Origin of the sequence: Microlunatus flavus, assembly GCF_900110855.1 — a bacterium.
GTDB classification, from domain to species: Bacteria; Actinomycetota; Actinomycetes; order Propionibacteriales; family Propionibacteriaceae; genus Microlunatus; species Microlunatus flavus.
Window position 1 is genome coordinate 230687 of record NZ_FOFA01000006.1, and the last position, 57671, is coordinate 288357.

At 72.0% G+C, this 57671-nt stretch carries 51 protein-coding genes (2 of these 51 running past the window's edge); 23 read left to right on the forward strand and 28 right to left on the reverse strand.

Annotation, left to right across the window (positions count from 1 at the left end; genetic code table 11):
- From BMY04_RS14925 to BMY04_RS14955, 8 genes are all read right to left on the reverse strand, one after another.
- A protein-coding gene (locus BMY04_RS14925) for an SDR family oxidoreductase (protein WP_091182355.1) crosses the window boundary here: on the reverse strand, positions 1–337 show its beginning. 395 nt of this gene lie to the left of the window's left edge; 337 of the gene's 732 nt are visible here — the first part of the coding sequence; the start codon lies at positions 335–337; its stop codon lies off the left edge, out of view.
- Positions 334–471: a hypothetical protein gene (locus BMY04_RS22825; RefSeq protein WP_170854162.1), complete on the reverse strand. Its 138-nt coding sequence runs from the start codon at positions 469–471 to the stop codon at positions 334–336. The genes BMY04_RS14925 and BMY04_RS22825 overlap by 4 nt, the downstream gene beginning before the upstream one ends.
- Before the next feature lie 95 nt (positions 472–566).
- Positions 567–1547, reverse strand: a complete 981-nt coding sequence (locus tag BMY04_RS22830; RefSeq protein ID WP_170854163.1) for a zinc-binding dehydrogenase — start codon at positions 1545–1547, stop codon at positions 567–569.
- The gene (locus BMY04_RS22835; RefSeq protein WP_170854164.1) at positions 1544–3676 is read right to left on the reverse strand and encodes a hypothetical protein; all 2133 of its coding nucleotides are present in this window, start codon (positions 3674–3676) and stop codon (positions 1544–1546) included. Before BMY04_RS22835 ends, BMY04_RS22830 begins: the two co-directional genes overlap by 4 nt.
- Positions 3677–3682: 6 nt before the next feature.
- Positions 3683–4432, reverse strand: a complete 750-nt coding sequence (locus BMY04_RS14940; RefSeq protein ID WP_091182359.1) for a phytanoyl-CoA dioxygenase family protein — start codon at positions 4430–4432, stop codon at positions 3683–3685.
- Positions 4433–4466: 34 nt separating this feature from the next.
- A complete protein-coding gene (locus BMY04_RS14945) occupies positions 4467–5534 on the reverse strand; it encodes a Gfo/Idh/MocA family protein (protein ID WP_091182361.1) in 1068 nt (355 codons plus the stop codon).
- A gap of 44 nt (positions 5535–5578) precedes the next feature.
- Positions 5579–6868, reverse strand: coding sequence for an endo-1,4-beta-xylanase (locus BMY04_RS14950; RefSeq protein ID WP_139209872.1), 1290 nt, complete (start codon positions 6866–6868; stop codon positions 5579–5581).
- 74 nt (positions 6869–6942) lie between these two features.
- Positions 6943–7968 carry a LacI family DNA-binding transcriptional regulator gene (locus tag BMY04_RS14955; protein ID WP_091182365.1) on the reverse strand — a complete coding sequence of 342 codons (1026 nt, stop codon included), beginning with the start codon at positions 7966–7968 and terminating at the stop codon, positions 6943–6945.
- A gap of 114 nt (positions 7969–8082) precedes the next feature.
- On the opposite strand from BMY04_RS14955, the gene BMY04_RS14960 reads away from it, so the two are divergent.
- From BMY04_RS14960 to BMY04_RS14990, 7 genes are all read left to right on the forward strand, one after another.
- Positions 8083–8808: a PIG-L deacetylase family protein gene (locus BMY04_RS14960; protein WP_139209873.1), complete on the forward strand. Its 726-nt coding sequence runs from the start codon at positions 8083–8085 to the stop codon at positions 8806–8808.
- A gap of 136 nt (positions 8809–8944) precedes the next feature.
- Positions 8945–10264 (forward strand): ABC transporter substrate-binding protein, encoded by a 1320-nt coding sequence (locus BMY04_RS14965; RefSeq protein ID WP_091182370.1) that lies wholly within the window; start codon positions 8945–8947, stop codon positions 10262–10264.
- Positions 10261–11214, forward strand: a complete 954-nt coding sequence (locus BMY04_RS23115; RefSeq protein WP_091182372.1) for a carbohydrate ABC transporter permease — start codon at positions 10261–10263, stop codon at positions 11212–11214. Before BMY04_RS14965 ends, BMY04_RS23115 begins: the two co-directional genes overlap by 4 nt.
- Positions 11211–12263, forward strand: a complete 1053-nt coding sequence (locus tag BMY04_RS14975; RefSeq protein ID WP_091182374.1) for a carbohydrate ABC transporter permease — start codon at positions 11211–11213, stop codon at positions 12261–12263. The genes BMY04_RS23115 and BMY04_RS14975 overlap by 4 nt, the downstream gene beginning before the upstream one ends.
- A complete protein-coding gene (locus BMY04_RS14980) occupies positions 12260–13462 on the forward strand; it encodes a hypothetical protein (RefSeq protein ID WP_091182375.1) in 1203 nt (400 codons plus the stop codon). The genes BMY04_RS14975 and BMY04_RS14980 overlap by 4 nt, the downstream gene beginning before the upstream one ends.
- Entirely contained in the window at positions 13459–14733 is a 1275-nt protein-coding gene (locus tag BMY04_RS14985; protein WP_091182648.1) for a Gfo/Idh/MocA family protein, read from the forward strand. The genes BMY04_RS14980 and BMY04_RS14985 overlap by 4 nt, the downstream gene beginning before the upstream one ends.
- On the forward strand, positions 14730–15293 hold the full coding sequence (locus BMY04_RS14990; RefSeq protein ID WP_139209875.1) for a GNAT family N-acetyltransferase: 564 nt from the start codon (positions 14730–14732) through the stop codon (positions 15291–15293). Before BMY04_RS14985 ends, BMY04_RS14990 begins: the two co-directional genes overlap by 4 nt.
- A gap of 36 nt (positions 15294–15329) precedes the next feature.
- Here BMY04_RS14990 and BMY04_RS14995 read toward each other — a convergent pair whose 3' ends face one another.
- Positions 15330–15707: a Rieske (2Fe-2S) protein gene (locus BMY04_RS14995; RefSeq protein WP_170854165.1), complete on the reverse strand. Its 378-nt coding sequence runs from the start codon at positions 15705–15707 to the stop codon at positions 15330–15332.
- 82 nt (positions 15708–15789) lie between these two features.
- Between BMY04_RS14995 and BMY04_RS15000 the strand changes: the two genes are divergently transcribed.
- Entirely contained in the window at positions 15790–16944 is a 1155-nt protein-coding gene (locus BMY04_RS15000; RefSeq protein WP_170854166.1) for an amidohydrolase family protein, read from the forward strand.
- Between the two features lie 82 nt (positions 16945–17026).
- On the opposite strand, the gene BMY04_RS15005 is transcribed toward BMY04_RS15000, so the two are convergent.
- Both BMY04_RS15005 and BMY04_RS15010 read right to left on the reverse strand, forming a co-directional pair.
- Complete coding sequence (locus BMY04_RS15005; protein WP_091182381.1) at positions 17027–17983, reverse strand: nucleoside hydrolase; 957 nt, start codon at positions 17981–17983, stop codon at positions 17027–17029.
- Between the two features lie 465 nt (positions 17984–18448).
- Positions 18449–18979 (reverse strand): PadR family transcriptional regulator, encoded by a 531-nt coding sequence (locus tag BMY04_RS15010; RefSeq protein WP_139209878.1) that lies wholly within the window; start codon positions 18977–18979, stop codon positions 18449–18451.
- Between the two features lie 84 nt (positions 18980–19063).
- On the opposite strand from BMY04_RS15010, the gene BMY04_RS15015 reads away from it, so the two are divergent.
- Entirely contained in the window at positions 19064–20209 is a 1146-nt protein-coding gene (locus BMY04_RS15015) for an FAD-dependent oxidoreductase (protein WP_091182384.1), read from the forward strand.
- Between the two features lie 185 nt (positions 20210–20394).
- Here BMY04_RS15015 and BMY04_RS15020 read toward each other — a convergent pair whose 3' ends face one another.
- Together BMY04_RS15020 and BMY04_RS15025 are read right to left on the reverse strand one after the other, a co-directional pair.
- Entirely contained in the window at positions 20395–21558 is a 1164-nt protein-coding gene (locus BMY04_RS15020) for a branched-chain amino acid aminotransferase (protein WP_091182386.1), read from the reverse strand.
- Entirely contained in the window at positions 21545–22693 is a 1149-nt protein-coding gene (locus BMY04_RS15025; RefSeq protein WP_091182388.1) for an MFS transporter, read from the reverse strand. Before BMY04_RS15025 ends, BMY04_RS15020 begins: the two co-directional genes overlap by 14 nt.
- Positions 22694–22909: 216 nt before the next feature.
- On the opposite strand from BMY04_RS15025, the gene BMY04_RS15030 reads away from it, so the two are divergent.
- The 3 genes from BMY04_RS15030 to BMY04_RS15040 all read left to right on the forward strand — a co-directional run bounded on the left by BMY04_RS15030 (position 22910) and on the right by BMY04_RS15040 (position 26224).
- A complete protein-coding gene (locus tag BMY04_RS15030; protein WP_091182390.1) occupies positions 22910–23587 on the forward strand; it encodes a GntR family transcriptional regulator in 678 nt (225 codons plus the stop codon).
- A gap of 257 nt (positions 23588–23844) precedes the next feature.
- A complete protein-coding gene (locus tag BMY04_RS15035) occupies positions 23845–24825 on the forward strand; it encodes an exonuclease/endonuclease/phosphatase family protein (RefSeq protein WP_091182391.1) in 981 nt (326 codons plus the stop codon).
- Positions 24826–25396: 571 nt separating this feature from the next.
- A complete protein-coding gene (locus BMY04_RS15040) occupies positions 25397–26224 on the forward strand; it encodes an MDR/zinc-dependent alcohol dehydrogenase-like family protein (protein WP_170854167.1) in 828 nt (275 codons plus the stop codon).
- 18 nt (positions 26225–26242) lie between these two features.
- Here the strand turns inward: BMY04_RS15040 and BMY04_RS15045 are convergent, their stop codons facing one another.
- Complete coding sequence (locus tag BMY04_RS15045; RefSeq protein WP_091182395.1) at positions 26243–26887, reverse strand: TetR/AcrR family transcriptional regulator; 645 nt, start codon at positions 26885–26887, stop codon at positions 26243–26245.
- Positions 26888–27646: 759 nt separating this feature from the next.
- On the opposite strand from BMY04_RS15045, the gene BMY04_RS22840 reads away from it, so the two are divergent.
- The 3 genes from BMY04_RS22840 (at position 27647) to BMY04_RS15055 (ending at position 29915) form a co-directional block, all read left to right on the forward strand.
- Entirely contained in the window at positions 27647–27949 is a 303-nt protein-coding gene (locus BMY04_RS22840) for a GNAT family N-acetyltransferase (protein ID WP_170854168.1), read from the forward strand.
- Between the two features lie 60 nt (positions 27950–28009).
- Positions 28010–28141 carry a hypothetical protein gene (locus BMY04_RS23550; RefSeq protein ID WP_269766227.1) on the forward strand — a complete coding sequence of 44 codons (132 nt, stop codon included), beginning with the start codon at positions 28010–28012 and terminating at the stop codon, positions 28139–28141.
- 847 nt (positions 28142–28988) lie between these two features.
- Positions 28989–29915: an SDR family NAD(P)-dependent oxidoreductase gene (locus BMY04_RS15055; protein WP_091182401.1), complete on the forward strand. Its 927-nt coding sequence runs from the start codon at positions 28989–28991 to the stop codon at positions 29913–29915.
- A gap of 157 nt (positions 29916–30072) precedes the next feature.
- Here the strand turns inward: BMY04_RS15055 and BMY04_RS15060 are convergent, their stop codons facing one another.
- Positions 30073–30660, reverse strand: a complete 588-nt coding sequence (locus BMY04_RS15060; protein ID WP_139209880.1) for a TetR/AcrR family transcriptional regulator — start codon at positions 30658–30660, stop codon at positions 30073–30075.
- Between the two features lie 170 nt (positions 30661–30830).
- On the opposite strand from BMY04_RS15060, the gene BMY04_RS15065 reads away from it, so the two are divergent.
- Complete coding sequence (locus BMY04_RS15065; RefSeq protein WP_139209881.1) at positions 30831–31571, forward strand: hypothetical protein; 741 nt, start codon at positions 30831–30833, stop codon at positions 31569–31571.
- 239 nt (positions 31572–31810) lie between these two features.
- Here the strand turns inward: BMY04_RS15065 and BMY04_RS15070 are convergent, their stop codons facing one another.
- The gene (locus tag BMY04_RS15070) at positions 31811–32476 is read right to left on the reverse strand and encodes a LysE family translocator (protein ID WP_198410190.1); all 666 of its coding nucleotides are present in this window, start codon (positions 32474–32476) and stop codon (positions 31811–31813) included.
- Between the two features lie 26 nt (positions 32477–32502).
- Between BMY04_RS15070 and BMY04_RS15075 the strand changes: the two genes are divergently transcribed.
- Positions 32503–33048: a CGNR zinc finger domain-containing protein gene (locus BMY04_RS15075; protein WP_091182407.1), complete on the forward strand. Its 546-nt coding sequence runs from the start codon at positions 32503–32505 to the stop codon at positions 33046–33048.
- 360 nt (positions 33049–33408) lie between these two features.
- Here BMY04_RS15075 and BMY04_RS15080 read toward each other — a convergent pair whose 3' ends face one another.
- The 4 genes from BMY04_RS15080 to BMY04_RS15095 form a co-directional block, all read right to left on the reverse strand.
- Positions 33409–33852: a nuclear transport factor 2 family protein gene (locus BMY04_RS15080; protein WP_198410191.1), complete on the reverse strand. Its 444-nt coding sequence runs from the start codon at positions 33850–33852 to the stop codon at positions 33409–33411.
- A complete protein-coding gene (locus BMY04_RS15085) occupies positions 33849–34214 on the reverse strand; it encodes a nuclear transport factor 2 family protein (RefSeq protein ID WP_091182409.1) in 366 nt (121 codons plus the stop codon). Before BMY04_RS15085 ends, BMY04_RS15080 begins: the two co-directional genes overlap by 4 nt.
- A 112-nt stretch (positions 34215–34326) precedes the next feature.
- Positions 34327–35274: an alpha/beta hydrolase gene (locus BMY04_RS15090; RefSeq protein ID WP_091182661.1), complete on the reverse strand. Its 948-nt coding sequence runs from the start codon at positions 35272–35274 to the stop codon at positions 34327–34329.
- A 131-nt stretch (positions 35275–35405) separates the two neighbouring features.
- A complete protein-coding gene (locus BMY04_RS15095) occupies positions 35406–36512 on the reverse strand; it encodes an ABC transporter substrate-binding protein (protein WP_091182411.1) in 1107 nt (368 codons plus the stop codon).
- A gap of 662 nt (positions 36513–37174) precedes the next feature.
- Between BMY04_RS15095 and BMY04_RS15100 the strand changes: the two genes are divergently transcribed.
- Genes BMY04_RS15100 through BMY04_RS15115 form a run of 4 tightly spaced genes read left to right on the forward strand, consistent with a single transcriptional unit; the run spans position 37175 to position 39596 of the window.
- Positions 37175–37759, forward strand: a complete 585-nt coding sequence (locus BMY04_RS15100) for a TetR/AcrR family transcriptional regulator (RefSeq protein WP_091182412.1) — start codon at positions 37175–37177, stop codon at positions 37757–37759.
- Positions 37746–38153, forward strand: a complete 408-nt coding sequence (locus tag BMY04_RS15105) for a cupin domain-containing protein (protein ID WP_091182414.1) — start codon at positions 37746–37748, stop codon at positions 38151–38153. The genes BMY04_RS15100 and BMY04_RS15105 overlap by 14 nt, the downstream gene beginning before the upstream one ends.
- Positions 38138–38728, forward strand: a complete 591-nt coding sequence (locus tag BMY04_RS15110) for a DUF4865 family protein (RefSeq protein WP_139209882.1) — start codon at positions 38138–38140, stop codon at positions 38726–38728. Before BMY04_RS15105 ends, BMY04_RS15110 begins: the two co-directional genes overlap by 16 nt.
- Before the next feature lie 7 nt (positions 38729–38735).
- Positions 38736–39596 (forward strand): NAD-dependent epimerase/dehydratase family protein, encoded by an 861-nt coding sequence (locus BMY04_RS15115; protein WP_091182417.1) that lies wholly within the window; start codon positions 38736–38738, stop codon positions 39594–39596.
- Between the two features lie 537 nt (positions 39597–40133).
- Here BMY04_RS15115 and BMY04_RS23615 read toward each other — a convergent pair.
- On the reverse strand, positions 40134–40904 hold the full coding sequence (locus BMY04_RS23615) for an SDR family oxidoreductase (protein WP_091182420.1): 771 nt from the start codon (positions 40902–40904) through the stop codon (positions 40134–40136).
- A gap of 76 nt (positions 40905–40980) precedes the next feature.
- Between BMY04_RS23615 and BMY04_RS15125 the strand changes: the two genes are divergently transcribed.
- Entirely contained in the window at positions 40981–41601 is a 621-nt protein-coding gene (locus BMY04_RS15125) for a TetR/AcrR family transcriptional regulator (protein ID WP_091182422.1), read from the forward strand.
- Between the two features lie 436 nt (positions 41602–42037).
- On the opposite strand, the gene BMY04_RS15130 is transcribed toward BMY04_RS15125, so the two are convergent.
- On the reverse strand, positions 42038–42352 hold the full coding sequence (locus tag BMY04_RS15130) for a cupin (RefSeq protein WP_091182423.1): 315 nt from the start codon (positions 42350–42352) through the stop codon (positions 42038–42040).
- A 141-nt stretch (positions 42353–42493) separates the two neighbouring features.
- Positions 42494–43588, reverse strand: coding sequence for a DMT family transporter (locus tag BMY04_RS15135; protein WP_198410193.1), 1095 nt, complete (start codon positions 43586–43588; stop codon positions 42494–42496).
- Here BMY04_RS15135 and BMY04_RS15140 point away from each other — a divergent pair.
- The gene (locus BMY04_RS15140) at positions 43583–44431 is read left to right on the forward strand and encodes a LysR substrate-binding domain-containing protein (protein WP_232506426.1); all 849 of its coding nucleotides are present in this window, start codon (positions 43583–43585) and stop codon (positions 44429–44431) included. The two genes, BMY04_RS15135 and BMY04_RS15140, sit on opposite strands and share 6 nt — an antisense overlap.
- A gap of 118 nt (positions 44432–44549) precedes the next feature.
- On the opposite strand, the gene BMY04_RS15145 is transcribed toward BMY04_RS15140, so the two are convergent.
- The 5 genes from BMY04_RS15145 to BMY04_RS15165 all read right to left on the reverse strand — a co-directional run.
- Entirely contained in the window at positions 44550–52535 is a 7986-nt protein-coding gene (locus tag BMY04_RS15145; protein WP_091182427.1) for a non-ribosomal peptide synthetase, read from the reverse strand.
- 128 nt (positions 52536–52663) lie between these two features.
- On the reverse strand, positions 52664–53185 hold the full coding sequence (locus BMY04_RS22845) for a 4'-phosphopantetheinyl transferase family protein (RefSeq protein WP_091182430.1): 522 nt from the start codon (positions 53183–53185) through the stop codon (positions 52664–52666).
- A gap of 721 nt (positions 53186–53906) precedes the next feature.
- Entirely contained in the window at positions 53907–54923 is a 1017-nt protein-coding gene (locus BMY04_RS15155; RefSeq protein ID WP_232506418.1) for a LacI family DNA-binding transcriptional regulator, read from the reverse strand.
- Positions 54924–54979: 56 nt separating this feature from the next.
- Positions 54980–57505: a GH116 family glycosyl-hydrolase gene (locus tag BMY04_RS15160; RefSeq protein ID WP_139209884.1), complete on the reverse strand. Its 2526-nt coding sequence runs from the start codon at positions 57503–57505 to the stop codon at positions 54980–54982.
- A 77-nt stretch (positions 57506–57582) separates the two neighbouring features.
- Positions 57583–57671: the 3' end of a hypothetical protein gene (locus tag BMY04_RS15165; RefSeq protein WP_091182436.1), read on the reverse strand. 610 nt of this gene lie beyond the right edge of the window; only the last 89 of its 699 coding nucleotides appear in the window; the start codon falls outside the window, past its right edge; the stop codon is at positions 57583–57585.

Here is a 57671-nt window from a genome sequence, read left to right on the forward strand (position 1 = left end):
CGTCCATGGTGCGGATCTCGTCGTCGGTCATGCTCATGATCCCGCCGTACGCGCCGATGCCGGCGTTCGCGACGAGGCTGTCGAGCCGCCCGAACCGTTCCTGCGCCGCGGCGACCACGGCCGCGTTCGTGGCCGGGTCGGCGACGTCGCCGGCCACCGCGGCGACGGCGTCCGCACCCAGCTCGGCGACGAGCTCGTCGAGCCGTTCCTGGCGACGTCCGAGGAGCACCACGCGGGCGCCCTCGGCGACGAGCGCCCGCGCGGTCGCGCGGCCGATGCCGGCGGTCGCTCCGGTGATCGCGACGACCGTGCCGGCGAGGTCCCGGTCGAGGCTCATGCGTCGACCCCGTACGGCTGGCGACACAGCGGGGCGGACGGGCCGGTCGTCCCGCCCGGTACGGGGTCGTCCCCGCTGCTGGGCACGCCGAGGGCGCGACGGGTCTGCCTGCTGGTGCGGTCGGGGGTGGTCATCGGACTCCTGTCCAGGGAACGGTCGGGCTCGGCTGTCGTCACGGCGTCGAGGACGCGCTGCAGCGCTCGGGCGTGGGCGCACGGGGAGGTCGGCGTCATCCCGGCGCTCCTGCCGAGGAGGGGGAGGTCGCGCGGGGCATCGTGACGACCGCCTTCACGAAGCCCTCGGGCTTGTGGACCGCGGTCGCGAACGCCTCGCCGATCCGCTCCAGCGGGAACCGGTGCGTGACGAGCGGAGCCAGGTCGAGGCGTCGGCCGGCCAGCAGCCGGCCGGCGACGTCCATGCCGCGCATGATCGTCGCGGGCTCGCGGAAGTGCGCGTTGCGCAGGTCGTAGCCCATCCAGTTCCAGTGCCCGAGCGCGAGCGTCCGCGGGGCACCCTGGTGGAAGCCCACGAGGACGACCTTGCCGCTCATCCGGGTCAGGTCCGTGACGGCGTCGAGCCCGCCCTGGACGCCCGTGACCTCGAACGTCACGTCGGCGCCCCGCCCGTCGGTGAGGGCGGCGACGACGGCGGCGGCGGACTCCTGGCGGCTGTCCACGGTCCGGGTCGCGCCGAGCTGCGCGGCCAGCGCGAGGACGTCGGGCCGCCGGTCGACGACGACCAGCGAACGGGGACCCCGCAGCGCGACGAGCTGCTGCACGAGGCTGCCCATGAACCCTGCGCCGACCACCACGACGTCGTCGGCCAGCCGGACGTCGGCCAGCTCGACGGCGTTCACCGCGCAGGCGACGGGCTCGAGCAGGCCGAGGCCGACCGGGAAGTCGCCGAGCGCGCGGCAGGCGTCCTCGGGCGCGCTCACCTGCTCGGCGTAGCCCGAGCCGAGCGTCCACACGGCGACGGGCGTCCCCGGCGGGAAGCGCGAGCCCTCGTCGGCCTCGGCCACGACGCCGCTGACCTCGTGGCCGATCCGCCGCGGCAGCTCGGCGTCGCTGCGGCCCTCCCAGCTGTCGAGCTCGGACGCGCACACGCCGCAGGCCTCGACGTCGACGAGCACCTCGCCGGGAGCGCGGACCGGCGGGTCGACGTCGAGGACCCGGAAGTCGTACGGCGCCACCAGCTCCGCGAGCCTCACCGCCCCGTCCCCGGACCGGGGAGCACGACGACCGCGTACGGTCCCACCTCGGGCAGGACGAGGCTCAGCCGCCCGTCGGCCTCGGTCAGCGCCAGCGACGCCGGCGGCGCCCCGGGGACCACCAGCTCGGCCGCACCGGTCCCCTGGGCCTCCCGCAGGGCCGAGCGGGCACCGGGGACGCGCACGTCGAGGCGCACGTCGCTGAGGGTCCGCACCTGGTCGGCCTCGTCGTCGTGGTCGTAGCTGACCAGGTGCGCGGCGATGCGGCCGTCGGCCAGCCGGTGCAGGTTCACCGCGAGCGGGGCGCTGCACGTCACCTGGGGGCCCTCGACGAGCTCGTCGAGCACGGCGGCGGCCGAGGCGGTGACCAGGCCCGGGTGCGAGCGCAGCCGGTCGCGGTCCGGGCTGTCGGCGTTGGTCCCCACCTCGCCGGTGGCGACGACCCGCCCCCCGGCGTCCAGGTGGCCGAGCAGGACGGCCACCTGGTGGTCGGTGAGCCACCAGCAGCCGGGCAGCACGAGCGTGCAGTAGCGCCCCAGCTCCTCGACGCCGGTCCGGTCCCCCGCCAGCCCGCCGTCGGTCATGATCACGACGTCGAAGGGCACCGAGCCGTGGCTCAGGGCCTCGGTGACCTGCCGGAAGGGCACCTGCACGGTCTCGTCGCGCGCGTTGACGAGGTTGTCGCCGGAGTCGGCCTCGTTGACGAGGTCGCGCATGCTGACGACGCTGTAGACGACGCCGACCTCGTTCGCGCTCTCGTTCGCACGCAGCGGCTCCGTCTCGGCCACGAAGTCCTGGATCTCGACGAGCAGGTCGTGCGGCGCCCAGAACGAGTCCTGGATCGTCGCGCCCATCCACGACCCGTACGGCACGCTCATGTTGGCGCCGAAGGCCGCGGCCTCGTAGAGGCTGAGCCGCAGCCGGTCGCGGCCGCGGCCGGCCGCCAGCGCGTCGATGAGCTCGGGCACGACGCCGCCGTACGGGTTCTCGACGACGACGACGTCGCCGACCCCGGCGTAGCGGCGGAACGCGTCGACGTAGCGGTACCACTCCGGCTGGCGGTAGGTGGTGTTCCGCATCTCGGTGATGATCAGGTCGACCTCGTCGGCCAGCGGCAGGTAGTGCGGGTCGAGGTTGAAGAAGTTGCCGCTGACGAGCACCTCACGACCGCGGCTGCGGGCGTACTCCTTCGCGTAGCGGGCCAGCTCGGCGAAGTGCGTCGTGATCGCCGCGCACTGGTAGGCGTAGTAGGCGTCGAAGAGCGGCGACTCGCGCTGGCGGTCGCGGAAGTCGAAGCCCTGGGCGCGCAGCCAGTCGCCGTAGTGGAACGTGGTGAGGTCGACCCCGTCGAGCTCGGCCGGCGTCTCGTCGAGACCCTGCAGGAAGGCGCGGAACTGCGCCATGCAGTCCTTGCAGAAGCACGCGCCGTACTGCATGGCCCCCAGGGGGAGCTCGGCCTCGTCGAGCTGGACGCCGTCGACGCCGGCGTCGACCTGGATGCGGATGACGGCCTTGAGGTACTCGCGCCAGACCGGGTTGTTCCGGTCCATGTAGAAGCACTGGTGGTCGCGGTCGGGGCACTCGACCCAGCGCGCGTGGCACGGCTTCTGGTCGATGTCGCGGGCGACGCACTCCTCGATCAGGTCGGTCACCCGTTCGCCGCGGCTGTTGGTGAGCCCGCCCGGGAAGTAGTCCTCGAACGGCGCCCAGAGGTTCGGGTAGCGGTTGGAGGAGAACTCGCGCAGGCCCATCCAGTCGCGGTGCCCGACGCCCCGGAGCTCGTTGAGCGCGAGGACGGTGGTCTCGTCGTCGTCGAGCTCGACCCCGAACTCCCAGCCCTGCGCCTCGAAGACGATGCCGAAGACCTTGATCCCCCGGGCCTGGCAGGCGGCGACGAACTCGGCGTCGTTGACCGTGCCGTAGAAGCGGGCCCGGGCGCCGGGGTCGCCGAACGCCTCCTGCTCCAGGTACGGCAGCGCCAGCGAGCCGCCGCCCATCGCCGCCCACACCAGCACCGTGGCGCGGTAGTCGACGAGGTCCTCGACCATGCGCAGCCGCCGCGGCGGGAGGCTGGGGTGGTAGCAGTGCTGCCCCGGGTACCAGGCGTCGAAGTAGACACCACGCTCCACGCGCGATCAGCCGTTCTCGTAGGTGTTGCCGGCGGTGTCGGTCCCCCGGGCCAGCCAGATCTTCCAGCCCGCGTTCTGCTCGACCGGCATCACCCGGACCGACGCCGGGAAGTAGCGCATGGTGTAGCCGGTCCGGCGCACCGGCGAGGTGTTGGGCTTCGCGCCGTGCACGATGCGCCCGTCGTGCATCGAGAACTCGCCGCGCTCGAGCTCGAAGTCGACCGCCAGGTCCTCGTCGACGTCGGGGATCTCGGCGTGGAAGGTCTGCACGCTCATGTCCGTCGGCACGTAGTTGTCGTGGAAGCCGCCCTCGAGGTGGCTGCCCGGGATCACCCGCATGCAGCCGTTGCTGCGGTTGCTCGGCCCGAGCGCGAGCCAGACGGTGACGATCCGGTCGTACGCGGACAGCCGGCCGTTCCAGAAGGCCGAGTCCTCGTGCCAGGGCGTCGCCCGGCCGGTGAAGGGCTCCTTGGAGATGAAGTGGCTGGTCCACAGGGCGATGTCCTCCCCGACCAGCGGCTGCACGAGGTCGAGCACCTCGTCGGACAGCAGGTAGTCCAGCAGCCGCGGGTCGCGGAAGTGCGGGGTGTCGAGCTCGTCGGACAGCTTGCTGCCCTTGTCGGACAGGTGCTCGTCGAAGATGCCCTCCAGCGCGTCGAGCTTCTCGGCGGAGAACAGCTGGCGGTGCGGGAGCAGGTAGCCGTTGCTGCGGAAGTCGGCGACGTCGGAGTCGGTGAGGGTGGCGGTGTGCGGCATGGCGGTGCAGCCTCTCAGGGTCGGGCGCGAGGGATCAGCGGGCGCCGAGCACGCGGATCAGCTCGGCGAAGAGGTCGAGGTCCGCCACGAAGTCCTCGGGCGTCGTCTTGGGCGCCCGGCCCTCGACGACGCACGCGTGGAAGTACTCGAGCTCGTGGGTGTAGGGGTCCTTGAGGTGCGGCCTGATGACCGTCCTGCGCAGGGCGTCCCCGCTCGTCTCCTCGACGGTCAGCGTCGTCGGCAGGTGGCGCACGTACGGGGTGTCGTACTGGATCCGCATCGAGGCGAGGTCCCCGTACACCTCGAGGTGGGCGTCGAAGCGCAGCTGCTCGTCGACGCCGGTCTCGTAGGACACGACGAAGCCCGGGTAGTCGAGCAGCGCCGCGATGTAGCCGCCCTGCTTCCACATCCGTGCGGCGGCGACGCGGGACGGCCGGCCCAGCAGCTCGCGCATCGCGGAGAAGTCGTGACTGCCGAGGCCGCACAGCAGCCGGTACGCCCCGGCGAGCTCGCCGCCCACGTCGCCGATGGCGTCCTTGACCAGCGCCGAGCCCCGGTCCCAGCGCTCGTGCATCTGCGCCTCGGTCAGGTCGGTGGGACGCACGACGTGCGACGTCTGGTCGACGATGAGCTGGTTGCGGCCGATGACGTCGTGCACGCGCGCGAAGTTGACACCGCCGAGCGTGGGCAGCAGCTCCTTGGCCTCGAGGAACGCCGGCGCGAAGCGGCGCATGTAGCCGACCATCACCGTCAGGCCCGTGCGGTCGCGGGCCTCGACGATGCGCTCGGCCTCGCGCGGGGAGAGGCACATCGGCTTCTCCACCAGCACGTGCAGGCCGTGCTCGAGCGCGGAGACGACGCACTCGGCGTGGTACTCGTCGCTGTTGAGCACGAGCACGGCGTCGAGGCCGCCCGCCTCGACCATCTCGGTGGCCGACAGGTAGGTCTGCGGGATGCCGAAGCGGTCGCCGACCTGCTTGGCGAGGGTGGGTGAGATGTCGCAGCCGGCCTGCACGGAGAACAGCTCCGGCAGCGACTGCAGGACGGGGAGGTGGACCACCTGGGCCACCTCCCCCAGACCGATGACGCCGACGTTCAGCACGCGGGTCCTTTCGCAGGGGTGGGTTCGGGGGGGGAGTCGTGCGCTCAGCGGTGCCGCGGCAGCCGCCACAGCGGGCGCCGCCTGGGCGCGTCCGCGAGCGCGTGCCGGAGGGCCTCGTAGGCGAGCTTCGGCTTGAGGCCCTCGTCCGCGTACGGCAGCGGCCGGCGCTCGGCGCCGTCCTCGCGCGGGTAGTCCTCCTGCAGCCAGGTGTAGCGGTCCGACAGCCCGAAGGTCATCAGCGCCTTGACGTCGCGGTTGGGCAGCACGTTCTCGAGGTAGCGGGCGTAGCACTCGGCGACCGCCGCGTCGCGCGCCGTCACGTCGACCGGCAGCCCGTCGTCCAGGACGTCCATCTCGGTGATGAGGATGTCCACGCCGAGGTCGGCGACCTTGTTCAGGAACCGTCGGTACGACTTCGGGTCGAAGTCGGACAGGAAGTACTTGGCGTTCAGGTGGGCCTGGATGCCCAGCGCGTCGACGGGCACGTCGTCGCGCCGCAGCTTCTTCAGCACGGTGAGCATCGCCTGCTGGCGGGCCTCCGGGTCGTCGCCGTACTCGTTGGTCGACTCGAACCCGAACTCGTTGATCACCCGCACCGCGTGCCGGTCGTACTTCTTCGCCAGGCGGAAGGCCTTGGCCACGTAGCCGCGGCCGATGGTCTGGTACCAGGGGACCTCGGTGCGCAGGCCGTCCTCGCCCTCGGGGTCGGTGACCTCGTTGGCGACGATCCAGCCCGCGGTGCGGCCGCGGTAGCGCTTCACCAGCGCCTTCTCGACGCCGAACAGCAGGTCGGAGGCGTCGTCGTGGCTCAGCTCGTACAGCGTCGAGAAGTCCTCGCCCCACCCGTCCCCGAAGCCCTCGTCCCACACGAGGTGCGCGGCGAAGACGAGCTGGTGGTCGCGCTGCGCGCGGGCGTAGAGCTTGTCGCCGAAGCTGAAGTCGAGCGCCGAGTCCGGCGTCGGCTTGAGCTGGTACCAGAGCAGGTCGTCCTCGGTGAAGAGGATCGCCGCCTGCTGGTCGACGAGGGCGCTGTACTCCGCGTCGTCGAAGAGCCGGCTGGTGTGCGAGGTGCCGTAGGCCAGGCGCGCGTCGGCGCCGATCTTCCACAGCGGCGTACGGGCGGCGTAGTGCCGGGTGCGCGCGGTCGCGGCGAGCGTCGACGGCGCGGGCTGCACGGGTGCGGCCGTGGCGGTGGCGCCCGTCCCGATCGCCAGGGCCAGCCCTCCGGCGGCGGCGCCGCCGAGCAGGAGCCGGCGGGACACGGCCGGCGCGGCTGCCTCGACCGCGTCAGTGGCGTTGGCAGCGTCAGCGATGCCAATCGATTTGGTGGTCATGGCCGGGAACACTAGCGGGCCTCCCGACCGATGGGAAGGGGTTCGCTGAACGTGTCTGAGACTGTGCCGGAGCCTCAGCTGGTCTCGCGGACGATGAGGCGGCAGGGCAGGGTGACGGTGCGGCGGGAGCCGGTGTGGCGACCCTGGAGGCGGTCGAGGACGAGCTTCGCCGCCGACCAGCCGGTCTCGTACGCGGGGTTGGCGATGGTGGTGAGGGCCGGGCTGACCAGGGAGGCCGCCTCGATGTCGTCGAAGCCGACGAGTCGCACGTCGTCCGGCGCGCGGAGCCCGAGCGACCGGAGGGCGTCGAGCGCGCCGATCGCCATCAGGTCGTTGGCGCAGAAGACGGCGTCCGGGCGCTGCGGCAGCCGCATGAGCCTGAGCATCGCCTCACGTCCGCCGACCCGGGTCCAGTCGCCGTGCACGCGCAGCTGCTGGGGGGCCTTCAGCCCCGCGGTGCGCAGCGCCGCCTCGTAGCCCTCCTCGCGGGAGTGGCCGAGCGTGCGGGGCCCCTCGATGATCGCCACGCGCCGCGCCCCGCGGGCGAGCAGGTGCTCCACCGCCGCCTGGGAGGCCTCCTCGTCCGCGGCCAGCACCCGGTCGACGAGCGGGTGGTCCACGCTCTCACCGAGGCTGACGGTCGGGACGCCGGCGGCGAGGGCGGCGGCGACCGCCTCGTCCTCGGCGTCGACCGAGGTGATCAGGAGGGCGTCGGCCCCCCGGGCGACCATGTCGGAGACGTAGGCGCGCTCGCGCTTCGTCGAGCCGTCGGTGTTGCAGACCCACGTCCCGTACTCCGCCCCGAGCGAGTCGCTGAGGCCCCGGGTCACCTGGCCGTAGAAGGGGTTCGTGATGTCGGGCACGACGACGCCGATCATCTGCGAGCTGCCGACCCGGAGGCTCCGCGCGAGCCGGCTCGGCCGGTAGTGCAGCTGTGCCACCGCCGCCTCGACCCGCTCCCGGGTGGAGGCGGCCACCGGACGTTTGCCCGTGAGGACGTGCGACACGGTCGTCGTGCTGACGCCCGAGACGCGCGCGACGTCGGAGATCGTCGCCCTCGTGGTCGGCGTCCCGGCTGCGGGGTCGGCCTCGGTGGTCATGGGCCCCCTCTTCTCGCTCGGCGTCGGCGTGCGTGACACCGTAGCGGCCAATCGATTGCCGTGCCGGGAACATCTCGTGCACGACAGGTGTGTGTCGAGCCGGAGGAGGACGACGTGCTGCTCGAGGACGTGCACCGCGTGCTGGTGGTCGTCGCGCACTGCGACGACGCGGAGTGGATGTTCGGCGGAACCGTCGCCCGGCTGGTCGGGCAGGGCGCGGTCGTCGACTACGTGGTCACCACCGACGGCGCCAGCGGCGGCGTCGACATGACCGTGTCGAACGCCGAGCTGGCCGCGACCCGCGCGCAGGAGCAGCGAGCCGCGGCGCAGGTCCTCGGCGTGCGGGAGGTGACCTTCCTCGGCTTCCGCAACGACGAGCTGACCGTCTCGCTCGACCTGAAGCGGGCACTGGTCCGCGAGATCCGCCGGTCCCGCCCGGACCTCGTGCTGACGCTGACGCCGCACCGCGCGCTCGACGCGCCGGTCGGCTGGTCGCACGCCGACCACATCGCCACCGGGGAGGCCACGCTGCAGGCCGTCTACCCCGAGGCGCTGATGCCGCGGATCCACCCCGAGCTCCTCGAGGAGGGGCTCGAGCCCCACGAGGTCACCGAGGTCTGGTTCCCCGCCCTGGCCGACGCCGACCGCTACGTCGACGTCAGCGCGGTGGTGGACACCAAGATGGACGCCGTCTGGTGCCACCGGAGCCAGAACGGGGAGGCGAACGGCGACCGGGCCTGGATGTTCGCCCACCACATCGCCCCGCCGATGGTCGAGGCCGGCGACCGCATCGGCGTCCGCCACGCGGAACGGTTCCGGCGCGTACGGGTGCATGGGTGAGCGCACGGCGTCACCGTCGGGTCACGACCGCGCCGGGGTCCTTGACACCGGCCACCACCTGTAGCAGTCTCCCAGCCATCTCTTAGCCAATCGATTTGGGCGGGCGCGTCCTGCCTCTCCACGGGAAGGCGGTTCGATGACGAACCCCAGGTTGCGCCGGTCGGTCTCCCTGCTCGCGGCGGGCAGCGCCCTTGCCCTGGTCGCGGCGTGCGGAGGCGGCGGCGGCGGCACTCCGGGCGCCAGCACCGCCCCGACCGTGGAGGGTCCGGTCCCCGAGCCCACCGCGCCGGTCACGATCACGTTCTCCTCGTGGGTCAGCAACACCAAGGGCATGAAGAAGCTCTACGCGAAGTTCAGGGCCGAGCACCCGAACATCACCGTCGAGTTCCAGGACGTGCCGGCCGAGGAGTCGGAGAAGAAGCTCACGACCCAGGTGGCCGGCGGCAACCCGCCGGACGCCGCGTACGTCGACGCGAGCAACATCGCGACGTTCGCGCCGAGCAAGGCCCTGGTCGACCTCGGCAGCTACATGGACCGCAGCGACTCCACGAAGCCCGCCGACTTCGTCGACGCCTTCAAGGCCCAGGCGACCGTCGACGGCAAGATGTACGGGCTGCCCTTCGACGGCGAGACGACCGGGCTGTTCTACCGCAAGGACCTCTTCGAGGCCGCCGGGATCACCGAGCCGCCGAAGACGTGGGACGAGTTCACCGCGGACGCGGCCAAGCTCACCGACCCGGCCAAGAAGCAGTACGGGTTCCAGGTGTTCGCGCCCGAGGCGGAGTACTACTTCTACCCCTGGCTGTGGCAGAACGGCGGCGAGCTGCTGAGCCCGGACGAGAAGACGTTCCTGCTCAACAACGACGCCGGCAAGGCGGCCGCCGACTACTACGTAGGGCTGGCCAAGTACTCCTCCCCGGACTACCTGAACTCCAACTCCTACGACGCCCGCATCGGCTTCGCCCAGGGCCAGATCGGCATGTACATGGCCGGCTCCTGGTTCGCCGGCACGCTCGACGACGAGTTCCCGAAGATCCACGACCAGTGGGCCACGGCGCCGCTGCCGAGCGGTACCGCCGGCTGCAAGACGACGATCGCCGGTGACTCGCTCGTCCTGTTCGCGAAGGGCAAGAAGCAGGACGCGGCCTGGAAGTGGATCGAGTTCCTCAACGCCCCCGAGAACATGGCCGAGTGGACCTACAAGTCCGAGGGCACGTCGCTGCCGCCGCGCACCGCCCTGCTCGAGTCGCCCGACCTGGTGAAGGAGAAGCCGGTGCTCAAGGGCTTCGCCGACCTCATGAAGTGCGGCGTGAACTACAACATCGCCAACAAGAGCTGGCCGCGGGTGACCGAGGAGCTCAACACCGAGCTCGGCAACGCGATGTTCGGCAAGGTGACGCCGGCCGAGGCGCTGGACGACACCGCCGCCACGTTCACCAAGCTCGGGTCGCGTTGACGACCTACCCCTCCTCCGCGCGGACGTTCCGCGCGGAGGACCGGGGCACGCCCCCGACCCGGCGCCGGAACGTCTTCTGGCGGATGCGGCGCAGCTGGAGCGCGTACGCGTTCCTGTCCGTCCCGCTGCTGCTGTTCTCGGTCTTCACGCTGTTCGCGCTGGTCTTCGCCTTCTACCTGACCTTCCACGAGTACAACGCCCTCGAGCCGGACACGCCCTTCGTGGGGCTGCGCAACTACTCCGACATGGTCCACGACCAGGCGTTCCGCGGGTCGATCGTCAACACGTTCTACTTCACCGCGGTGTCGGTGCCGCTGACGATGGTGGTCGGCCTGCTCGTCGCGCTGCTGCTCAACCTCCCGCTGCGCGGCCGCGGCCTGCTGCGCACGCTCTACTTCCTGCCCGTCGTGACGCCGTTCGTCGTCGTCGCGATCTTGTGGAAGTGGCTCTACAACGGCGACTTCGGCCTGTTCAACTACTACCTGATCAAGACCAACGTCATCGACAAGCCGCTGCTGTTCCTCGCCGACCAGCACCTCGCCATGCCGGCCGTGATCTTGATGAGCATCTGGTCGGGCGTCGGCTTCTCCATGGTCGTCTACCTGGCCGCGCTGCAGGCGATCCCCGAGGACCTGTACGAGGCGGCCCGCGTCGACGGGGCCAACGGGCTCTCGCGACTGCTCCACATCACCGTGCCGATGCTGCGTCCGACCACGCTGTTCCTCGCGGTGATCGGCATCATCGGCGCCTTCCAGGTCTTCACCCAGATCTTCGTCATGACGAGCGGCGGCCCGGCGGAGAAGACGACCACCGTCGTCTACTTCATCTACCTCGCCGCGTTCAAGTTCTACGAGTTCGGCTACGCCAGCACGCTCTCGTTCGGGCTCCTGGCCATCCTGCTGGTCTTCACCGTGATCCAGCTGCGCATCTACCGGAAGGGGGACGCGTGAGCGGCTTCGCGGAACGGGGCCGGCGGCGGACCCCGCAGGCCGTGCGGCAGGTGACCCCCGGGCCGGACCCGACGTCCGCCGCCGAGCTGGACGCGGTGGCGCCGGACGCCACGGAGGCGGTGCTCCTCGACGCCGACGTGACGCAGCCGTCGCGCAAGCGGAAGCGGCGCTCGGTCTGGTACTGGCTCGCCTACGTGGTGCTGGTCCCCTTCGCGATCTTGTTCGTCGCCCCCTTCGCCTGGTTGATCAGCGCGTCCTTCCAGAACATCGGCGACATCTTCTCGTGGCCGCCGCACTGGATCCCGCAGCACCCGAGCACCTCGGGCTACCAGAAGTTCCTCGGCATCGGCCCGCTCAAGGGCGACGACAGCCCGCAGGCGTGGCGCTGGTTCCTCAACAGCGCGTTCGTGGCCTGCTCGGTCACGGTGCTGCAGCTGTTCTTCAACTCCCTGGCGGCCTACGTCTTCGCCAAGCGCGAGTTCCCGGGCAAGAACGTGATCTTCCTGCTCTTCCTCGCCACGATGATGATCCCGGGGCAGATCACGCTGATCCCCAACTACCTGGTGATCAAGCACATCCCGCTCTTCGGCGGCAACGACATCCTGGGCCAGGGCGGCTCGGGCTGGCTGGACTCCTACTGGGGACTGATCATGCCCGGCGTGGTCAGCGCGTTCGGGATCTTCCTGCTGCGCCAGTACATGGTCTCCATCCCCGACGAGCTCCTGGACGCCGCGCGCATCGACGGCGCGAACGAGTTCTCGATCTACTTCCGCGTGGTGCTGCCGCTGTGCGGGCCGGCGCTGGCGGCGACCGGCATCTTCACGTTCCAGGGGGCCTGGGAGGACTTCTTCTGGCCGCTGATCATCGTCAGCAGCCCCGACCACTACACGGCGCCGCTCGGCCTCGCGCTGTTCGTCGTCGAGAAGCGCACGCAGTGGGACGTGCTGTTCTCGGGCTCGGTGATCGCGACGCTGCCGATGATCATCGTGTTCATCATCTTCCAGCGCCGCTTCATCCAGGGCATCTCGGTCAGCGGGTTGAAGGGGTGACCGCGCTCGTCGAGCGCGTCGACGCCGTGGTCGAGGCGTCGGCGGGGGTGCTCCGCCTCGAGCCCGCGTGGGTCGCCCGGTCGTTCCTGCCTCCGGGCCGCCGCCTCGGGCTGGACGAGGACGCGTACGACGTCGGCCTCCGCGGCGCGATCTGCGAGCGCTGGCTCGCCTCGACGACCCCGGCCGACAACGCGGTGCCGCACCCCGACGAGGGGCTGTCGGCGGTCGTCACCCCCGACGGTTCACGGCTGCTGCTGGCCGACCTGGTGCGCGACGCCCCGGCGCTCGTGCTGGGCGAGGCGTACGCGGCGACGCACCCGGGCGGGCTCGGCCGGCTGGCCAAGATCTTCGACTACGGCGCGCGGCTGCCCTTCCACGTGCACCCTCCGCAGACGTACGCCGCACGCGTGGGGCGCCACCAGAAGGACGAGGCGTACCACTTCCTGCCCGGGGTCGACCAGGGCGCGCACCCGGAGACGTTCCTCGGCGTGCAGCCGCGCATCGCCCGTGGACCGCGCGAGGACGCCTTGCTCCCCCACCTGGTGGCGTGGGACTCCGACCGCGTCCTCACCACCAGCCAGGCCTACCTCCAGGTGCCCGGCGAGGGGTTCATGGTGCCCTCGGGCGTGCTGCACGGCCCCGGCACCGCGCTGACCCTCGAGCTGCAGGAGGACTCCGACGTGCTGTCGATGTTCCAGGCGCTGAACGCCGGGCGGATCATCGACAAGGACCAGCTGCTCTACAAGGACGTGGCGCCCGACGACCGCGCCGCGCTGGCCGAGCGTGCGCCGCTCGCCTTCGTCGACTGGGCCCGCAACGGCGACCCCGACCTCTTCGACCGGGCGCACCTCGTGCCGCTGCGCCACCCGGCCTCGAGCGCCGGCGTCCGGCGTGACTGGGTCTTCTACGGCAGCGCCAGGTTCAGCGGGCAGCGCCTGGTCCTCTCCCCCGGGTCGACGACCACCGTGACCGAGCCCGGCGCCTACAGCCTGTTCGCCTGGACCGGCAGCGTGAGCTGGGGCGGTGCCGAGCTCGTGGGCGGACGCCCCGGGCAGGACGAGGCGCTCGTGGTGCACGCGACCGCCACGGCCGGGGTGGAGGTCACCAGCACCGGGACGGAGGAGGCCACGGTCTACCTCTTCTCGGGGCCGGACCTCCACCCCGAGGCCGTGGCGCTGGGGGCGGGGTGGGCCCGATGAGCGCCCCGGTGGACGGCAGCGTCGTGCGGCTCGCGGTCCTCGGAGCGGGGTCGCGCGGCATGACCTACGCGCGCGAGGGGTCGCTGGCGGGCCGGGCCGTCGTCACCGCGCTCGCCGAGCCGCGGGCCGACCGGCGCGCTGCGGCCGCCGCCGAGCTCGGGGTGGGAGAGCACCGGGCCGTCGCCGACTGGCGCGACCTGCTCACCCTGCCCGACCTCGACGTCGACGCCGTCGTGGTCGCGACGCCCGACCGGCAGCACACCGAGCCGGCCCTCGCCTTCCTCGAGCGTGGGCTCCCGCTCCTGCTCGAGAAGCCGATGGCGCCCACCGAGGAGGAGGCGGAGCAGATCGTGGCGGCCGCCGAGCGCGCCGGGGTGATCGTCTGCGTCGCCCACGTGCTGCGCTACTCCCCGTACACCCAGGTGGTGAAGGAGGTGGTGGGCAGCGGCGCGATCGGCGACGTCGTGAGCGTCGAGCACCTCGAGCCGGTCGGCTGGTGGCACCAGGCCCACTCCTACGTGCGCGGGAACTGGCGCCGCGAGGACACCTCCAGCCCCATGCTGCTGGCCAAGTGCTGCCACGACGTCGACTGGCTGTGCGACGTCGTCGGCCGGCCCGCGCAGCGGGTGTCGTCCTTCGGCAGCCTCACCCACTTCCGCCCGGAGAACCGCCCCGACGGGGCCGGCGACCGCTGCCTCTCGTGCGCGGTCGAGCCGGGCTGCCCCTACTCGGCGAAGAAGATCTACCTCGACCACGTCCACGAGGAGGCGGCGCGACGCTGGCCACTGTCGATCCTCGCGGTGGACGTCACCGAGGAGTCGATCACCCGTGCGCTCGCCGACGGCCCGTACGGACGCTGCGTCTACGCCTGCGACAACGACGTCGTCGACCACCAGGTCGTCAACATCGAGTACGCCGGGGGCGTCACGGCCTCGCTCACCATGACGGCGTTCACGCCGATGGGCTTCCGCCGCACGCGCGTCTTCGGCACCCGCGGGACGCTCGAGGGCGACGGCTACACCGTCAGCGTCTACGACTTCCTCACCGGGCGCACGACGACGACCCAGGTCGTGGACCCGACCGACCCGCTGGCCGGCGAGGGCCACCTCGGGGCCGACGCCGCCCTCACGCGGAGCTTCCTCGCTGCGGTGGCCGCCGACGACCCCTCCCTCGTCCTGACCTCGCCGAGGACGAGCCTGCACACCCACGCGACGGTGTGGGCGGCGGAACGCGCGCGGCTGCGCGGCACCGTGGAGCCCGTGCCGTCGTGAGGGCCGCGCTCGTCGAGACGGTCCTGACCTACCGCGACGACGCCCTGCCGGACGCGCTGCGGTGGCAGGCCGGTGCCTTCGTGCGGGCCACCTGGCCCGAGGTCGGCGGCGGCGCCGCGCGCGACCCCTACCCGCGCGGGCTCGACCCGCTGCACGTCGTCCTGGTGGAGGGCGACCTCCTGCTCGCCTACGCCGGCGTGGTGGCGATGCGCGTCGCCCACGGAGGCCAGGCGTGGCGGGTGGACGGGCTCGGCCGGGTGTTCACCTTCCCCGGCGCACGGGGGGCCGGGCGCGGCCGGCGCGTCGTCGACGCCGCCTCCGCGGCGATCGTGCACGGAGGCGCCGACCTCGGGGCCCTGCTCTGCGAACCCGGGCTGCGGCCCTTCTACGCCGGGTCCGGCTGGGGCGCGGTCGAGCCGGGCGTGCTCATCGACGCCGGCGACGGCACCCCGACCTTCGCGGTCGAGGGTCCGACCATGCTGCTGCCCGTGTCCGCGCGGGCGCAGGAGGCGTGGCGCTGCTTCCGCGAGGCCCCGCTCCGGGTCCCGTTCGCCTGGTGACGCGCACCCGCAGCGCTCTCTCACCCGGGAGGACGCTCATCCGGGAGGACGCTCACCCCGGTCCGGCGTGTGCAGCACCACCTGCCCGCCCTCGCACGTCACCCGGAACGTCCGGAGCCCGACCCGGCGGGGCTCGAGCAGCGAGCGGCCGGTCTCCAGGTCGAACTCCCAGCCGTGCCAGGGGCAGCGCAGCACCCGGTCGTGGCGGCCGTACACGAGCTCACCCGGCGCGGAGGCGACGAGGGTGCCCCCCACCGAGCCCGCACCCATCGGGGCACCCATGTGCGGGCAGCGGCCGCTGACCGCGAAGAGCTCCTCGCCGACGCTGAGGACGACCACCGGCCGGCCGTCGACGTCGACGACGCGGGAGCCCTCGCGGCGGAGCTCCTCGAGCGTTCCGACCGGACGTTCCACGGGTGCACCTCTCCTGACGCAAAACGATTTGCACGATAGCCTGCCGGAGAACGACCGGCTCCGCAACGACGAGGAGGACCAGGTGACGGTGGACGAGGCTCCAGCCCTTGTCGAGAAGGCTCCCGACCCGGCCGTGCCGTACGGGCTCGTGGACTGCGACGTCCACCCGCTGATGGCCGAGGGCATGGCCTCCCTGCGTCCGTACCTCTCCGCCGCCGGCGCCCGCCGGCTCGGCCTGGACGGGCGTCGGTCGCTCGCGGCCGGCGGGTACCGGGAGGCGGTCTCGGTGCCCCGCAACACGCTGTTCGTCAACCAGGCCGGTGTCCTGCGGGCCGACGCCACCTCCCCCGGCGGCGCGGCTCCCGGCGCCGACCCGGCGCACACGGCCCACCAGCTCCTCGACGGTCTCGGCGTGGACCGCGCCGTGCTCATCGGCGGCGAGGTCCTCGGCCTGGGCGCGATGCCGGACCCGGACAACGCGGCGCTGATCGCCTCCGCCTACAACGACTGGCTGGCCGCCACCTGGCTGTCCGCGGACCCGCGCTACCGCGGCACCATCACCGTGGGCGCCCGGGACCCGGAGCAGGCGGCCGCCGAGATCCGACGCTGCGCCGCGGACGAACGGTTCGTCGCCGTGCTGCTGCCCATGACCGACGTGCTGCTCGGCGAGCGCCACTTCCACCCGATCTACGCCGCGGCCGCCGAGGCCGGGCTGCCGGTCACCGTGCACCCGAACTCCGGGGAGGGGATCTTCCGCACCTCCCCGTCCTGGGCCGGTGGCTCCCCCACCTACTACGTCGAGTGGCACACCGGCCTCAGCCAGGTCTTCGCGGCCAACCTCGTGAGCCTGGTCTGCCACGGCGTCTTCGAGCGCTTCCCCACCCTGAAGGTCGTGGTCACCGAGGGCGGGATCGGCTGGCTCCCCGACGTCATGTGGCGCCTGGACAAGAACGTGCGCAGCCTGCGCGACGAGGTCCCGTGGCTGCGGCGGCTGCCCAGCGAGTACATCGTCGACCACGTCCGCCTCACCACCCAGCCGATGCCGGAGCCTGCCCGCCGCGCCCACCTGCACGCCCTGTGCGAGATCGTGCACGCCGAGCGCACGCTCATGTTCAGCTCCGACTACCCGCACTGGGACTTCGACGACCCCAAGCACGCGCTGACCACCCTGCCGGCCGGGGTGCGCGACCGGGTCCGCGCCGCCAACGCCGTGGAGACGTACGGACCGCGCCTCTGAGCCGAGCGAGCGCCGGCACGGGTGGGGTCGCGCCCGTGGCCCCCTTCGCGACCAGGCGGTGCGCGGGGTCCGGGGTCCGGCGCTACAGCCCCGTGATCAGCTGCAGGAAGTGCTCGGTGAAGGCGTCCACGTCCACCGCGGCGGCCACGCGGGCGTTGGCGGGCGGCGGGTCGGCCGACTCGCGGACGTCGGTGATCATGACCCCGCGCGCCGGCCCTTCGCCCGTGACGACGTCGAGCGCCACCTCGCGGAGCTCCACCAGGTCGGGGCGCGACACCACGGCCATGGCGAGCGGGTCGTGCATCGCGCACGAGTCGGCGTCGAGCGCGTTGCCGGGGTTGCGGGCCGCGACGTGGTCGATCCACGCGAGGGTCGACTCGCCGGCGAAGGGCGCGAAGGGCGAGTCCGCCTCGAGCATCCGCCGGGCGTGCTCGCGGGTCAGGCGCACCTGGAGCGTCACGTCGAGCCCGACCCAGCGCTGCGGCATGCCGGAGCGCAGGACGGCCTGCGCGGCCTCCGGGTCGACCCAGACGTTGAACTCCCCCGGCAGGTCCCGGGTGGGCATGGTCTGGAAGAAGACGCCGCCCATGATCACGATCTCGCGGACGTTCTGCGCCAGCCTCGGCTCCAGGCTGAGCGCGGCCGCGACGTTCGTGAGCGGGCCGATCGCGACGACGGTGATCTCGCCCGGGTTGGCCATCACCAGCTCGGCGATCGCGGCGGCGGCGTAGCCCGGGGTCGGCGGGGCCACCGTGGCGCGCAGGGCCTCCACGTGGTCGGCGGGACGCCGGACCCCCTGGGGACGCGTGAGCGCGGCCGCGGCTCCCTTGACCACGGGGACGTCGCCGAGGTCGAGGCGACGGGCGAGCTCGGCGGTGAGGATCGTCGCCGACTCGACGTCGGTGTTGCCGTTGACCGTGGTGATCAGCTCGAGGGTGATGTCCGGGTCGGCGTGGGCCAGCGCCAGCGCGAAGCCGTCATCGATGTCGGAGCCCGGGGCTCCCATCGCCAGGTCGGTGTCCAGGATGATGCGCGGCACGTGAGAGCTCTCTTCGGTCTGCGGTGCGTCGATGCTGACAGGTCCCCGACGAGGGCCACGAGCAGGATCCCCGTCGGTCGTGCCTGCCTAGCGCTCGGCCACCCCGTCAGGAGCGCCGGACGATCGTGCGTCGGTGGCGCGAGGCCGCGACAGGCGGTGCCGAGGCCTCGACCAGACCCCCGCGCGCGCTCTGGCTTCCGTAGGCTGATTCGCCGGGCCTGAGACAAGCTCAGGATGCCGTAGGGGCCGGAGGGCCGTCCAGCACGGCCTGAGCCGCCCGGCATCTCCTCGGCGCGGCGCAGCGAGAGCCGGTACGCGAGGGGCGACCTGTCCCCTGCCCTCGGGGTGCCCGGCTGGTCCCAGCTCGGGCCCTCGCAGAGGGAGGCGATCACCTCTCGACCGCTGCCGGAGTCAAGGCTTCGAACTCACGGGCGTGGTCGACGAGCCGGCGGCGGACCTCGACCTTCACGTCGGCCACTGCAGATCGCCTGAGCTCAAGGCGGCGGTGAAGCTCGTGAGCCAGTCGCGTTCGGCGCGGCGGCGGGCGAGCTGGAAGTGGTGCTCCGACAGGAAGATCGGGTTCTCGACGTCGGCCTCTGCAGCTGCCAGCGCGCTCTCGTCGGCGTCGATGGTGGCGGCGAGCCGGCTCGAGCGAAGCGTCAAGAGCTCGAGGACGCGGTCCCTGCCGAGTGGATACATGAAGGAGAGCGCGGCGGGCAGGCCGTCCGCATCGGCGTCAGCCGCGAGGGCGTCCTCCAGCCACACGGCGAGCTCTGCTCTTCCGCGCGCGGTGATGGTGAACGGGGTCCGCTCGGGCCGGTTCCCCGCGCGGGCGGGCTCGTTGGCCACGACCAGACCGGCGTCGTCCAGCCGTCGTACGGCGTCGTACAGCGACGTGAACCTGACGCCAGGCATCCGGTCGTAGGCACGCGCTCGGATCCGCTGTCGCATCGCGTAGGGGTGGAGGGGCTCTTCGCTGAGCATCCCGAGGACCACGACAGCGAGGGAGCTCTGCAGACGTCGGGCTGGCACGCCGCCAGCGTACGTCCTATGGTTGACACCTAATAATCGAAGTCAACTATGGGAGCGCTGGTGGTGGCGGTACAGAAGGCGCTGATCGTCGGTGCCGGGATCGCGGGACCCGCAGCCGCTCTCGCCCTGGCGAAGATCGGCGTCGAGTCGACGGTCGTCGAGTCGCATACGGGTCCAGCCGCAGGGGTCGGCGCGATCATCACCCTCGCCGGCAACGGTCTCGACGTGCTGCGCACCCTGGGCGCGGACGCCGCCGTCGTCTCCGCAGGCCAGCAGATCTCCGAGATCGTCATGTCCGACGACTCTGGACAGCCCTTCGCCCGCTTCCCGGGCGGCGGGCACGTGCTGCCCCGGGACGTGCTGGCGCAGATCGTCACCGAGAGGGCGACCACGAGCGGCGCGAGCGTGGTCTACGGACGACGGCTGGTCGAGATCAGTCCCGAGCACGACGCTGTGGTGGCACGCCTCGAGGACGGCACGGTGCTCGAGGCTGACGTGCTGATCGGCGCCGACGGCATCCACTCCACGGTGCGCAGGCTCCTCGACCCGCACGCCCCGGCACCGGTCTACGAGGGCCTCCTCGGCTTCGGTGCCCCGACCCACTCAGACAAGGTCCATGCCGAAGCCGGCGTGATGCACTTCGCGTTCGGGCGCCGCTTCCTCGGCTACTGGCGTCTGCCCGACGACCGTGTCTGCTGGTATGCGGCGCTGCCCCACGAGCAGCTCTCCCGCAAGCAGGTCGTCGCGGTCCCGCCGGAGGTGTGGCTCGAGCGTCTTCGGACCGAGTACGCCGAGCACGTACCGGCGAAGGACCTTCTCGCCGAGACCAGGAGCGCAGACCTCGTGGCGACCGGACCGACGCTGCGGATGCCACCGGTGCCGCGTTGGGCCGGAGATCGGGTGGTGCTCGTCGGCGATGCCGTCCACGCTCCGTCGTCCAGCTCGGGTCAGGGCGCCTCGATGGCGTTGGAGAGCGCGCTCGAGCTCGCTCGCTGCCTGCGGGACGCACGGGACGTCGATGCCGCCTTCCGTGCCTACGAGGCCATCCGCCGCCCACGCGTCGAAGCGGTCTCGGCCATCGCTGCGGCGGCGAACCGCGCGAAGGCGGGCGCCGGCAGCGCACCCGCTGCACCCCGGTTCGACCCGGTCGACCACCACATCGACTTCGAGGCTCGCGTCGCACTCCTCGACTGACCGGCGGGGCTCCTGCGTCTCCCACAGGCTCGTCGCCGTCGAGGTGACGACCAGGCCTGCCGGTGCAGCGGAGCGGTGGACGAGCCCGTGCGGTCGAGGGCCGGACCACCCACGGCGACTGCAGGGCAGCAGCACCTCTGACGACCGGCAGACGGTGCCCGGGACCGAGCCACGTCACGTGCTGCTCAGGACGGCTCCCCTGAGTCGGCGCCGAGCCGGTCCAGGACCGGGTAGGACCAGCCGCGGTCGTCCGGTCGGCGTCCGAACTGCAGGTCGGTGATGTGTCGGCGTAGCTCTGCGGTTCGTCGGCCGGGCTTCCCGCTCGCGACGGCGACCCGTGTGCCGGGTCCGCGCAGGGCGGTCACCGAGGTGATCACGGCGGCTGTTCCGGACGCGAACACCTCGACGATCGTGCCGTCGTCGATCCGGCCCACCAGCTCCTCCAGCGGGACCGGCCGCTCGACCGCCTGCAGCTGGTGGGCCTCCGCAAGAGCGAGGACCGTGTCTCGTGTGACGCCCGGCAGGATGGTGCCGAGGGACGGGGTCACCAGCTCGGCGTCACGGGTGACGATGAAGAGGTTCATCGTGCCGGACTCGTCGACGAAGGTCTCACCGCTGACGTCGATGGTGTGCAGGACCTGGTCGCAGCCGTGCTGCTTGGCCAGCGCCTGGGGCAGCAGGCTCGCCGCGTAGTTGCCGCCGCACTTGGCGGACCCCGTGCCGCCGCGCGCGGCGCGGGTGTGCTCCCGGTCGATCCACAGCGTGATGCCTGCACTGCCGGCGCTGAAGTAGGGGCCGGCTGGTGAGGCGACGACCCCGTATTCGACGTTCTGGGCGGGCCGGACCCCCAGGAACGCTTCCGCGGCGAACATGTAGGGACGCAGGTAGAGGCTGGCGTCGGTCGCCGGGTCCGGCACCCACGCAGCGTCGGCGCGGACGAGCTCGGCCACGCTCTCGACGAACAGCTCCGGCGGCAGCTCCGGGAGCGCCAGCCGGCGTGCCGAACGGACGAAGCGAGCGGCGTTCAGCTCGGGCCGGAAGAGCGCGACGCCACCGTCGGGCTGCCGGTACGCCTTGAGCCCCTCGAAGATCTCCTGCGCGTAATGGAGGACAGCGGTGCCCGGGTGGAGCTCGTACGGTCGCAGGCCGCACACCTCGGCACCGTGCCACCCCTCCTCGGGACTCCACCGGGCCCGCGCCATGTGGTCGGTGAAGTGGCGTCCGAACCCCGGGTCGGCCAGGATCGCGCGCCGCTCAGTCGCAGGGGTGGTGGCCGCCTGCGCGGCTCGGGCGAATCTTTGGGTCGGGACTGGGGTGCGGCGTCCGTCGGTTCTCTCAGAGCCGGTCATGCTCGTCCTTCACCCTCGGAAGCAGGGTGACGGCCACGACTGGTGCCACCGCGCAGGCGGCGAACGACGCCGGGTAGCCCACGACGCTCACCAGCCCCCCGAACAGGGGTCCGACCGCGGCCGCGGTGAGGAACTGGCCCGTGTTCTGCACGCCCAGCGCGCGTCCGGCCCACCGAGGTCCGGCTGCCTCGGCCACCGAGGTGAAGGCCAGTCCGTTGTCCGCGACCGACATGGTGGTGGCGACGACCAGGACGACCGCTGCGGCTTGCCACCCGAGAGCGTCGAACCCCGCGAGAGCCAGCATGGACACGCACACCCCGACGGCGATCCATCGCAGGGGTCGTACGCGGCTGCCGACCCGGTCGCTGAGGAGTCCGGCGCCGATGCGTCCGAGCGCCCCGACGAACTGCGACGCGCCGATCAGGGCCCCTGCCGCGAGGCTCGACCAGCCCAGCTCCGAGACGAGCCAGACCAGACCGAACAACGCGAGGGCGTACTGCGGCACCACGAGCAGCATCGACACCGCGTGGATCCGCCACAGGAACGACGAACCTCGGTAGGGGCTGGCGGCCGGGGCCTCCCCTTCCTCGAGTCGACGCGCGGGCGGGTTCACGATCCCGACCGCGCACACGCCTGCCAGCACGGCCGTCGTCACCGCCGAGACGGCCAGCGCGCTCGGGACGCTCGAGGCCGCCAACGTCGGGACGACGAGCGCGGCCACCGTCGTGCCCAGCGGCTGCGCCATCTGCCGGACGCCCATCGCGAGCCCGCGTCGGTGCTTCGGGAACCATCCCACGACCACACGTCCGCTCGCCGCGTTGGCGCTGCCGGCGGCCATGCCGCCGAGCACCAGGAAGATCGCCAGCGCCGGATAGCCGGGCGACAGCACTGCGCCGGTCGCCGCCAGCGCGGTGAGGCCCAGCCCGACCGAGATCACCCACCGCTCACCGATGCGGTCGGCCAGCGCCCCCCAGGCGACGAGGGTCAGCACGATGCCGAAGGTCGGAGCCGACGCCAGCAGGCCGGCCTGCGGCAGGGTCAGGCTCCCGGTCCGGCGAAGGACCGGGATGAGGAAGGCGGGCGTGGTGACGAAGACCGTCCCGGCCGTCTGCGCCGCGGTACCCAGCGCCAGCATGACCCATGGTCGCCGCCTCCGGGGCAGGTGCCCGACGTCGGCTGGTGCAGCGGAACTACTCGTCGGGAGCGGCGTCACGCTTCTTTGGTATACCGCTTCGGTATGCCGGTTCGCGGTGTCTCGGTCGTCGGATGGTCGGCGCGCCACCTACGCTGAGCGCGACATGACGACCGGTCGCAGAAGGGCCCCCGGAAGGCCGAGCCCACGAGGACACCGATGACTGGCTCCTCCCAGACCGTGCAGCTGTACGAACGGCTCCGGACCGCCGTGCTGAGCCTGGACCTGCTGCCCGGAGCGCGCGTCAGCGAGCGCGGGATCGAGGGCGCGTACGGCGCCTCCCGCACCCCGACACGTGCTGCTCTGGTCCGCCTGGAGGCCGAGGGGCTCGTGCGCCGAGAGGGCCGGGGCTGGATCGTGTCGCCCATCGATCTCGACGAGCTCCGTGCTCTCGGTGAGTTCAGGGAAGCCGTCGAGGCAGCTGGCGTGCGGTTGGCTGTGCGGCTCGCGACGGACCTGGACATCGCTGCGCTGCGGGCGCTCGTCGACGCGAGCGAGGCCGCCGTCGACGAGGACGAAGGGGTGAAGACCGGGAGCGACTTCCACCTGCACCTCGTGCAGCTGTCGGGCAACGTCTTTCTCGTCGACGCCGTCCAGGGCTCGCTGACGCGGCTGGCCCGTACCCGCTGGCTGCAGGTGCGCACCGCAGAGGCCCGTCGGGTCGCGCGCTCCGAGCACCGGGAGATCGTCGACGCCGTCGCCGCCCGGGACGCGGAGCAGGCGAGCCTTCTGCTGCAGGGCCACATCCGCGACACGAACACGCGCCTGCTGGACCTGCTCGCCGACCAGAGCCGGACCTACCGGTTGAACGGCCTGGCCGTGGTGGGCTCTCGCTAGGCCATGGACCTCCTCGTACACCCCTGACCTCGTGCCGCGCGGTGAGCGGGCTCGGTCGGACGAGGCGTACCGCACCTGCTTCCAGCCCGTCAGCGCAGACGAGGGACGCGTCGGCGCCGCTCGCCGACGAGACCGACGAGACCGACGAGCGAGGCGGCCCCCCTCGGCGGGCGCCCTGGCCACCTGAGCCGATCGAGGGTTGGCGTCCCGACGTCGACCCGTGCGGGGGCGAGCAGGACAGGACCCGGAGGACTTCCTTGACCACACGACACCACGGCCATCGCCTCGCCGCCACGGTCGCAGCCGCCCTGACCCTCGCCGGGCTGGTCGGCGTTGCGCCCGCCCAGGCCGCGCAGACGACGAACCCCAACGCCAGCTACCTCGTCGTCTACGACAACAACGTCGAGAACATGCTGTCGCCCACCGACTGTCCCGACACGAACCCGGACAAGAACGACTTCGAGAAGCTGTTCGCCTACATCAAGGCGCAGCCCTACAGCCCGGACGTCTTCACCGTTCAGCAGATCTCGAACCAGGCGAAGCTCGACGCGCTCACACAGCGCATGACCACCGAGCTCCCCGGGACCTACAAGAGCGTGATCGCCATCGCAAACCCGAACTCCGGTGACACGTCGACGGGCGCCTGCACCAAGCAGCACCAGACGAATGCGGTCGTCTACCGTTCCGACCGGCTCACCGTTCGGTCGACGCTCACCTGGCGTTCGGACTCGCCCGGCGACCAAGAGGACTCGGTCGGCCCATGCCGGAACAACGAGGGCGGGTTCCAGGAGCGCACCGAGAACGTCGCAGTCAGGCTCACCGACAACCTGGCCAAGAAAGCCGTGATCGTCGCGTCCGTCCACTGGCCCACGAAGAAGTCCTCGAACGGTCCCCTGTGCGCCGGCGAGAACATCACCGAGGTGAACGACCGGACAGCGGAGCTCGGCACCAAGATCCTCACGATCGTCGGCGGTGACACCAACGCCCGGGTGACTCAGGGACGGGAGCCCTGGGGTGCCAAGGCGCAGAAGCTCGGCTTCAAGGACGGGTACGGCTTCCGCGACGCATGCGGCAGCGCGTCGTGCAACGCACCAGGCACCTTCACCGACGGACGCCGGATCGACTTCCTGCTCAGCAAGGGCGGCCCGGACATCACCAACCCGGTCACCATCTCGCGGGCGGCCGCCGGAGGCCGGTACTCCGACCACCTGGCCCTCAAGGTCAGCGTCAAGTACTGAGGAGTCGCGGCACGCCGACTCCTGCAGGCCGTCAGCGACGGCGCAGAGGAGACCCAGAGGCAGGTGACGGAGGCGCTGAGCCAGCGCGGACGGCGGGGAGTCGTGCGGCCCAGATGCGGCCTGAGGCCTCGCATGAGGTCGGCACCGATGTTCTCGCTGAGCATCCGCCCTGGTAAGAGCGGATTTCTTCGAGTAGCCCCGACGGGATTCGAACCCGCGCTACCGCCTTGAGAGCGCGTCCAGGCGCGTTTTTCGACTTCTTCCAACGCTTGTCGGAGACCTGTGAAAGTGTTCATGACTAGGTACGATAATCCTGATCGTCACTGTCAGGTGTTGTCGGTCTTCTGCGCCGCTTCGCGGCCTCGTGCGGCCTACTGACCCCCACAATGCATGTAATCGAACACTTTGGGTCTATCGCCGCCCGGCCCAACGCGGGGCTATGTCTAAGTCGCACAGAGTGCCGCTCTTGCTCGTCTGCGTGAGTTTGGCCAGACCGCTGCCTGACTTCGAGGGCATGGACGTCCGCACCCAGGCCGTGTCGGTGAGCGGAACCCTCGATCCCGTACCCGACGTGACCGGCGTGCTCGTCGACCTGGTGCTTCAGGGCGATCCCACCCTGAAGCCGGTCGCCCTCGGCGATCCACAGCTGCAGGCGGATCCCCCGTTGTCGATGTACGGGTTCGGCGTGGCAAGTGGGGCCTGGGGAGGGGTGCTGGCCGACCTCGTGACCGTGCCGTTCGCCAACGCGATGCTGGTGCCGCTGCCGCAGACCGTGGACCCCGTGGACGCGGCGAGCAGTGCCGACACTCTTAGCGACGCCTACCGCCTTGTGGCCCCGCAGCTGGACGTAGTGCGCAGCCATCCGGACGGATCACGCGTCATCGCGCTCGGCTCGGTCGAACGGTCGAGCCCGTTCAGCGCGAGCGTTCCGCTCTTCGTCGGACTGATGACCCGCGCGCTGCTCCCCGGGTCGGAGCTCCTGCTGATCGACGAGAGGAAGTGGGTCCGTGAGCGAGCCGAGCAGCTGGGCTTCGAGGCCGCCCCGGCCAGGAGGTCGACAGGGGCTCGGGCGCCGTTGGTCGTGGACTGCAGCGCCAGCCAACGGGGGCTGGGGCTCGCCCTGGCCGCGGTCGCCGACGACGGCGTCTGCAGCTTTGCGGGCACGTTGCACGGGTCTGTGCCGATCCCGGCCAGCCTGATGTTCGGACGCAACGTGACGCTTCGCATCGCCCGGAGCCACGTCCGCGAGGTCATCCCTCAGGTGCTCGGCCTCCTGGCCGCTCGCGAGGTCGAGCTCGGGGGTGTCATCACCCAGCGGGGCTCGTTCGGCGACGCCGTCGCCGCGCTGGACGCTCATTTTCGCGGCCGCGAGCTCAAGACCGTGCTGAGCCTGACCTGATCGTCTCGCGCAACGCGCTCAGCGGCGCTCCGGGGCCCAGGCCCGGCCCTGCGGGTGCAGAGCGGCCGTCAGCGGGCCGAGGAGGTCTTCGACGACCGTCGCGGGTCGGCTGTCGGCGTTGAGGCCGAGGATGTAGTGGCTGAGCACGGTCCCTGCGACCACGTAGGCCGCAGCGCGCGCGCGACGTTCGCGGTGGGGTCCGATCAGCCGGTCCGCCAGCGCGACGACGAGCTCACGCTCGAGGTACCCACGCATGGCCAGGCGCTGGGCGTCGTCCTGCAACGCAGCCAGGGCCAGGGACCGCAACGGCGGACCCGTCCGCGGGTCTTCCCACACGCCGATGACGCCTAGCAGCAGCCGTTCTGCATCGATGACCCCGTTCCGTGTAGCGGCTTCGACGACATCGCCAGGTCCTACCGGCACGTCGACCGCGGCGGCGAAGAGCTTGCGCTTCGAGCCGAAGTGGTACTTGATCAGTGCGGCGTCGACCCCGCAGGCCCGGGCAACCCCTCGAAGGGTCGTCCGTGCGTAGCCGAGCTCGGTGAATTGACGCCGCGCCTCGGCGAGGAGTCGATCTCTGGCGTCGGTGCGACCACCTCGAGGACGTCCGCGTCCCGCGGACGTCCTTCCACCACGCAGCTCCGCGGCGTCGTCCATATTCATCGCCGTTGATGCTAGGCCTCGTTCGCACCGACCATCGACGCATGACCCACAGCACCGGGACGCCACGGGGTGGCGTCGTCGCGGGCCGCCACCCCGTTCCCACTGCGTTCGACGCCCGCACCTCAGCACGCCGCGACCTGGTGCCGACGCGGAGCACGAAGCCGTCCGCCGAGGAAGGCCGGTGCACCACGCCGGTCCTCCGTCGCCGGCCGCGCCGGTACACAGGGGCGCGCAGTGGTCCCCGGCGCTCGGCGGCAGGCCATTCGGTGGGAGTGCTCAGCCGACGAGCGCATCCCGATCCCGACGTGCGGGTACCGCCCTTCGAGCACGCCGTCGGTGATCACCACGCCTCCGCGAGACTCGAAGCCGCCCCGACGGGTGTCGAGACGGTCCTCCACGAGCTGGTCGGGAGCGGCCCGTCGGGCCCGCCACCGAGCTGGCAGGTCCGAAGACTCACCGCATGGAGGATCTCGTACGGGCCTGTCCTCCGCGGATCCACCGACGGCGCCCGACCGTGCCTGTACTGCTTCCGCGACCTGGGGTACGCACCTACCGACCCGGTGCCGACCTGTGCGCCGCGCGACTCGTCGGGCGCCAGACCTGGGAGGAGTTCCTCACGCTCCACCTCGCGAGCTCATCGGATCACGAGGGCCCGGGCCTTCCGCGACGCTCCGGGATCGCGGTGACGACGAGGTGAAGGGGTCGATCCGGCCAGGAGACGGCACGGACGTCGATCGCTGCGTCGCGCTGTGGACGACGGTGATCGTCGACAGGGACGGACCCGACAAGAGCGCGTCCGTCGTCGAGCGCGCGTACGAGGCCTTCGGCCGACAGCGGCTGCGCTTCGCCGTGGTGGGAGCGGTGCCGGTCGCCTTCGGGCTTACGCTGGTCAAGGAGCCCGGGGTCGCGCTGCTGTCGAGGCTCTGCGTCGATCCGTCGACGACGTCACGCGGTCTGGGCAGCGCGCTGGTCGCCGACGCGATCGAGCACGCAGCCGCGTCCCGCTTCGCTCGCGTCGAGCTCCAGGTGCGCGAGACCAACATCCGCGCGATGAGGGTTTAAGCGCGAGCCGGGTTCGTACCCGTCTCGGATCCCTGGGTCTACGACTACGGCGACCGCGTCGTGACCTGGTCGCTCGACCTGCGGACGAACCTCGACGCCGAAGGTCCGGGGACACGCGGCCGCCAACAGCTGCCGCTGCTTCTCGTCGTCGATCACCACCAGGACGACCCCGCCGGCAAGGAGAAGACATGAGTAGCGGCTTCAGGCCTTCGTCGCGCCTCCGTCCCGATCGAGGAGCAGGTCCTCGACGACCTGCGCCCGGCGTCAGAGATCCGGTCTCACCCGAGGACGGCGGCAACGACGACGCCGCTACGGCGTTCCGAGGAGCGTGCTGCAGGCGCTCACGTGGAAGGGCCTGCCGCGTCACCACAAATACTCGGGCTGACGACGCGCGTACGGGTGCTGCGTCCCACCGCGTCCGGAACCGCGGTGCAGAAGACGAAGCCGGAGTGCTCGTACCGGGCGAAGCAGCCGCCGCGCACCTCAGGCCGCAGACCATCCCCAGGCCGAGGCATCGGGGTCCTCGCCGCAGGCGGCGACGGCGCGGTCGGCCAGAGGCTGCGACTCTGCGGCCGCACGACCCCGTCCCACGTCCCTGAGGACCGGCGCCCGCACGTGGCGCCAGCCCAGGAGCGGTGCCTCGCACCCGCCCCGTGGTCGCTGGCGACGACACCGGCGCCGTACAGACCGAGCGACCGGCCAGCTCGCCGTCTGCACATCCCCTCGGCCACCGCCGAGCCGCCCCACCATTTCGACCGCTGCGAGACACTCGGCAGAACCGTCACCTGCTCGCCGCCGGCCTCGCACCTGTCCATCCGGAGCACGATCTGACCACTCGCCGTTGGCCGACGTTGCCGCCGTTGGCCAGATCGTGAGCGCCACCTGCCCTGCCCGGCGCTGGTCGTCGACGCGGCTGTGACCTCGACACTGACGACGCCCTCGAGGTGGACCAGCACAGGCGGAAGCGCACGTCTGGAGCTTCCGCGCGCCGATATTCATCGGCGTTGATGAGGGACAGGAGCGCGCCGAGACTCGGGTCATGGAACACCACGCTCTCCCCGCTCGCAGCGTCGTCATCTCGGGAGCCTCGACCGGGATCGGGCGCGCCACCGCCCTGCGCCTGGCGGCCGACGGCTGGCACGTCCTGGCCGGCGTCCGCCGCCTCGCCGACGCCCCCGACGCCGCTGACGGCGCACCAGGAACGATCCGACCGCTGCGGCTCGACGTCACCGACCCCGACTCGGTCGACCAGGCAACCAGCGAGATCGCTCAGGCGACGCAGAGCTCGCCGTTGACGGCGTTGGTCAACAACGCCGGTGTCGGCCTCATCGCCCCGATGCAGGACGTCGACCTGTCCGCACTGCAGGCGGTCCTGGACGTCAACGTCCTCGGCGTCGTCCGACTCACCCAAGCCGTCGTGCCCCTGCTGGCCCCCGGCGGTCGCATCGTCGTCGTCGGCTCCATCGGCGACCGCCTCACCATGCCCTTCGGCGGGCCCCTGACGTCCTCCAAGTGGGCCGTCGCTTCGATCGCCGAGGCCTTCCGCCTCGAGCTGGTCAGTCAGGGCATCGCAGTCACCATCGTCGAGCCCGGCTCGATCCGCAGCGAAGCGGTCGACAAGGTCGCCTCGGCCGCCGCGGCGACCGCCCGTGACATCGCCCGTCGGGACCCCGAGCTGGCTGAACGCTTCACCCGAGCCGCTGCCGTCGCTATCGCCAACGAGCGGCACGGCAGCGACCCCGACGTCGTCGCCGCCGCGATCAGCCGCGCCCTGCGCGCGAGGCGCCCCCGCACCCGCGTCCTCGTCGGCAAGCACGCCCGGGTCATGGCCACCGCCGCCGCAGTCCTCCCCGACCGCACGCTCGATCGCCTGCGCCTGCGCCTGTTCCAGCAGCCGACCGCGAGGCTCCGACCGGCTCCGTGCAGCCTGGTCGACGGACCCAGCGCAGCCACTCCGACGAGGTGACGCTGGTGGAGGGTGGCCCAGCGGCAGCCGTCGGAGCTCGTCCGCGGTCCGTCAACCCGGCCTTGTTGGTCCGTCGACGAGGTGACGCGTCAACGCGCCGCAGGAGGAGCGTCGTGGCCTTGCATATCGAGAGCGGCCCCAACCCGCTCAGACCTGGTCACCCGGGCTCAGGTGTGTTCTGCAGCTCCCGCTCTCGTTGCTCCGAGCTCGCTGCAGGGCCGTGCTCGGCGAACAAGCCGGCTTGGGCCGCAACGATGGTGGCGCGTGCGGCCAGAAGAGCGTCGCCCGCGTCTGGGTCACGACCGACGACCAGGGCCTGGTAGCAGATCGGCGCCGCGAGCGCTCCGAGGAGCACGCGCGCATCAGTGCGCACCGGCAGTTCCGACCGGTCGACCGCACGGCGCACGATGACGGACATCCCCTCGACCCGACCCCTCCAGAACTGCTGCCCCAACGCGTAGAGGGGGCCAGGTCCACGACCACCGAGCACCATCACCCGCATCACGCCAAGGCCGAGCGGATCACTCAGCGTCCGGGCGAGGGCGCCGGCCAGCGCCACGAGGTCAGCCTCGAGGCTGCCTTCGTCCGGAACGGGGATCCGGTCCTGAGCGGCCTCGCCGAGGGCGGCCGCGACGACTCCCTCGACGGTGCTCCACCGTCGGTACAACGTCGCCCGGTGCACCCCTGCTCTGCGCGCGATCGTCTCGACGCTGATCGCGTCGTAGGGCCGCGTCGCGAGCTCCACCAGCGCCGCCTCGTGCACGGAGCCCTGCACGCGAGCGGCACGACCTCCCGGGCGGGACTTCCGCACAGGCTCTGGCACCAGCTCAATCTATCTGGGTTGCGGATGGACCAGACGCCTGTCATTGTTCCCTAAAGCGACAGTCTGTCGCTCTAGTGCGCGTGGAGGACGTCATGAAGGTCAGCACCGGCAGCCCGATCCCCCGGATGGACGAGCCCGGGCGGGCACGTCGAGCCCACAGTTGTCTGCCCGCGGCGGCCGGCATCGGGTACGTGGTCGTCTGGGCGGTCGGTCTGATGGTGTGGCCTCATGACCTCGGTGTGCGCTCGTCGGCCCAGACCGTCGCGTCCACCTACTCCCTCAGTGCGTCTCGCGAGGCCGTGCAGTTCATCCTGGTGGAGGGACTTGCCGGTCTCCTCTTCACAGCGGTGCTGCTGCGGGCGAGGCGGAACACGCTCCGCGGCCGGTCCGGGGCACCGTTCCTGGTCGCAACGACTGCTGTCGCGGCGCTGGCCGCGTCCGTCGCCCAGTGCGCGCTCGGCCTCCTGCTCATCAGGACGGCAACGCAGCACCAGACCCTCGCCGCCGGCTCTCTCCTCAGCATGATCAACCACATCGACGGCGCCAAGATGCTGCTCCTGGCGGCCGCGGGTGCAGCCCTGATGCAGACCCTCGGCCCAGCTCGCGGATCAAGGACGACGCGATGGGCCCTCCTGGTCCGGATTGCGTCGGCGGCAGCGGCGACCACTCTGGTGATCTCGGGAGTCGGCTACCTCACCGGGTCCGCTGCCCTCGCCCGGACCGTCGACCTCTCCGGCTCGCTCCTTCTCCTGTGGATCTGCCTGACTGGCATCTGGACCACCCTGGCCCCTGCCGGCGCGGTCAGCGCGGGAGCGGAAGCAAGCTCCGCCTAGTCGGCCGACGATCCGGCCCCCTGCGTGTCGGCGCCCACGCTCGACGACGGAAGACTGATCGCGGTCGAAGCCAGCTCGAGTCGCTCACGCCACCCTCGGTCGAGTGCGATCTTCGCGTCGCGGCGAGGCGAGCTCGGGTGGAGCTCGGCGGAGACCGTCGAGTACGCCAACGCTCGGGAGCACCAGAACGGCAGGTGGGACGAATCCTGCTCGCCAGCTGGCTTCGTGGTGCCGGCTGCTCAGACGCTGGCCCGGGTGGGTACCTCTCGGGCCAGCAGAAGAGCGACCGCGAGCAGCAGGCCGCCGGTGACGCGTCGCTGCCAGAAGGCCCAGCGGGGGTGCTGCGCCAAGAACAAAGCGATCCCCCCTGCCCCGACGACGATCAACGAATTGACGCTGAGGCTGACGGCGATCTGGATCGACCCCAAGGTCAGGCCCTGCAGCGTGCGGTGGCTGCGACCTGGATCGATGAACTGGGGAATGAGCGTGAGGTACATGATGGCGGCCTTCGGGTTGAGCAGATTGGTCAGCAAGCCCATCCGGAAGAGCCGGGACGGCTTGTCCTGGGCGAGCTGACGGACGTCGAAGACTCCCCGCCCGCCAGGACGCAAGGCCCGCCAGGCGAGGTGAGCCAAGTAGACGACCCCGGCGGCCTTGAACCCGACGAAGAGCCAAGGCACTGCGACGAAGACGACGGCGAGGCCGACGTTGGCCATGAGCATGTAGACGACGAAGCCGGTTCCCGTACCTGCCAGCGAGATCAAGCCAGCGCGTCGTCCCTGCCCGATGCTTCGCGAGACGAGGTAGATCATGTTCGGCCCTGGTGTGAGGACCATCGCCAAAGCGGTCACCGTCACCCCCAGGACGGAGGCGCTCGGAAGGAGGGACGAGAAGACGGAAGGCATGTCGACGAGCCTGATGTAATCGCCTTGTGCACCTCAACCCTTACGGCGAGTACGCGGTCCACCTCGCACGCTCCCTGGCCAACGACTGGCCCGGCACCAGGGCTGGAGTCGTCGCCCGCACGCGTGACTTCGGGATGTCGATGCCGTTCCCCGAGCAGCAGGACGACCACTCCCGATGCCGCGCAGTCCTCGACGAGTGGCTCGACGTCGTCGACGCCGACTCAGCCGACGAGCGAGCCGTCCTGCTCAACGAGCAGATGGCCAAGGCGAGCGCGTACCCGCGGTTGACCGCGCACAACGACGAGGGGTGGCACCTCCACTACCGCGACGTCGACGACGACCTGGCGCGGGTGCTGCAGGCCGTCTTCAGTGTCGGAACCGCTCTGCATCTGACGACGCGAGGCATGGGGCGCCTGGGTCGTTGCGCCTCGAGCCCCTGCGCGAACGTCATCGTCGACACCTCCCGGAACGGCACCCAGCGCTACTGCTCACCGCGCTGTGCGAGCAGAGACGCCGTGCGCCGCCATCGCGCCCGTCAGAAGCCCCTGACCCGCTCCGGACGACGGATCTGAGTCGAGCACGCCCACCGCGCGATGCCCGCAGGTCGTGAGCGTCCGGCCTGCGCGGAGCGTCCGGGAGCGCGGGTTCCTCCCGTCCTGGGCGCCGCAGCGTGTCCCGCCTCCCCGAAGGGTCAGTTCCAGCGGCGACCGGCACCCGCAGGACCGACGGCCCGAAGCAAGCGCTGCGAGCCGCTGCCGGACCACGCCAGAGGCGAGGAGTGACGAGCAGCGCGAGGCCGGTGCGCCGCGCGGGTCGGCTGGCGCGTTCGTCCGGTGCGTGTTCGTCGCCGTACGCCAGTGCCCGTTCCCGGCAGGTCAGCCTGCCTCCGGGCGGCGGCTCGGTTCCCGTCCGCGGTCGACCTGAGTGGCGCACTAGGGATCGCCGGCGAGGAGGCCTGACCCCTCAGCGACCGTGCCCTGGTGGAAGACCGCCTGCCAGCGACCGCCCGACCGGCGGTAGAGCGTCGAGCGCTTCGTCACGCGGCTCTGCTCACGCAGGACGTAGGTGACTTGCAGCAGCCCCGGCGCCAGTTGGCGGACAGCCCACTCCTCGATGCGGTACCCGCCAGGCAACGACGCCGGGTGGGTCCCCGCCAGGCGGGCCAGCACGACTGCCTTGACCTCGCCACGGAGGTAGGTGTTGCCCGACGCGCCGATCTCGAAGAAGTCCGACGCGATCTCCGCGTCGAAGGATGCTTCATCGAAGATGATCTCTGGCCGGTCGAACAGCGGCTCCCGACTCATCAGGTACCTGACGAGCGAATCGGGGACGACGACCACGGGCGACCGCACGAGACGAGTCAGGGCGCGCGTCACGCCGGACGGTCTTCGACCAGGTAGGTGCCGTGGCCCTCCCGGACCAGCTCGCCCTCGAAGACGAGCACCTCGCACACCCGCTGCCCACGTTGGTTGCGGTACCGGATGACCACCGCGCTGATGCCGGCGAAGACCTCCTCGACGGTGAAGTGCAGGTCGGGGACGAGCTCGAGGCCCCGAGTCCAGTAGTCGCGCAGGGCGACCATGCCGGTGCAGGTCCCCCCGCTCTCCGGGAACACGGTTCGCGCGACCGGCGAGGTGAAGACGACGTCGTCGTGGAAGTGCTCGAGCAGCGCGTCGAGATCGTGGGCGTTCCAGGCCTCGCACCACTGCTCCGCGAAGGCCACGGGGTCCGCGATCACAGAAGGACGTCCTTCCTGGTCGGCGCTGGGGCTTGCTCCTCGTCGCGGGGCAGCTCCCGGTGGCGCATCGTCATGTGGACAAGGCTGCAGGAACGGGCGTGCCGTTCAGGGCTCACGATGCCGCCGTCCCGGGCCCGCTCAGGCGCTGACGCAGGGTGGGGTTCTCCCGTGCTGATCCGGGCAGCTGGCGGGTCAGGAACTCCAGCTCGGCGGCGAGGACGGCGTCGTGGGCTTCGAGGAAGGGGGCGTAATGGCCGCCAGGCACGCGGACCAGCTCCGAGCGCGGAGAACGGCCGGCAGCGCGCAGCGCCGGGGAGGCGAGCACTGACTGATCCTGGTCGGCGACCACGAACAGCACGGGACAGCGCAGCCGTGAGACATGGCGACCGGGGCGGTACAGCGCAAGGAGCAGCACCGAGCGTGCGGCGATGGTGCGTCGCCAGCCGCCGTGGCGTCGGTCGGGGTCGAGGGCGCGCTCGAGGTCCTGCGAGTCGGGGGTGGTGAGCATCGCCACCGCTCCCCGCGGGCCGGTCAGTGGCACGAGTCGGGGGGCCCGGCCCAGCACGCCGCCCAGAACGTCGAGCAGGACGAGGAACGGGAACCGCAGGACCACCCCGAGGGTCTCGTGCTTGAGCGCTGCGGGCGCCGAGACCAGGCTGTCGACCAGAGGCGTCTGGGCGATCGCGGCCGCCACAGGTGCCGCCTGCACCGCCCGGAGGACGTGCCCCCCTCCCAAGGACGAACCCCAGGCGACGATCTTGTCCTTCTCCACGCCGGGTAGTCCCGCGGCGAAGTCGATCGCAGCCGTCAGATCGTCGACCTGCCGATTGACGGACAGCACCTGCCGCGGCCATCCGGCGCTCTCGCCGAAGCCTCGGTAGTCGAAGGCAAGGACCGCGTGACCTGCTGCTTGGAAGTCAGCCGCGTAGGGGTCGGTACCGGGTTCCTTCGTCACCGCTGCGCCGGTGGCCATCACGATGCAGAGCCCGCTCCTACCCGGGTAGAACCAGGCTGCGCACTGCTCCCCTCCGGATTCGAACTCCACTCTTTCCCTGGGCATCTCGGACACCGGTACCCCTCCTCTGACGTTGACGGCTTGCTCGTCCCGGCATGCTCACGGAGCCGTACCGATCGGTACGGTATCGACGTCGTGAACCCCTGTCCATCACGTCGGACTGGGTTGCGGCCTGCTCAGCCCCACTCACCCACCTCTGACCTGGTGGGCGCGAGCCGGAGCTCGGTGGGTCCTGCGGGATCGCGCTCGACGACCTGGACCGGAGGCCAGACCCACTGCCAGACGGGGACGTCCGGAGGGCGGGAGAACCGGATGCGGCCCCGAGTGCCCTCGACCGCGACCTCGGACCAGAACCCGACGGTCCGAGGTCGCTCGGCGTCGTGCCGCCGGAGCACGTCGGCGATGACGGCGATCGAGTCGTAGCCCTCGAGCGCGACGAAGGACGGCGGCTCCCGCAGCTGTTCACGGAGGCTGTCGTCGACTCGGGCAGCGAGCGGGCTGAGCTGCTCGGGCCGGTAGCGCAAGAACGGGACGGCCGAACCCGAGCCTCCGCTCAGCCTGCCCCATGGCGCGAACTCGGGCTGCCCCGCCGGGGCGCCGATCGTGACTCCGGTGAGGCGCGGATCTCTGCGCACGGCCTGGACGATGGAGATCGCGGGCTCGGGGTGCCCGACCAAGAGGAGCAGGGCCGTTGCCCCCGTGCCGGCAAGCTCGTCGCACACCGCTGCCGGGCTCAGAGCGTCAGCGGTGAGCTCGACGACGCTTCCACACCGAGCGGCGAGATGCCTGGACAGAATGCGGATGCCGGCCTCCCAGTAGATGCTTCGTTGCATCACCGCGGCGACGCGGACGTGCCCAGCCCGCAGAAGGTGGTCGGCGAAGACGCACCAGCTGTGGGACTGGGTCGGCGCGACCCGCGCGACCCAGTCCGCGGGCCGTGGTGTGAGCTCGTCAAGAACCGCCGACGAGCAGAGGAACGGCACCTCCAACGCCTCGGCGGCTGCAGCCGCAGCGCGAGCAGCAACGCTGTGGTACTCACCGACGAGCGCGACCACGCCGTCCCGGGTCAGCTCTTCCACCGCGACGGCAGCCCGTCCAGGATCAGCGGCGGTGTCTCGCACCACCAGCTCCAGACTTCTCCCGGCCAGCGCCTCGGTCTCGTTGACGTCCCGCACCGCCAGCTGGAGCCCGGCGAGCAGGTGCCGGCCCGCCTCGACCCAACCGGGTCGACTCAGGGGGACCAGTGCTCCGATGGGCACGGCGCTGCCGCGGGAACGCCTCATGGATGGTCCCCCTTCGCCCGAGGGCCTATCACCAAGGTCGGTCCTCCGCTCCTGCCGGCCGCCCAGTCGCGGGGCCACGACGTCTCGTCGGACCAACCTGTCAGCACGCGGCGCCGGAGGGGACCAGACGGATCTGCCACAAGGGGCAACTTCCCAGCCAAGCTCGGCAGCGTCATGGAGGACGCGGCCTTCACGTAGACCTGGCTCAGGACGGACGTCGAGGCCCGGACCACCCTGGCTCGGCCCCGGAGAAGGCGACAGCATCCCGGACGCCGCTTCGGCGCGCCCGGGAGCGCTCGTTCGCCTCGAGGTGTCCAGACCGTGACCGCATCCGAGCACGCGGACGCCGGCACCCGATCGATGGCCGATGGACGACGAGGCTCCCGGGTCGGCCGGGCCCCCCGGGCTCCGGACCAACGGTGAGGACGACGGTTCCCCCGCCCCCGCTCGACGAGAGCGCCCACGCCCATCTCTCGGCTGCAAGGCCACGTGGTGAGCCTTCTCCCGTCCGGTTCGCCACCGCCACCACCACGGGCACCCCTCGGCTTCACGTCAGGCCGTCGGTCGAACCGCGTCGCCGTGGCCGAACCTCTCCCACGGCGCGCCACGCTGAGGACGGCTACGGACGTGCGTCGGCCTGACATACCTACTAGTATGTACACGTGACGAGCCAGGATCGGCTGTTGGAAGCAACCCAGGAACTGATGTGGGAGCGCGGCTACGCCTCGACGAGCCCCCGGAAGATCTTGGACCGCGCCGAGGTCGGGCAGGGCAGCATGTACCACCACTTCGGCAGCAAGGAGGTGCTTGCGGCGGCGGCCTTCGAGCGCAGCGCCGCGGCCACCCTCGCGCGGGCGGAGTCTGTGCTGGCCGGGAGCGAGGAGGACGCCGCGAGCCGGGTCGTCGGCTACCTGCTGGCTCAGCGGGACGTCCTGCTCGGATGCCCGGTCGGCCGTATGGCGAGCGACCCCGACGTGCTCGCTTCCGACTCGCTGAGCGCGATCCTCCGCACGACCTTCGCCCAGGTGCGCGCGCTGCTGACCGAGGTGATCGCCACCGGGATCGCCGCGGGTGGGCTTCGTGCCGCAGACCCGGCCGAGCTGGCCGACACCGTGCTCGCCGTCGTGCAGGGGGGGTACGTGCTGGCCCGGGCCGAGGGCGACGCCGAGCCTTTCGAGCGCGCGGTCCGAGGCGCGGCCGCCATGCTCCGTACGGACGGGGAGCGGGGCGACCGTGCGAAGCGTTGACACCCGCACGCTCGAGCTGGGTGACGACCGGCGCTCGGGAGGAGCCGTTCACGGCACCGGGCTGGCCGCCGCGTCGGATCCACGCCTGCACGTCTACCTGGTCCAGTTCGCGCCCGGCAGCCGCACCGCGTGGCACGCCCACGCCGAAGGCCAGCTGCTGGTCTGCACCGAGGGCCGGGGGTGGGTCGGGACGCGCGACGGCGATCGGCTCGACCTTGTTGCCGGGACCGCCGTGTGGACCGAGCCCGGGGAGGAGCACTGGCACGGGGCAAGCCCCACGTCCGCGATGACCCACCTGGCCGTGCAGACCGCAGAACCACCGAGCGACGGCAGCACCTGGTCCGAGCTCGTGGACGACTCGACCTACGGAGGAACGCCGTGCCCGCACAGCTGATCGCGCACTACCCCATCGCGCTCCCCCGGGACTACGACATGTCGGTCATCCGCGAGCGCGTGCAGACCCGCGGCTCGGCCCTCGACACCCGAGCAGGTCTCGTGGCCAAGGCCTACTGCGTGCGCGAGGCGGGCGTCGAGGGTGCAGAGCGCAACGAATACGCACCCTTCTACCTCTGGGGCGACACGGACGCCGCGGCGGACTTCCTGTGGCGGGGCACCGGCTTCCACGGCATCGTCCACGACTTCGGTCGCCCGCGGGTGCACACCTGGGTGCCCGAGGCGGTCGCGTCCGGTCCGGTTCCTGCCGATGCGGTCACGCATGCGACTGTCGACGTCCGTCCGATAGCTCCCGACACGGACCTGGTCGCGCTCGCCGCCGAGCTGCGCGAGCAGACCCACGAGCTCGTCGGGGCCGGTGAGGTGCACCTGAGCGTGGCCGGGATCGACCCGACCCACTGGACGGTCGTGCGCTTCTCGACGGGCAGCGGACCGCGCTCGGGCCCGGGTCTGCAGTACCGCGTGCTCCACGTGAGCCAGCCGGCCGAGGTGACGTCCAGGAGAACGACGGACTGAGGCGTCGATGAGGATCCTGCTGGCCGGCGGCACTGGTGTCCTGGGTCGTCGCCTCAGCCGACGGCTGGTGACGGAGGGCCACGAGGTGGCCGCCACCACACGTCGTCCAGAGCGGGCGCCTGCCCTGGCCGCGCTGGGGGTGACGCCGCTCGTCCTGGACGTGTTCGACGTCAACTCGGTGTCGAAGGCGTTCGAGCAGCACCGGCCCGACGTGGTCCTGCACCAGCTGACCGACCTGAGCGAGGGCGATGTCGAGGCGAACGCGTCTCTGCGAGCCCGCGGCACCTGGTCGCTGGTGGACGCCGCCACGAAGGTGGGCGTCGAGCGGATGATCGCGCAGAGCATCTCCTGGGCCTACGTCCCAGGTCCCGGCCCTGCAGACGAGTCCGTCGGCCTCGACCTGAGCGCGCCGCACCCACGCGCCGTCACGGTCGAGGGGGTCGGCCGCCTGGAGTCTGCGGTGGCGGAGCTGGCCGGTGGTGTCGTGCTGCGGTACGGGACCCTCTACGGACCCGGGACCTGGTACGGGCGAGGGGGTCGGATCAGCCGACAGGTTCTCGGCGGGAAGTTGCCGGCCACGGCGGACATCACCTGCTTCCTTCACGTCGCGGACGCCGTCCAGGCCGCCGTCGACGCACTCGACTGGCCCCCGGGTGCGGTCAACGTCGTCGATGACGAACCGGCGCCGGGCACGGAGTGGCTACCGGCTTTCGCCCGGGCGCTCGGCGCTCCAGCGCCGCCGGTGGGTGGGGAGCCGGGTGGCCGCAGCAGGGCTGTGTCCAACCGCCGGGCCCGGTCTCTGGGCTGGCTACCTGCCCACCCGACCTGGCGCACCGGCCTCCCGGCCTCGCTGCACGAAGCATGCTGAACGGCGAGCCCCGGTCGGGTGTTCTCGATCCAGGTCCCCGCGCCGCCCGTGCCTCTTCAGGGCTGGCTGCCTCCGGCTGACCCGTTGCGCCGCGAACCCTGCTCTGCGTGGGTTGACGCAAGAAGGACCTCCTGGTGCCGGTCGCAGACAGGTCGTCGTCCACCACTCGGAGGCACCCGGTGGCTCAGACCGATGCTCGTCTGCTGACCCAGGATATCGAGCTCAGCCCAGCAGCGACCGGAGGAGGTCTTGTGCTCGCGGTCCTCGACCAGCCCCTCCACCTCCGCCGGTGGATGTCGGCCTCGCTGGCCGGACGCTCCACCTGGTCGGCATCGCCTACGTCCACCGGCTCTCGCCCCGCAGCCCGGCTGGCTCGGGTGAACAGCCGCTCGCCCCTTCGGCAGCTCCTGGCCGGGAGAGTGGTGGTCCCATGCGACCCCGGGCGCCTTGCCCGACCTCGCTGCTCCCCGTCCACCGGCTGCCGACGCCACCTCGTGCGGCCTCGTCGAGGGGGCCCTCACAAACCCTGTCGCAGCCTCAGCGGTCCGGACCCCCGTCGGGCTTCTGCCATACGGCGGACAGCCAGTCCTCGAGGGTGGGACCGTCGATCTCGGTTCCCGCTCGGGCCAGCAGAGCACCGTTGCGCATCGCACGTCCCGCTCGACCAGGGAACGGCACCCCGACGACGTGCAGCCGTTCACCCCGAGCAACGGCGATGCGCCGTGCCACGTCGGGGATCTCGTGCACCTCGGGACCGGCGAGCTCGTGACGACCGCCCGGCTGCTCGACGGCCAGCCGGACCAGGTGTCGAGCGACCGTCCGCGCCGCCACGGGCTGCGAGCGCATCTGAGGCACCACGGCGAACCGCCCGCGCCGCGTCAGCGCGATCATCTGAGCCGCGAACTCGAAGAACTGGGAGGCGCGCAGAACCGTGGCCCCGACCGGACCAGCCAGCATCGTCTGCTCCTGAACCAGCTTGGCTCGGTAGTAGCCGTAGCCGGGGACGTCCTCCATCCCGAGGATCGACAGCGTCACGAGGTGTCGAACGCCAGCGTCCGCCGCACAGGCCTGAAGCGCCTCCGACGTGGCCTTGAAGAACTCTTCCGCCGGACCTCTCCGCACCGAGGCCACGTTCAGGGTGTCGATCACCGCGTCGACCCCGGCCAGAGCAGTGGCGAGCCTGACCTGGTTCCGGACATCCACGCCCCTCCGCCGGCTGAGCGCGACGACCTCGTGACCCGCGCTCTCCACCTCCTCGACGACGTGGTGCCCGACGGTGCCCGTCCCGCCAGCAACTGCAATTCGCACCGGGTCCTCCTCGCCTCACCGCCGGTGATCGGCGCCGAGCGACAACCGTACCGCTCGGTACGGATAGGGTGAGGACGTGGTCAGCCGCCAGAGCAGACAGGAGCGCACTCGGCACCTGGCGCTTCGGGCCGCCGAACTCTTCGCCGAGCGCGGCTACACCTCCACCTCGATGGCCGACGTCGCTGCCGCCGCCGGCGCCTCGAAGGAGACGCTCTACGCCTACTTCGGCAATAAGGCGGGACTGCTCCGGGCAGCGCTCACCATCCTGATCCACCCTCAGCAGGACGGGTCCGAGCCCACGGCCTCGTCCTCGAACAGCCCAGCCGACGCGCAGGACGAGCTGACCCTGTTCTTGACGTCCCTGGTCGGCAGGTTGATGCAACCCTCCTACCTCGCCCTGGCGCGGATCGTCGTAGGCGAGGTTCCACGCGATCCGTCGCTCGGGGACCTGTTCCGGTCGGCGGTGGCGGAGCCGGCCATCCGGGCCGCCGCAGCGGTCGTCGAGCGGGACGATCGGTCGTTCGTCGGTGTCGTCGACAGCGAGGCCGCTGGTCGCCTCCTGATCGGGTCTGTCCTGACCTACGTGCTCCTGGACGGCCTGCTGCGGAGCCCGGCCGACGTCGTCCTGCCCGGTGACGAGGTCATCGCCCGCCTGGTGACGACCTTCCGCCAGACCCGGGACTTCCAGGGCGGCTGACGAGGTGCGCCTCCTCCCACCGCTCCGCTCCGCTCGAGCATCGGGCCGGCCGGGAGCTGCGGTGCCGCCAGTCGGCTCGTCCGCAGAGCACCGCACACACCCCCGAGCAGGGTCGTCCAACGGGCGTCCGGTGCGAGCCGCACGGCAGTTCCGCCCGGTGCAGCCGGACCAGCGCGCTGTCTCCAGAAGCGTCGGAACCGCCCGAGCATCGGACCATGGCCACCATCGGACCCTCGGCGATCTTCAGCCATGTCGTGGCTCACGTGGCACCTTTGTTGACGTGGGTCCTCACTCACCTCGACGAAGAGCCCACTGCCGTGTCTCTCGCCCGGCGGGCGGTCATGAGCGAGCGGACTTTCGCCCGTCGGTTCATCGCCAAGACGGGCACAACTCCTCACAGGTGGTCGCCACCTGCGGCTCGGGCGCACCCCGCACGTCAGACAGAACCCCTGCGCTCCACGACCAGCACACGCGCGACCGGCGCCGGATGGGCGACGTGCTCGTCGCCCGGCTCCGCGAGGCAGATGCGTCCAGGAGTCAGGCGCTCCACGAGCTCTTCCCCGCTGCCGGTCTTGTGGTGCATGTCGACGGCACCGTCGAGCACGACGAAGACCTCAGGCCCGTCGTTGACGTGCCAGACGTAGGGACTGTCCGTCCAGTGCAGCCGTACCGTCGCCTGGTCGATCTCCGTGACGTCGGTGGCACCCCAGGCCCGGTCAGCCGTGTACTCGCTGGCCTCGATGAAACGCACAACCCTCTCCTCACTGCCTTGTCGCCAGACCGGGACCGCGGAAGCGCGACCTCGGAGGTAGGGGTGGCCGCCTCGCGGGTGGCAGGCCTGAGGGCGCGACATGCCGCGGGCGGTCGAGCGGGCAGTCCGCCGCCCGCAGCCTCACGAGCCGGACCCCTCGACAGGGACAGGCGGCGGGGCGATGGACCCCGGTGCCGTGCGGGACCACCGGGTGACGAGGACACCGACCACACAGAGGACGCCCCCGACGACGGACAGCAGGACCGGCACCTCTCCCAGCACGAGCCACGACAGCGCGATGGCGACGGCCGGCACGCCGAGGGTCGTGGCCGAGAGCCTTCCGGCACCGGATCGGGACAGGGCGTACGCCCAGGTGGTGAAGGCGACGGCGGTGGGTCCGACCCCGAGGAACACGACGGCGACCACGTCCCGCCACGACGCTGCTGTCGCCTGCGTCCAGGCTTGATGGGCGAACGGCGACGTGGCGACGGCACCGACGACGCAGCCCAGCCAGGTGGCCGTCAGAGCGTCGACGTGCGGCAACGCCAGCTTCTGGACAAGAACGCCAGCGGCGTAGAGCACGGCGGCAAGCAGCCCGAGGACGACGCCAATACGGTCGGTGACACCAGGCCGGTGGCTGCCGACAGCGATCAGAGCGACCCCAGCCAGCGCGATCACCAGTCCCAGGGCCAACGTGCCCGAGAAGCCCTCGCCGAGCCCGAGCCCGGCGACGACAGCCACGATCAGCGGCGCGAGCTGTACCAGCATCGATGCCGTCCCGGCGTCCAGGTGCCGCTCGGCCCAGTTGAGGACGACCGCATACCCCGCGAACCACAGGAGCCCGTACGCGACCACGAGCGCCAGGGTCCGGCCGGTCGGCGGCCGGCGGCGGTGCCGGACGAGGACGAGGAGGGTGAGGACCACCGACCCCACGAGCAGCCGGCCGAACGCCAGGGCACCGGGGCCCAAGGACTGGCCGACCCACCGGATCACGACGAACGCGGCGGCCCACAGCAGCAGGGAGGCCGCAGTGGCGAGCGCCACCAGGTGCTCGGGGGACAACCCCATCCTGCGCTGGAGGTTCGCGTCTTCCACGAGCACACCCTCGCCCGGCGTTCTCCTAAGGACAAGCGAACAATCGAACTCAATTGTTAAGCACGGTTGTAGTCTCTGCAGATGCTCGACTTGCGGTCGCTCAGGGTGCTCCGAGCCGTCATTGCCGAAGGCAGCATGCACGGTGCTGCCACCACGCTCGGCTACACCCCGTCAGCCATCAGCCAGCAGGTGAGCGCCCTGCAGAGGGCGACCGGTCTGGCGCTGACGGCGCGCGACGGACGTCGGATCGTCCCGACGGCCGCCGCTCGGCAGCTCGCCGACGAGGCCGACCGCGTCTTCGAGGCCTTGGCGGGGCTCGATCTGCTGGTCGCCGACCTGCGCGCCGGACGCGACGGCACCCTGACCGTCGGCTACTTCGCCTCCGCGGGGTCGACCTGGGTCCCGCCGGTCATCGCCACGGTGACCAAGGAGTACCCACGACTACGCCTGGACCTCCGCCTCGTCGAAGGTGCCACCACCTACCAGCCCGATGTCGAGATCTTCGTCGAAGGCGTCTCGCAGACCACGACACCCGAGTTCGGGGCGCGCCACCTCGTCGAGGAGCCGTACTACGTGGTGGTCCGCCGCGACAGCGATCTCGCTGTCCACGACCGCATCCCTCTCAGCCTGCTGGCCGGCGAGGCGTGGATCGACAACGACGTCACTCGCGGTCCCTGTCGCCAGGTCGTCCTCAACGCCTGCTCGGCCGCCGGCTTCACCCCGACGTTCCGGGTGGAGACGCATGATTACGCCAGTGCAGTTCAGTTCGTCGCCGAGAACCTGGGGATCACCGTGCTGCCACGACTCGGCGCACAAGGGTTGCCCCCGTCGACGCGGGCGATTCCGGTCGTCGACCCGACTCCCACCAGACGCATCGGGGTGCGGGTCCGCAAGACGGTCGCACGCAACCCGGCTGCCGTCCGGCTTGTCGAACTTCTCGAGGCACAGGCCGGCGTGCTGAGCGAACCTGCTCCGACGCGCTGACGCAGCCCGCCGCGCGGGCGGACGGTCAGCCGAGGTCCTCGACCGAGTGGTGGACGCCGGCACCCCCGGGCACGGGTCGACGCAGTGGCGGCGACACCCTCGACACCGAAGTCCAGGCTCAGCGTGGCCCGGCTACGGGCTGAGCCACGCGACCGGTGTCGCCGAGCCTTCGCCAGAAGAGTGCCGCCACCAGCAGGTCGATCACAGCCGCGGCCGCGAAGGGAAGGCTCAGGGACCAGTGCGCGAGGGGCCCGGCCAGCAGCCCGCCCGCTGACACCCCGCCCGTGGACGCGAGCAAGTACGCGCTGGCGACCCGTGCGCTCAGGTGTCGCGGCACGAGCCGGTGGCGGATGGTCGTGGTCGTGACGCTGAGCAGCGCGAGCTGTGCGCCGAAGATCAGCACCAGCACCCCGGCGACCCCGGGCGCGTGGGTGAGGGCCAAGCCGGCCTGGACGAGAGCCTCGGCCAGCAGACCGAAGCGCAGCACGGTGCCCTGTCCGGCTCGCCGTACGAGGCCGGGCGCAACCAGGGCCCCGACCAGGCCGCCGAGGGCCGCGACGGCCAGCAGGACGCCGTACCAGGCGCTCGCGAGTCCTAGTCGACGCTCTGCGTAGAGAACCATGATCGAGAACGACCCGCCGAAGGTGACGCTGGTGCACGCCGCAAGGACGATCAGCCGGCGCAGCTCCGGCTGCGCCCACAGCCAGCGAACCCCCACGACGACGCCGCCCACGGCCCGGCCAGCGACTTCCGCACCAGGGCGGATCTGGTTGACGGCGAGGGCGGCGACGACGCAGCCGACCGCCTCGAGCGCGAACGGCAGGTTGCGGTCCACGGTGAACAGCAGCGCCCCGGCGACCGGTCCCACCAGCTGCCCGCCGACCACCTGGGTCAGCGCGATCCGGCTGTTGGCCACGGTCAGGTCGGCTGAGGCCACCACGACCGGCGCCAGGGCGGTCGCCGTCGTGTCGGCCACCACCTCCGTCAGGCCACCGACGAAGAGCGGGGCGTACAGGACGACCAGGTCCCCCGGAGCGGCGACGACCACGGCCGCCAGCCCGGCCGCGCACGCAGCCCGAGCCGTGCAGGCGAGGGTCAGCGCCCGGACCGGTCGCACCCGGTCGACCAGGGCTCCGACGGGCAGGGCGCACACCAGCCAGGGAAGACGCTGGACCGCGAAGGCCGCGGCCACCATCCGGGGATCCGCCACCGTCGAGGCCACCAGGAGCGGCGCCGCGGCCAGCCGCAGCCCGTCGGCGACGTTGCTGGCCGCTGATGCCCGGAACAGCCAGGCGAAGTCGGCGCCGAGCCCCGCCCTCGACCGGGCCGGGTCCGCCGATCGAGTGGTGCGACTCATGACGCGGGCCGCGACCGGCGGTCGATCAGAGCGGCAAGCGCGCTGAGGTGGGGCGGTTCGAGCATCGTCAGGTGGTTGCCGCCGACCCGGTGGAGGGTGACCGGGCCGCTGACGAGGCGGTCGGCACCACCCGTGAGCATGGTCGTCGACCAGCACCAGATCGGCCCCGCCGGCGTACGGGTGGACTTCGTGTCCCTGCAGCATCCGGTGGTGAACGGCCGCGGCGTCAACGAGCCGACGCGCCGCGGGCAGGTCCAGCGCCCCTAGCGGACGCCCGGCCCAACGGGCAGCGGCATGCAGGGCCGCCACCGGGTCGAGGTCGGTCGGGACTGGTACGGCCAGCCCCTCGAGCCCGGCCAGGTCGGTCATGAGCTCGTGCAGGTCGGGGTCCGGCAGGTCCGTCCCCCAGCGGACCGCCGGGTCCAGCAGGATCAGGTGCTCCACCGGACGACCACGGCCGGCGAGCAACCGGGCGACCTCCACGGCGATGATCGCCCCGAGGGAGTACCCCGCCAGGACCGTCGTCCGGTCGTCGGAGCGCGCCTCGATCTCCGCCGCGTACTGCTCCGCCAGCTCCTGCAGGCGGCGCGGCCCGTCGACGGTCGGGACGCTCTCGAACGCGTGGACGTCGCCGTAGCCGGGGACGAGCGGGGCCAGTGGACCGAAGACCGTGCCCCGCCCGCTGAGCGGGTGGACGAGGTAGAGAGCCGGTCCTGAGGTTCCGCGACGCAGCGTGAGCAGCGGCGACGCGGTTGTCGGCACGTCATCGACGAGGGCGGCAGCGAGTCCAGCCAGGGTCGGGTGCTCGAAGACCTGCTTCAGCGGCAGCTCGAGGCCCAGGCGCCGACGGCACTCGTCGACGAGTCGGATGGCCTGCAGGGAGTCACCGCCCAGCGCGAAGAAGTCGTCGTGCCGTCCCGGCGCGGGCGCCGCCAGCACCTCGGCCCACGCTGCTGCGAGGTCGGCCTCGACGCCGGCGAGCGGCGCCGACCACGGTGGTCGAGCGTCGTGCCGCACGGCGCTCGGCGGCGCCGCCACGGGCGCGGTGGTCGGGTGCCCGGACCGGCGAAGAGCACCCAGCGTGGAGTGGCCGTCCGCGAGGGCTCGCAACGCGGTCCGGAGGTCGTCGGCGAGGTCGGCGACCTGGCGCCGGTCGAAGTGGCTGTGCCGGAAGGTGAGGGTCAGCCGGTACGGCCGGCCGGGGGCGATCTCGATCCCGAGCGGTTGGTCCAGGGCCTCGCGCAGGCGGATGCCCTGCAGCCCGACGCCGTCGGCTGCCGCGAGGGCGTCAGCGACGGGGTAGTTCTCCACCACCAGCAGGCTCTCGAACATGGGACGGGGTCGGGGGATCCCACTGACCCGTTGCACGTCGGACAAGGTCGTCTGCTCGTGGTCTCGTCGTTCGGCGTCCTCGCGCTGCAGGCGGCGGAGCCAGTCGCTGACCCTCTCCCGGTCGTCCAGGTCGATGCGGATGGGCAGGCTGTTCGACAGCAGCCCGACCATGGCGTCGATGCCGCCCACCGGGGCCGAGCGGCCCGCGGTGACGGCGCCGAACACCACGTCTGCGCTTCCCGTGCGTCGTGCGAGGACCAGGGCCCAGGCGGCCTGGAACAGGGTGGCCGTGGTGACCCGTTCGCGCCGTGTGACGTCGGCGATCTGCAGGGCTTCGGCCTCGGTGAGCTCGACGACCAGCTGGTCGGTGCCGGTTCGGGTGCCCGTGGGCAGCGGCGAGAGCACGGTGGGAGCGGTGACGCCACCGAGCCGGCCACGCCAGTACCGCTCGACCGGCTCGGCGTCGCGGTGGGCGAACCAGTCGAGGTAGGGCGCCACCGACGAGGACGTCCCGGCGGCCGGCTCCGGTCGGCCCGCGCGCAGGGCGGCGTAGAGCTCGAAGAGGTCGCCGAGCACGATGGCGAGCGACCAGCCGTCCACGAGGAGGTGGTGATGGGTCCACACCGCGTACCCGCCGCCGGCCGCGCGAACCACTGTCCAGCGGTGCGGTGGACCGTCCCACCCCACGGGTTCGGCCAGGTCGGCGTCGAGGACCGCGCTCAGCTCGTCCTCCTCGACAGCCGGCCCGTCCCAGATCCGGAACCGGAGCGTGGCGGAGGCGTCGACGACCTGCACGGGCCGCGGTCGGCCGGTCCACGCGAAGCTCGTCCGCAGGGCGTCGTGCCGACGGACGAGAGCGTCGAGCGCCGCCTCGAACGCCGGCACGTCCAGGTCGTCGAAGCGGCAGACGAGCTGACCGACGTAGGTGTTGACGCCCTCCGCCGCCAGGCTGTCGACCAGGATCCCCCGCTGCAGCGGGGTGAGCTCCAGCTCCGCGCGTGTGTCAGGGTGGCCGGCGAGCGCCTGGTGGATGCGGTCGGCGACGGCTCGCGCCCGGACCTCGGTGTCCCGCGCGCCGTACGCCACGGTGATCTCCAGCCGGCCGTCGTTCAGCGCGGCGTCGACCTCCCAGCGGTTCGGTCGCCGGTTCATCGGCCCGCGGTTGGCACCGACCTGGGCCCGGACGAAGGCGAACTCGCTCGCGCGCGGCGGTAGGTCGAGCACTCCGAGGTAGTTGACGCTCGCGACGCCGGGGCCACCGAGCTGCGGGTCCCTCCCCGTCAGCTGACGACGGATCTCGGCGACCTGTCCTGCATCGTCGCCGGTCGTGGGGACGGCGACGGTGCGCACCTGCGTGAACCAGCCGACGGTCCGACTGACGTCGACCAGCCGACCGTCCTGGTCGCGGCCGTGCCGCTCCACGTCGACCAGGACGGTCGGCTCGTCCCGTCCGTCGTCCGGACCGAGGGCGCGCGCGGTGGCCGCCACCAGCTGTTCGCCCAGGGAGCCGCTGCGCAGCAGGGCTGCGGTGGTCGGCTCGTCGACCACGACCGCGACCGACCCGGTGCCGCTCTCGAGGTCGGCCTGCTCCTCCGCCGAGCACGCCGACGACGACACCGCCGCCTCGTCGCCCGACCACTCCGCGAGCGACGCCGAGGGGAACGCCCAGGTGACGCTCGTCCCGCTGACCTCGGCACCGTAGGCCCGTTCGAGGTCGTCGATCAGCAGCGACCAGGAGACCGCGTCGACGACGAGGTGGTGAGCGCTGAGGAGCAGGCCGGCCGGCTCGTCGCCGGCCTCGAACGAGATCACCTTGAGCAGCGGCGGCGCGGCGAGGGCGTGGCTGGCGTGCAACGCTCCGGCGTGCGCGTCGATCTCCGCCGCCCGGTCCTCGTCCGACGCGGTCAGGCGCACGTTGCGCACCTCGACCGGAGCGGGCCGTTCGACGTAGCTCGCGTGCCACCGCCCCGCCTCGTCCGACCGGAAGGCGAGCCGGAGGGCGTCGTGCCGCGCCACGACGGCGTCGAGCGCCCGGCCCAGGGCCGCGACGTCGACCGGTCGCCTCGGGTCGAGCAGGACCGACTGCGTCCAGTGCTGCGGCTGGGTGAGGTTCTGGTCGAAGAACCACCGCTGCATCGGCAGCAGCGGCTGCTCCCCCGTGGCCGGCGTCCGCTCGACGTCCGACTGTGCGGCTCCGGCGACCGCCGCCAGCTCGGCCACGGTCTGGTGCTCGAAGAGCTGACGCGCGGTGATCGTCAGCCCGTCGGCCGCCGCGCGCGCCACCACGCGGATGGCCGAGATCGAGTCGCCGCCGAGCGCGAAGAAGTTGTCGTCGCGCCCCACGCCCGCCAGACCCAGCACCTCGCTCCACACGCGCGCGAGCCGTGCTTCCTCCGCGGAGAGCGTCGGCGTCACCGGGTCGGACGGATCCGTCGGCAGCGTCGCCAGCTCGGGGAGCGCGGCGTAGTCGATCTTGTCCGAGCCTGTCATCGGCATGGCGTCCAGGACGACCACCGTCTGCGGCACCAGGTACGGCGGCAGGACCCCGGCCAGCTGGTCGCGCAGAGCGGCGGCATCAGCGGACCCGGTCACGAAGGCCACCAGCCGGGGATCGCCCGAGGGGGTCGGGCGCACCACCACGGCCGCGTCCAGCACCCCGGCGCACCCGGCCAGAGCGGCCTCGACCTCGCCGGGCTCGACCCGGAACCCCCTCGGCTTGACCTGGCGGTCACGGCGGCCGAGGAACTCCAACGACCCGTTGGGGGACGTGCGCACCACGTCGCCCGTGCGGTAGAGACGACCGGGGCCGTGGGGGTTGTCGAGGAACCGCTCCGTCGTCAGCCCGGGCCGGTCCAGATAACCCCGGGCGACGCCGACCCCACCGACGTACAGCTCACCGACGAGGCCCACCGGCACCGGCTCGAGCAGCGCGTCGAGGACGTAGCTCTGGGTGTTCGGCAGCGGCCGGCCGATCGGCACGATCCCCGCCCCGACGGGTTCCGGCTCGTGGAGGGTGCAGACCACGGTCGCCTCCGTGGGCCCGTAGGAGTTCGCCAGGACCGGCCCGCCCTGCTCCTGCCATCGCAGGAGCTTCGAGCTGGCCGCCGCCTCGCCCCCGATCGTGACGCGGCGCAAGGTCGGGCAGGTCGTGCGCAGGTCCGTGCTCATCGACTCGACCCACTGGTGCCAGTAGGCGGTCGGGAGGTCGAGCAGGGTGATGCCGACGGCGCTGACCAGGCGTTCCAGCTCGACGGGAGCGCGCAGCGCGGTGTCGACCGGGACCACGAGGCTGGCGCCGGCCATCAGGGTGGGGAAGATCTCCTCCACCGACGCGTCGAAGCTCAGCGAGTGGAACTGCAGGAGCCGGTCGGCCGCGCCCAGACCGGTGAGCCGGGCGAACCCGGCGTTGTGGTTGACGACGCTTCGGTGCTCGACCACCACGCCCTTCGGCCGCCCGGTGGAGCCCGAGGTGTAGATGACGTACGCCGCGTCGGAGCCGACCGGTGGGTCGACGGTGACGTCGTCCAGGTCGGCGAGGTCGGCGTCGACGAGCAGCCGTGCGTCTCCCCAGCCGACCAGCGCCTCGGTCCCCGCCGTCACGAGCGTGGTCGCGCAGCCGGCGTCCTCGGCCGTCGAGCGCAGCCGGGCCGGGGCGTAGGTGGGATCGAGCGGCACGTACGCGGCTCCCGCGGCCAGCACCCCGCAGAGCGAGGCGACCGCCTCGAAGGACCGGGGCACGCACACCCCGACCCGGTCCCCGCGACGTACGCCACGAGCGACCAGGTGCCGGGCGATCAGCTCGGCGCGGGCCAGCAGGTCGGCGTACGTCCAGCGCCGGCCGACGCCCTCCGGGCGGTCGTCGAGAAGCGCCACCGCTCCCGGGTCGCGGGCGGTGGTGCGACGGAGCACCTCGGGGAGGGTGTCCGGCACGCCGAGGTCGAGCGCGTCACCGGTCATCGCGGCCAGGCGGGCCGCACGCTCGTCGGGCGTCAGCAGCGGCAGCCCGACCACCCGCGCGTCGAGGTCACGGGTCGCCGCGTCCAGCACGGTGAGCCAGGACCGGCCCACGGCGGCGACGGTCCCCTCGTCGAAGAGGTCGACCGCGTAGTCCAGCGGGACCCGGTACCCGTCGTCCTGAGGGGCGACCATCACACTGAGGTCGACCTCCCCCAGCGCCTGCTGGATGCCGAAGTCCCCCACCGCCAGGTCGGTGTCGGGGTCCACCGGACCGGCCAGCCCCAGGCTGCTCCGGGAGGGGCCTGCGCTGGGCGTGGTCTGGAAGGCGAGGACGACCGGGCAGAGCGCGGCGCGGGACGGGTCGTGCGGCACCGCCACCGAGCGCACCAGCTCGGCGAAGGGCAGCCGCGCGTGGCGCAGCCCCTGGCGGACGGAGCGGTCGGCGCTGGCGAGCACGCGGCGGAAGGTGTCGTCGCCCCCGAGGCGTGAGCGGAGGGGAACCGTGTTCACGAACAGGCCTGCCGTGTCCCGCCACGCCGCACGGTTGCGTCCGTGCGAGGGCGTCCCCAGAACGACGTCCGGCTGGCCGGACCACCGGTGGACGACGACCTGCAGGCCAGCCAGCAGGACGGTGAAGGCCGTCGTCCCCTCGACCCGGGCGATCCCCTCGACCTGGGCGCGCAGCTCCCCGGTCACGGTGGTCGACCAGCTCCCGCTGCGCTTGCTCTGCCGGGCGGGGCGCGGCCGATCGGTCGGCAGGTCGATGGTGGTGGGCACTGCGGCGAGCTCACGTCTCCAGTGGTCTCGCTGCACCTCGGCCTGCCCCGAGTCGAGGAAGTCGCTCTCCCAGCGCGCGAAGTCCACGTACTGTCCGCTGCTGGTGGACGCCGGTCGGGCGACCCCGACCTCCACGTCGTAGAGGTGCCCGAGATCGTCGGCGAGGAGCCGGGCCGACCACAGGTCCACGACGACGTGCGGCAGCGTCAGGAGCAACGAGGTCGACCCGTCGCCGGTGCAGGACACCAGGGTGGCGGCGACGAGCGGGGCCCGGGTGAGGTCGAAGGGTCGCTGCCGTTCCGCGGCGACCATGGCCGTCAGCCCCGTCGGGTCGGGCACGGTTCGTCGGTGCAGCGTGGGCGCGAGAGCCGGGCCGACCAGCGCGTACGGCTCGCCGCCCCGTTCCGCGTAGCTGGTCCGCAGCACGTCGTGGCGGCGGCACAGCTCGCGCAGGGCCCGTTCCAACGCCGCTGCGTCGGGTCGTCGTGAGAGGCGCGCGCTGAAGACCACCGTGGCCAGGCTCGCCTCGCCCGTCACCTGCTGGAGCGCCCACAGCGCTCGCTCCCCGGAGCTCAGCGGCCGCTCCTGCACGTCGGGGTGCCCTGGACCGGTCACGTCGTCGGCCGTCGGCTCGGTTCCTCGGGGCAGGGCGGCGTCGTGGTGGCGAGGGGGCGGGGGCATGGGGGTCTCCTGGCGTCGTTCTCGGGGGAAGAGGGGTGGAGGCGAGCACCTGGCCTCGCGGACCTGGTTGCCGTGGGCCTGGGTGCCGTGGGCCTGGTTTCCTGAGCCTGACGTCGCAGGCCGGCCGATCAGAGGCCGAGAAGGGCGGTCGCGTCGCGGGTCAGGACAGTGACCGGTTCGGCCGTCAGCACGCTCAGCGCCGCCGCGTACCCGGGACGGAGCGTCAGGTCGTGCATGCTGACCTCGAGCCGGCGCCCGGGGTAGCCCAGCAGCCGGGGCGGCTGGTCGGCCTCGCTGACCCGCACCTGCTGGATCGGCACGAGCAGACCGTCCCCGGTGGCCTTGACCGCCGACTCCATCCGGCACCAGAGCTGCAGCGCGTGCTGGGGGTCGGTCGGCGGCCGCTCGGGACGGACGAGGGCCGCGAGGGCTGGATCCGCCGCCGTGCGGGCCTCGACGTCGAGACCGACGGGAACGGGCCGGCAGACGGCGACGGCGACCGTGCCCGCGCTGTGCGCGATCGACAGGTGCGCCCGTCTCGTGGTCAAGACGGGCTTGCCGTGGGCGCCGCCGCAGCGGGGGCAGGTGCGATCGAGCTCGACCTCGGCGACGGCGACGGCGAGCTCGTTCGCCGCACCGAGACGTGCCAAAGCGATTCCCAGCGTCAGCCTGTCGCGATCGTCCTGGCGACGCAGTCCGGCTCGGCGTCGCCGATCCACCTCGGTCAGCAGCTGGTCGTGACGAGGCCGCAGGTTCGCGAGGTCCGTGTGCCACACCGTGGCCTCCACCGGCGCGGTCGACGTGCTCGGGAGCCGCGTCGAGCCACCAGGCTGAGGCGGGCACCGGTCGTCCGGCCCGGGAGCGGGTGCCGTGGTCGACAGCGGTCGTCGTCCAGTCGTCAGGGGTGACGATCGGGCAAGGTCGGGGGCGTGCATGAAGGGTCTCTCGATCGGGGGTGTCCCCAGCCTCGGCGAGCACCGCGCCGCTCGACAGAGTGGCGACCACTCAAACTGGTCGTGGTCACGAGCCGGACATGGTCGCCCGGTGATCGGGTGGCGCCCACGTCCCTGGCTGCACCGAAGGTGGCGCCGATCAGCGTGGAGAAGCCTCCTCCGCTGCCTCGTACGCCTGCTCGAGGAGGGTGGCGCATGACGCACAGCGCCGGCTCGACCGCGTGACGAGGCGGGGCAGTACATCACCTGGATCGTCTACGACCACGCACCCTCGCCGGATCCCCACACATGACAGCCCCGCGTGATCGACCTCGTGGTCGGAGAGGTGCTGGACCGGTGCGTCACCTGCACGGCCCAAGCGCGGTCGAGCCGCAGGCCGAGCACGAACGGGTGAGGCGGAACGGCAGCGGACCCGGTGTCAGCGTCGGCGGACGCGCCGGCTGCTGCCGCGGAGGATCAACGTCGTGCTCATGATCAGCGTCTGGGGGGTGGCGGGCCCCAAGCCGCGGATTCGGCGCACCAGCAGCCGGGCGGCCTCGGCGCCGATCTCGTACGCCGGCTGGGCCACCACGGACAGCGGCGGGTCGACGACCGTCGTCCACACCGCGTCGTCGAAGCCGATGATCCCCACGTCGCGGCCGGGGCGCAGCCCGCGCCGCTGGACCTCTGTGAGGGCGCCGAGGGCGAGCATCGAGTCGACTGTCAGGAGCGAGTCCGGCGGGTCGTCGCCGTCGAAGAGCTCGCGGATGGCGGACACCCCGCCGTCGGTGTGGAACGGGACGTGCCGCACGGTCTCGGGCAGCCCGTGCCGGCGCACGACGTCCTCGTAGCCCTTGCGGCGCTGCTCGGTGGTGTCGGTGTCGGACGGGCGGGTGATGCACGCCGGGCGCTGCCAGCCCTCGCGGATCAGGTGCTCGGTGGCCATCACCGCCCCCTCGAACGAGGCACCCGTGATGAAGTCGGCCTCGCGGTCCAGCTGGCGGTCGACCACGACCAGCGGGATCCCGTTCGCCTCCAGGATCGAGGTGTCGGACACCGTCGAGCGCGGCGCCAGGATCACCCCCGCCACGCGCTCCTGGGCCGCGACCTGCAGGTAGCGGTCCTCCTTGGCCTGGTCCTCGTCGGTGTTGCACAGCAGCACCGAGTAGCCCGCCTCCTGGGCCCGGTCCTCGACCCCCCGCGCCACCGCGGTGTAGAAGGGGTTGTTGATGTCGGTGATGATCAGCGCCCAGACCCGGGTGCCCTGCCGGCGCAGGTTGCGCGCGACCGCGTTGGGTCGGTAGCCGAGCCGTTCGGCCGCCTCCCGCACGCGCTCGACCAGCACGGGGTCGACGCGGGCGTTGTTGTTCAGCGCGCGCGAGACCGTGGCGACCGACACCTGAGCCGCCTCCGCCACGTCGACGATCTTGACCACCGATGCCCCCTTCGTCGCCACGGCGCCGTCCGCGCCCGGACGGCGGCGGCCGAGGGGTGGCCCGCCGCCTCCGCCGCTCACGCGCGTGCAGCGGCCGGTGGCACGGTCCAGGCCGATCCCCCACCCAGACTTACCCCCTCGTACGGGTACGCGATGCCGTCCACCACCAGGCGGTCGAGCGGGAGCTCGCCGTGGACCACCGTCAGCGTGCCGAGCGAGGTATCCGCGCCACCCGGCTCCCAGGTGCCGAAGGCCGCCCCGGTGGACCAGAACGACCGTCCACGCCCGGGTCGGTCGCCGACGGTGAGGGTCGCGGTCGGCGCGGAGTAGCGGATGTCGTTCCAGGCGGCGAAGGCCGACCAGCTGGCCATCGCCCGTGCGTAGTGGCGCCCGCACTCCGCCTCGTCGAACGGGTTGCGGCGGGCTCCGTCGTAGCGGTCGCGCACGGCCCGCACGATCTCGAGGCCCTCCTCGACCGCGCCCACCTGCAGCAGGCCGGTCGCCGCGGTGTACTCGAAGCCGGTCATGACCTCGGTGAAGTACGGGAACGGCCTCGTCGGACGTCGCCCCGGGTCGTAGGTGCACATCAGCACGCCCGACTCCTCGCCGAGCACGAAGCTGCGCATGTGGTTCGCGTGGTGCGTGAAGCCGTGCCGGAAGTTGCGGCGGTGCACGGCGGCGAGCGCCGTGGCGACGTGGCCCGGGTCGAGCAGCGGGCCGAGGCCCACGACGTCGGCCGCGTACTGCCCCACCAGCTGGTCCACGAGGCAGCCGTCGGCCAGCTGCAGGTCGGGGTCCTCGGTGTCCGACGACCCCATGCTCCGGTGCCGCAGCCCCTCGGCGATCGTGCCGCCTGCCGGGACCGGCCGCACCTCGTGGCGGTAGTAGTCGCCGTTGAACAGGTGCTCGTCGAGCCAGCGCGACCCGGAGGTGAACAGGCGGCGGCACTCGTCGGCGAAGTCTTCCTCGCCCACCACCCGCGCCAGTTCCTCCGCGGCGCAGAGGGCCGCCAGGTACCACGAGCCCATCTGCGGGTTCGGGCCGTAGTACTCGACGTCCATCGTGTTGTGCTGGACGCCCTCCATCACGCCGTCCCGGTCCGCGTCCCACCCGCCCTCGACCCAGCAGAACTCCAGCGCGCGACGCGCGCCGGGCCAGAGCTCCTCGAGCAGCGCACGGTCACCGCCCAGCATCCAGTCGAGGTAGAGGTGGACGACGCAGGCCATCTGGCCGTCGGCCGCCGCCAGGCGCCAGCTCTGCGACTTCTCGGCCGGCAGCCCGGTGCGGAAGCTCATCAGGCCCCGCTCGTCGGTGCAGCGCAGGAACTGCGTCCGACGGAACGAGCGGGCCACGTCGGCGAACAGCAGCGACGTCGCGAACTCGTAGCCCCACACGTGGGTGCAGGTCCCGTAGCACGAGCCCTGCCGGTCGCCGACCCCCTCCCAGCCGTAGTACTCCCCCTCCGCGGTCTGGAAGACGGTCGGGCTGCGCAGCGTGCTCAGGTTGAACAGCGCGGCCTCACGGACCTCGGTGGGCGCGTCGGTCTCGACGACGGCACGGACGCTCGCCACCGTGGCCGCCTCGAGGTCGGCCAGGCGCGGCACGAGGTCGACGGCCGTGCGCCAGGGATCGGGGTGGGCCAGCGCGTACGCGTTCCCGACGACCTCGTCGCTGTACTCGCCCTGGTCGATGCCGCCGTGGTCCTCCGAGCGCCAGGCGCGCCGGTGCGGGAAGCACCAGGTGAGTAGGAACGTGACGTCCCTGGTTTCGCCGGGTGCGAGCAGCACCTCGCTGGCGAGGGAGGCCACCGGTCGATCGGCGGCGCCGGTGCGCTCGTCGAGCCGGCCGTCCTGCAGCAGGTCGTCCCAGAAGTCGAGCAGGCCGCCGCCCCAGCTGAGGTCGGCCCACGCGGTCCTGTGGCTGGGCGTGGTGGCGCCGTCGAGGACCAGGGCGATGGCTACCGACCCCGCCGCCTCGCTCCGCGCCGGCAGGTCCGGTGCCGTCATGACGATGCCGGCCAGACCGTCGGCGGTCCGGAGCTCGTTCGTGTTGCGCCCGGTGGCCGCCTCGGTGCCGTTGGCCCCGACGACGTTGGACATCGACGCGGCGACCGTGGCACGCACCGGCAGGGAGGAACGGTTGGTGAGCCGGTGGCGCAGCACCGCGACCGGGAGGCTGCTGGTCGCGACGTCGGTGAGGACGAACGGGTTGAACCCCTGCAGGACCACCTCGAGGGGGAAGTCGTCGTCGGACAGCCGGACCTGGCCCAAGGGGTAGGCGGCGTCGAAGCGACACCGGCGGAACCGCGGCAGTCCGTGGTGTGGGGTCGGCGAGCCGAACGCCCCCTCGTACGCGCTGGTGGGCAGCGGCCCCTCGACGGCCAGGGCTTGCGGCGCCTGCCCGTCGGCCTGGGCGCGGACGGCGAAGAACGCGGTGCCGGGCTGGAATCCCTTGGCCGGCCGGTTGCCGATCTCGAAGTCGCGGAGGTCTCCGCGTCCCCCGAGCCCCACGGTGCCGGTGCCGATTCCGCCGAGCGGGAGGGAGATGCGGTCCAGGTGGTCGGCGTCGTAGGACCGCAGCACGGGCCAGTCGGGAGCGGTCACGGGGTCTCCAGGATCGGGCGAGCGGGTGGAGGGGATGCCCGGAGCTGTGCGGCGGCCAGGCGGGCGTGCGGGAGCGGTCAGGAGGGTCGAGGGCCGGACCGGCTCGCGAGGCGGGCCCGGCTCCGGCGGGTGGCCGTGGCCAGGGCGCAGGCCCACACGAGCGCGA

What these genes read in the sequence shown, in the direction of transcription:
- BMY04_RS14950 (WP_139209872.1), bottom strand. Translation starts at nt 6,868, where the DNA reads ATGACCACCAAATCGATTGGCATCGCTGACGCTGCCAACGCCACTGAC.
- BMY04_RS15045 (WP_091182395.1), bottom strand. Translation starts at nt 26,887, where the DNA reads ATGAATATGGACGACGCCGCGGAGCTGCGTGGTGGAAGGACGTCCGCG.
- BMY04_RS15140 (WP_232506426.1), top strand. Translation starts at nt 43,583, where the DNA reads ATGCACGGTGCTGCCACCACGCTCGGCTACACCCCGTCAGCCATCAGC.
- BMY04_RS14985 (WP_091182648.1), top strand. Translation starts at nt 13,459, where the DNA reads ATGAGCGCCCCGGTGGACGGCAGCGTCGTGCGGCTCGCGGTCCTCGGA.
- BMY04_RS15115 (WP_091182417.1), top strand. Translation starts at nt 38,736, where the DNA reads ATGAGGATCCTGCTGGCCGGCGGCACTGGTGTCCTGGGTCGTCGCCTC.
- BMY04_RS15030 (WP_091182390.1), top strand. Translation starts at nt 22,910, where the DNA reads ATGACTGGCTCCTCCCAGACCGTGCAGCTGTACGAACGGCTCCGGACC.
- BMY04_RS14940 (WP_091182359.1), bottom strand. Translation starts at nt 4,432, where the DNA reads ATGCCGCACACCGCCACCCTCACCGACTCCGACGTCGCCGACTTCCGC.
- BMY04_RS15145 (WP_091182427.1), bottom strand. Translation starts at nt 52,535, where the DNA reads ATGCCCCCGCCCCCTCGCCACCACGACGCCGCCCTGCCCCGAGGAACC.
- BMY04_RS14965 (WP_091182370.1), top strand. Translation starts at nt 8,945, where the DNA reads ATGACGAACCCCAGGTTGCGCCGGTCGGTCTCCCTGCTCGCGGCGGGC.
- BMY04_RS22825 (WP_170854162.1), bottom strand. Translation starts at nt 471, where the DNA reads ATGACCACCCCCGACCGCACCAGCAGGCAGACCCGTCGCGCCCTCGGC.
- BMY04_RS15020 (WP_091182386.1), bottom strand. Translation starts at nt 21,558, where the DNA reads ATGACCGGCTCTGAGAGAACCGACGGACGCCGCACCCCAGTCCCGACC.
- BMY04_RS15055 (WP_091182401.1), top strand. Translation starts at nt 28,989, where the DNA reads ATGGAACACCACGCTCTCCCCGCTCGCAGCGTCGTCATCTCGGGAGCC.
- BMY04_RS14955 (WP_091182365.1), bottom strand. Translation starts at nt 7,968, where the DNA reads ATGACCACCGAGGCCGACCCCGCAGCCGGGACGCCGACCACGAGGGCG.
- BMY04_RS15070 (WP_198410190.1), bottom strand. Translation starts at nt 32,476, where the DNA reads ATGCCTTCCGTCTTCTCGTCCCTCCTTCCGAGCGCCTCCGTCCTGGGG.
- BMY04_RS15090 (WP_091182661.1), bottom strand. Translation starts at nt 35,274, where the DNA reads ATGCCCAGGGAAAGAGTGGAGTTCGAATCCGGAGGGGAGCAGTGCGCA.
- BMY04_RS15065 (WP_139209881.1), top strand. Translation starts at nt 30,831, where the DNA reads ATGAAGGTCAGCACCGGCAGCCCGATCCCCCGGATGGACGAGCCCGGG.
- BMY04_RS15015 (WP_091182384.1), top strand. Translation starts at nt 19,064, where the DNA reads ATGGGAGCGCTGGTGGTGGCGGTACAGAAGGCGCTGATCGTCGGTGCC.
- BMY04_RS15095 (WP_091182411.1), bottom strand. Translation starts at nt 36,512, where the DNA reads ATGAGGCGTTCCCGCGGCAGCGCCGTGCCCATCGGAGCACTGGTCCCC.
- BMY04_RS15025 (WP_091182388.1), bottom strand. Translation starts at nt 22,693, where the DNA reads ATGCTGGCGCTGGGTACCGCGGCGCAGACGGCCGGGACGGTCTTCGTC.